The organism is Nostoc sp. CALU 546 (genome assembly GCF_048836525.1).
Window position 1 is genome coordinate 1 of record NZ_JAWJTF010000071.1, and the last position, 51,752, is coordinate 51,752.

38 protein-coding genes and 2 pseudogenes are annotated in these 51,752 nt (G+C 41.0%); 19 read left to right on the plus strand and 21 right to left on the minus strand.

Annotation, left to right across the window (positions count from 1 at the left end; translation table 11 throughout):
- Positions 1-798 precede the first annotated feature (798 nt).
- Positions 799-1,902, plus strand: coding sequence for a response regulator (locus tag RRG12_RS27955; protein WP_420761428.1), 1,104 nt, complete (start codon positions 799-801; stop codon positions 1,900-1,902).
- Positions 1,903-1,959: 57 nt separating this feature from the next.
- On the opposite strand, the gene RRG12_RS27960 is transcribed toward RRG12_RS27955, so the two are convergent.
- A complete protein-coding gene (locus RRG12_RS27960; protein WP_420761429.1) occupies positions 1,960-5,538 on the minus strand; it encodes an AAA-like domain-containing protein in 3,579 nt (1,192 codons plus the stop codon).
- 85 nt (positions 5,539-5,623) lie between these two features.
- Here RRG12_RS27960 and RRG12_RS27965 point away from each other — a divergent pair, with 85 nt between their 5' ends.
- The 3 genes from RRG12_RS27965 (at position 5,624) to RRG12_RS27975 (ending at position 7,278) form a co-directional block, all read left to right on the plus strand.
- A complete protein-coding gene (locus RRG12_RS27965) occupies positions 5,624-6,412 on the plus strand; it encodes a hypothetical protein (protein ID WP_370684396.1) in 789 nt (262 codons plus the stop codon).
- Positions 6,413-6,605: 193 nt separating this feature from the next.
- Positions 6,606-6,920: a hypothetical protein gene (locus RRG12_RS27970; RefSeq protein WP_176726919.1), complete on the plus strand. Its 315-nt coding sequence runs from the start codon at positions 6,606-6,608 to the stop codon at positions 6,918-6,920.
- Positions 6,910-7,278 carry a pentapeptide repeat-containing protein gene (locus RRG12_RS27975; RefSeq protein ID WP_069068727.1) on the plus strand — a complete coding sequence of 123 codons (369 nt, stop codon included), beginning with the start codon at positions 6,910-6,912 and terminating at the stop codon, positions 7,276-7,278. Before RRG12_RS27970 ends, RRG12_RS27975 begins: the two co-directional genes overlap by 11 nt.
- A 205-nt stretch (positions 7,279-7,483) precedes the next feature.
- Here the strand turns inward: RRG12_RS27975 and RRG12_RS27980 are convergent, their stop codons facing one another.
- Entirely contained in the window at positions 7,484-8,470 is a 987-nt protein-coding gene (locus RRG12_RS27980) for a LysR substrate-binding domain-containing protein (protein ID WP_069068726.1), read from the minus strand.
- A gap of 200 nt (positions 8,471-8,670) precedes the next feature.
- Between RRG12_RS27980 and RRG12_RS27985 the strand changes: the two genes are divergently transcribed.
- From RRG12_RS27985 to RRG12_RS27995, 3 genes are all read left to right on the plus strand, one after another.
- Positions 8,671-9,381 carry a cadmium resistance transporter gene (locus RRG12_RS27985; RefSeq protein ID WP_420761430.1) on the plus strand — a complete coding sequence of 237 codons (711 nt, stop codon included), beginning with the start codon at positions 8,671-8,673 and terminating at the stop codon, positions 9,379-9,381.
- 78 nt (positions 9,382-9,459) lie between these two features.
- The gene (locus RRG12_RS27990; RefSeq protein ID WP_420761431.1) at positions 9,460-10,116 is read left to right on the plus strand and encodes a hypothetical protein; all 657 of its coding nucleotides are present in this window, start codon (positions 9,460-9,462) and stop codon (positions 10,114-10,116) included.
- 404 nt (positions 10,117-10,520) lie between these two features.
- Entirely contained in the window at positions 10,521-10,949 is a 429-nt protein-coding gene (locus tag RRG12_RS27995; RefSeq protein WP_420761432.1) for a YidH family protein, read from the plus strand.
- Positions 10,950-11,044: 95 nt separating this feature from the next.
- On the opposite strand, the gene RRG12_RS28000 is transcribed toward RRG12_RS27995, so the two are convergent.
- Positions 11,045-11,767 carry a class I SAM-dependent methyltransferase gene (locus RRG12_RS28000; RefSeq protein WP_069068724.1) on the minus strand — a complete coding sequence of 241 codons (723 nt, stop codon included), beginning with the start codon at positions 11,765-11,767 and terminating at the stop codon, positions 11,045-11,047.
- A 683-nt stretch (positions 11,768-12,450) separates the two neighbouring features.
- Here RRG12_RS28000 and RRG12_RS28005 point away from each other — a divergent pair.
- Entirely contained in the window at positions 12,451-12,906 is a 456-nt protein-coding gene (locus RRG12_RS28005) for a response regulator (protein WP_069068723.1), read from the plus strand.
- A gap of 38 nt (positions 12,907-12,944) precedes the next feature.
- Here RRG12_RS28005 and RRG12_RS28010 read toward each other — a convergent pair whose 3' ends face one another.
- Together RRG12_RS28010 and RRG12_RS28015 are read right to left on the minus strand one after the other, a co-directional pair.
- Positions 12,945-14,069: a hybrid sensor histidine kinase/response regulator gene (locus RRG12_RS28010; protein WP_069068722.1), complete on the minus strand. Its 1,125-nt coding sequence runs from the start codon at positions 14,067-14,069 to the stop codon at positions 12,945-12,947.
- 37 nt (positions 14,070-14,106) lie between these two features.
- Positions 14,107-15,444, minus strand: a complete 1,338-nt coding sequence (locus RRG12_RS28015) for an ATP-binding protein (protein ID WP_420761433.1) — start codon at positions 15,442-15,444, stop codon at positions 14,107-14,109.
- Between the two features lie 1,572 nt (positions 15,445-17,016).
- Here RRG12_RS28015 and RRG12_RS28020 point away from each other — a divergent pair.
- Positions 17,017-17,739 (plus strand): response regulator transcription factor, encoded by a 723-nt coding sequence (locus tag RRG12_RS28020; RefSeq protein WP_069068737.1) that lies wholly within the window; start codon positions 17,017-17,019, stop codon positions 17,737-17,739.
- Positions 17,740-17,844: 105 nt separating this feature from the next.
- On the opposite strand, the gene RRG12_RS28025 is transcribed toward RRG12_RS28020, so the two are convergent.
- The gene (locus RRG12_RS28025; RefSeq protein WP_420761434.1) at positions 17,845-19,203 is read right to left on the minus strand and encodes a lipid-A-disaccharide synthase-related protein; all 1,359 of its coding nucleotides are present in this window, start codon (positions 19,201-19,203) and stop codon (positions 17,845-17,847) included.
- Positions 19,204-19,342: 139 nt separating this feature from the next.
- Here RRG12_RS28025 and RRG12_RS28030 point away from each other — a divergent pair, with 139 nt between their 5' ends.
- The 3 genes from RRG12_RS28030 to RRG12_RS28040 all read left to right on the plus strand — a co-directional run bounded on the left by RRG12_RS28030 (position 19,343) and on the right by RRG12_RS28040 (position 26,720).
- The gene (locus RRG12_RS28030) at positions 19,343-21,418 is read left to right on the plus strand and encodes a BamA/TamA family outer membrane protein (protein ID WP_420761435.1); all 2,076 of its coding nucleotides are present in this window, start codon (positions 19,343-19,345) and stop codon (positions 21,416-21,418) included.
- Between the two features lie 744 nt (positions 21,419-22,162).
- Positions 22,163-24,397 carry a hypothetical protein gene (locus RRG12_RS28035; protein ID WP_420761436.1) on the plus strand — a complete coding sequence of 745 codons (2,235 nt, stop codon included), beginning with the start codon at positions 22,163-22,165 and terminating at the stop codon, positions 24,395-24,397.
- A gap of 13 nt (positions 24,398-24,410) precedes the next feature.
- Positions 24,411-26,720 (plus strand): hypothetical protein, encoded by a 2,310-nt coding sequence (locus RRG12_RS28040; RefSeq protein ID WP_420761437.1) that lies wholly within the window; start codon positions 24,411-24,413, stop codon positions 26,718-26,720.
- A 179-nt stretch (positions 26,721-26,899) separates the two neighbouring features.
- Here RRG12_RS28040 and RRG12_RS28045 read toward each other — a convergent pair whose 3' ends face one another.
- The 5 genes from RRG12_RS28045 to RRG12_RS28065 form a co-directional block, all read right to left on the minus strand.
- Positions 26,900-28,102, minus strand: a complete 1,203-nt coding sequence (locus RRG12_RS28045; protein ID WP_420761438.1) for an FtsW/RodA/SpoVE family cell cycle protein — start codon at positions 28,100-28,102, stop codon at positions 26,900-26,902.
- Positions 28,103-28,359: 257 nt separating this feature from the next.
- Positions 28,360-29,880: a sensor histidine kinase gene (locus RRG12_RS28050; RefSeq protein ID WP_420761439.1), complete on the minus strand. Its 1,521-nt coding sequence runs from the start codon at positions 29,878-29,880 to the stop codon at positions 28,360-28,362.
- A 10-nt stretch (positions 29,881-29,890) separates the two neighbouring features.
- Positions 29,891-30,442, minus strand: coding sequence for a heme NO-binding domain-containing protein (locus RRG12_RS28055; RefSeq protein WP_069068898.1), 552 nt, complete (start codon positions 30,440-30,442; stop codon positions 29,891-29,893).
- Positions 30,443-30,767: 325 nt separating this feature from the next.
- Entirely contained in the window at positions 30,768-31,502 is a 735-nt protein-coding gene (locus RRG12_RS28060) for a TenA family transcriptional regulator (protein WP_069068899.1), read from the minus strand.
- A complete protein-coding gene (locus RRG12_RS28065; protein ID WP_069068900.1) occupies positions 31,499-32,269 on the minus strand; it encodes a class I SAM-dependent methyltransferase in 771 nt (256 codons plus the stop codon). The genes RRG12_RS28060 and RRG12_RS28065 overlap by 4 nt, the downstream gene beginning before the upstream one ends.
- A 501-nt stretch (positions 32,270-32,770) precedes the next feature.
- Between RRG12_RS28065 and RRG12_RS28070 the strand changes: the two genes are divergently transcribed.
- On the plus strand, positions 32,771-33,775 hold the full coding sequence (locus tag RRG12_RS28070) for a hypothetical protein (protein WP_420761440.1): 1,005 nt from the start codon (positions 32,771-32,773) through the stop codon (positions 33,773-33,775).
- A gap of 81 nt (positions 33,776-33,856) precedes the next feature.
- Here the strand turns inward: RRG12_RS28070 and RRG12_RS28075 are convergent, their stop codons facing one another.
- The 4 genes and pseudogenes from RRG12_RS28075 to RRG12_RS28090 form a co-directional block, all read right to left on the minus strand.
- A complete protein-coding gene (locus RRG12_RS28075) occupies positions 33,857-34,063 on the minus strand; it encodes a phycobilisome linker polypeptide (RefSeq protein ID WP_012411143.1) in 207 nt (68 codons plus the stop codon).
- A 222-nt stretch (positions 34,064-34,285) separates the two neighbouring features.
- Entirely contained in the window at positions 34,286-34,774 is a 489-nt protein-coding gene (gene apcB / locus RRG12_RS28080; RefSeq protein WP_069068902.1) for an allophycocyanin subunit beta, read from the minus strand.
- A 65-nt stretch (positions 34,775-34,839) separates the two neighbouring features.
- Complete coding sequence (gene apcA, locus RRG12_RS28085) at positions 34,840-35,328, minus strand: allophycocyanin subunit alpha (protein ID WP_069068903.1); 489 nt, start codon at positions 35,326-35,328, stop codon at positions 34,840-34,842.
- A gap of 438 nt (positions 35,329-35,766) precedes the next feature.
- Positions 35,767-39,027 (minus strand): annotated as a pseudogene (locus RRG12_RS28090) (phycobilisome rod-core linker polypeptide); the annotation flags it as partial.
- Between the two features lie 543 nt (positions 39,028-39,570).
- On the opposite strand from RRG12_RS28090, the gene RRG12_RS28095 reads away from it, so the two are divergent.
- The gene (locus RRG12_RS28095; protein ID WP_420761441.1) at positions 39,571-40,101 is read left to right on the plus strand and encodes a hypothetical protein; all 531 of its coding nucleotides are present in this window, start codon (positions 39,571-39,573) and stop codon (positions 40,099-40,101) included.
- A 323-nt stretch (positions 40,102-40,424) separates the two neighbouring features.
- Here the strand turns inward: RRG12_RS28095 and RRG12_RS28100 are convergent.
- Positions 40,425-40,532 (minus strand): annotated as a pseudogene (locus RRG12_RS28100) (IS4 family transposase); the annotation flags it as partial.
- 111 nt (positions 40,533-40,643) lie between these two features.
- On the opposite strand from RRG12_RS28100, the gene RRG12_RS28105 reads away from it, so the two are divergent.
- Together RRG12_RS28105 and RRG12_RS28110 are read left to right on the plus strand one after the other, a co-directional pair.
- Positions 40,644-40,943, plus strand: a complete 300-nt coding sequence (locus tag RRG12_RS28105) for a hypothetical protein (protein ID WP_420761442.1) — start codon at positions 40,644-40,646, stop codon at positions 40,941-40,943.
- The gene (locus RRG12_RS28110) at positions 40,940-41,197 is read left to right on the plus strand and encodes a hypothetical protein (protein WP_420761443.1); all 258 of its coding nucleotides are present in this window, start codon (positions 40,940-40,942) and stop codon (positions 41,195-41,197) included. The genes RRG12_RS28105 and RRG12_RS28110 overlap by 4 nt, the downstream gene beginning before the upstream one ends.
- 10 nt (positions 41,198-41,207) lie before the next feature.
- Here the strand turns inward: RRG12_RS28110 and RRG12_RS28115 are convergent, their stop codons facing one another.
- Positions 41,208-41,804, minus strand: coding sequence for a glyoxalase-like domain protein (locus RRG12_RS28115; protein ID WP_069068909.1), 597 nt, complete (start codon positions 41,802-41,804; stop codon positions 41,208-41,210).
- Between the two features lie 196 nt (positions 41,805-42,000).
- Between RRG12_RS28115 and RRG12_RS28120 the strand changes: the two genes are divergently transcribed.
- Positions 42,001-42,630, plus strand: coding sequence for a sigma-70 family RNA polymerase sigma factor (locus tag RRG12_RS28120; RefSeq protein ID WP_176726926.1), 630 nt, complete (start codon positions 42,001-42,003; stop codon positions 42,628-42,630).
- Positions 42,631-42,727: 97 nt separating this feature from the next.
- Entirely contained in the window at positions 42,728-43,810 is a 1,083-nt protein-coding gene (locus RRG12_RS28125) for a tetratricopeptide repeat protein (RefSeq protein ID WP_069068911.1), read from the plus strand.
- Positions 43,811-43,842: 32 nt separating this feature from the next.
- Here the strand turns inward: RRG12_RS28125 and RRG12_RS28130 are convergent, their stop codons facing one another.
- The 3 genes from RRG12_RS28130 to RRG12_RS28140 all read right to left on the minus strand — a co-directional run bounded on the left by RRG12_RS28130 (position 43,843) and on the right by RRG12_RS28140 (position 47,182).
- The gene (locus RRG12_RS28130; protein WP_069068912.1) at positions 43,843-44,562 is read right to left on the minus strand and encodes a hypothetical protein; all 720 of its coding nucleotides are present in this window, start codon (positions 44,560-44,562) and stop codon (positions 43,843-43,845) included.
- A 440-nt stretch (positions 44,563-45,002) separates the two neighbouring features.
- Positions 45,003-45,491 (minus strand): DUF2267 domain-containing protein, encoded by a 489-nt coding sequence (locus RRG12_RS28135; RefSeq protein WP_181932452.1) that lies wholly within the window; start codon positions 45,489-45,491, stop codon positions 45,003-45,005.
- A gap of 206 nt (positions 45,492-45,697) precedes the next feature.
- Positions 45,698-47,182 (minus strand): sensor histidine kinase, encoded by a 1,485-nt coding sequence (locus RRG12_RS28140; RefSeq protein WP_420761444.1) that lies wholly within the window; start codon positions 47,180-47,182, stop codon positions 45,698-45,700.
- Positions 47,183-47,618: 436 nt separating this feature from the next.
- Between RRG12_RS28140 and RRG12_RS28145 the strand changes: the two genes are divergently transcribed.
- Entirely contained in the window at positions 47,619-50,528 is a 2,910-nt protein-coding gene (locus tag RRG12_RS28145) for a hypothetical protein (RefSeq protein ID WP_420761445.1), read from the plus strand.
- Positions 50,529-50,628: 100 nt separating this feature from the next.
- On the opposite strand, the gene RRG12_RS28150 is transcribed toward RRG12_RS28145, so the two are convergent.
- Positions 50,629-51,060 (minus strand): hypothetical protein, encoded by a 432-nt coding sequence (locus RRG12_RS28150; RefSeq protein WP_420761446.1) that lies wholly within the window; start codon positions 51,058-51,060, stop codon positions 50,629-50,631.
- Positions 51,061-51,752: the final 692 nt, after the last annotated feature.

Genomic DNA, 51,752 nt, shown 5'->3' on the forward strand with positions numbered 1-51,752 from the left:
GCTTAAGTTGACACCAGTGGTCATTGGGAGAACCCTCAAGACCCTTCGGCTGAACCTTGTTCCTGGCTAACGCAGTTGTTTATGGGAGAAATCCCCAAAACCACACTGCTTCACCGAACCGTATTAGCTCTACAATCACAAACCTAAGTATGACATTGAAGTTTTTAAATGCTTAGTTTTTAATCATACTGTTTCTCTTGATGAAGTTCCCCTCAAGAATAAACTTCTTGGAGAAGTACCCGACAACTTTTGTCACGGCTACAAAAACATAGTTCGTCAGCGCGGATTTAATGTCTAAAAGCCTTGCTTGAGAGCTATTTACATCTACATTACAGTAGATTTTGGTCGCTCCAGACTTTAGTATTAGGGACAAAAAAACCTTTGTAAGAGAATTGAAGTATCTACGATCTTAGGCTGCAAAATACGGATAACAATGATACTTTTGTGACTGATGGGCGAGAGCCAATGGTCTAGGCGTGACACTTGAGTTACTGTTAGATTGGCTAGATTAGCGAAAGATACAGAAAACCAATCTAATTTTTGAAATACTATATCCTGGCAACTAGTCGGGCCATTTTGCTATTGGAAAATAGCATGAATTGGTTTAGTTGTAACTTGTGCTTTATAGCTTAACAGAGATTGGTGAATTAAGAGTTGGGGGGTGTGAAATCTCTGTACTAACTCAAATGTGACCGCTATATTTATCTGAAAGTGCTCCCAACAAATTCGCGGTGAATTCCGAAAAGGTAATTCACTAATTTCGCCTGCAAATGTTAATTTTATTCCAGAGCCATCCCAATGAAGACACTTCCGATTAGTAGATACAGGTTTTTTCAAAAGCTCCAGCCCTTATCTTTGTTGAAAAAAATCACTGGTAAGTCGGTTACTGGTTGTTTGCAAGTGTTTAGCACGTCAGGCTCTTGGTCAATATATATGGACGAGGGTAAGCTAATTTATGCCTGCTACTCAGAGAAAATGTTTGAGCCACTTTACAGAAATTTGCAAAGCTTGAGTCAGCAAATTTCTACTCTCCCTGGCGGAATCAAAGAACAGTTGCGAGCGATATTTGAAACTGGTATTGAAAATCAGGCAATACCAAATCCAGATTATCTGGCTATTTGCTGGTTAGTCAATCAGAAATATATTAGTCCTTCTCAAGCAGCGATACTGATAGAGCAATTGGCGCTAGAAGTTTTGGAGTCATTTCTGAACTTACAAGAGGGGAGTTATGAATTTATTCCCGAAAGCTTTCTGGATGACATGCCAAAGTTTTGTCATCTAAATCTCCGCTTACTAGTTGAACGATGTCAAATGCCTAGAAGCGTTGGCGAAGCCTCTCGTAGAGAAGCGGCTTATTGTCAGACATCGCCAGCCTCTCAATCACATCCCTCAGAATTGTTCAAAATAAATGAGCTAAAACCTAAAAGCAAAAGTACACCAAATTCTTTTAGAAGAAACGGTTATAAACCACCAACTTACTCTATTCATACTAATGATCATAGGGGTCAGCAAATTATCCAACCGCCTGTTGATAAAAAAATCTACACAATCTTTTGTATTGATGACAATCCTACAGTATTGAATACTATTCAAAGTTATTTAGATGAGCAAACTTTTTGTGTTGTCGGAGTCACTGATTCTTTGAAAGCTTTAATGCAGATTGTTCACACAAAACCCGACATAATTTTGTTGGATACTTCGATGCCTAATTTAGACGGATATGAACTCTGCTCTTTGTTGCGTAAACACTCAAGTTTTAAAAATACACCTGTGATTATGGTGTCAGAAAAAGTAGGTTTTATAGAGATGGCTAAAGCTAAGATGGTCAGAGCATCAGGCTATTTAACTAAGCCTTTTACGCAAGGAGATTTACTAAAGGTAATCTTTCAACATATTGTTTAATTTCTTAATATACAAAATTAACAAGTTGCTCAAATTCAATTTGTGGTGTAAGTTTCGTCACTGATTGCAAATAGAGCGATCGCTATTTTCCACTGTTACATTAGTCTTTAAATAATCCCGCACCCAATCACAGCTATATTTCAGCAGGTTGAGATGGAGAATTTTTTCTATATCCCACATAATCACAAGTTGGTCATCTCCCCCAGAGGCGAGGGTTTTGCCATCGGGGCTAAAGGCAACACTGCTCACATTTGAAGTATGTCCATTTAGGGTGACGAGCAAAGTGCCATCGGTCTTCCAGACTTTGATCGTATTGTCAAAACCTGCGGCTGCCAGCATTTGACCATCTGGACTGAATGCTACCCTCGTTAAACCAATACTTTTACCATCTAAGATTCTCACTAGAGTACCATCACGTTTCCAAAGTCGGAGACGACCATCTCCGCCAGTGGAGGCAATAAATTGACTATTCGGGCTAATGGCAACTCCAAAAACTTCACTATGATGCCCTTCTAAGATTCGATCTGGTTTCTCCAACAGGCGATCGCTATTTTCTGAAGTCCAAAGTTTGATGCTACCATCAGCACTGGCAGAGGCGATAAATTGCCCATCTGGACTATAAACAATGTCCCAAATTCGCCCTGTATGTGCCTGGATAATTTGCTGGAGTTGGAACTGTCCATTAGCATCGCGTTGCCAGAGTCTCAGCTTGTAATCAAAACCCACAGTCACCAGCCGATTGCCATCAGGACTGTAGCTAACACCCAAAAGACCGATACCTGGGCCTTCCAGAATGGTTCGCTGATTGCGGTCTAGTTGCCACAGTCTCACAACACCTTTAGAACCAACGATCGCTAAAGTTTGACCATCGGGGCTAAAATCGAGACTCAGCATTCGAGAATCTTCTTCAACAATAGTTCTGGCTAGAGAACCATCGCGTTTCCAAAGTTTGATTTCTTTGCCAGCAACGGAAGCTAAACGTTCCCCATCAGGGCTAAATGCCACCTTCCAGACCATTTCTTGATGGCCATTGAGTAGCTTTACTAAGGGTGAGTTGACTCTCCAGAGTTTGATGGTGTTGTCGTGGCCAGCAGAGGCGAGGGTTTCTCCATCAGGACTGAAGGCGATGGTTTGAATATTTGAGGTATGCCCCTGCAAAGTTCTTAATAAAGTACCATCTCGATTCCACAATCTAACGGTTTTATCAGAACCACCGGAGCCAATAGTCTGCCCATCAGAGCTAAAGGCTACACCAAATACTTCAGCGGTGTGCCCTTTAAAAGTTCTCAGTAGAATCCCTTCTCGATTCCACAGTCGCACCATGTTATCTGCACCGCCAGAGACGAAAGTTTGTCCATCTGGGCTAAAAGCAATACTCCAAATAGTTGCCTTTCCGGCTGTGAATGTTTTGATTAGCGTTCCATCCAATCGCCAAAGCTTATTAGTGCCGCCTACCATGCTAGAAGCGATGATTTGACCATCGGGGCTGAAGGCAATTCCCCATATACCACGCTCATGTTTAAGAGTTCTGATTAAAGTGCCATCTAGTTGCCAAAGCTTAACGCTAAAATCGCCACTGGCAGAAGCGATCGTTTTTCCATCTGGGCTAAAGGCAACTCGCCACACCGCAGATTTATGCCCTTTGAAGATGGTTAATAATTTACCATCGATCGTCCAAAGACGGATAGTGCCATCAATGCCAGCAGCGACTATCTGGCGGCTATCCGGGCTGAAGCGGACGCTATTTATGGTTGCAGTATGTGGTATTGTTCTCACCAGTGTTCCATCCCGCTTCCACAGCTTGACTGTGCGATCAATGCTAGATGAGACAATCCATTGGCCATCGGGGCTGAAATCAACACCTAAGACAATCCCTTGATGCCCTGAAAGGTGATTGAATTCATCAGCACCGTAGACAGCTTGTTCTAATACTTTGCGGGTTTGGAGATCCAGCGTATGTGCATCTGCCAAATTTTGCAGATCGAGCCGTTGAAATTTCCGTCTGGCTTGGATTGCTTGTACCAGTGCATCTAAGCGTTGATTAGAATTAAAACTACCATTGGAAGCAGCTGCGATCGCTCTTACCTCACTCAGCGATGCCTGTCGATTGGCATAGAGTGTTATGATTCCCAAGATAATCGCTGCTACTAGAGCCACACTTACCCCTAACAGTAGTCGTTGCTGAAGACGGGCGTTCTTTTGTTCACTTGCCAATCGCGCTTCAGTTTCTTTGAGCCGTTCTACTTCTAGTTTTTGCTGGACTTCCCGACGTTCCAATTCTTGGCTAGCTGCTAAAAATCGATAGTCCAAATCGCTGAGACTTTTTCGCTGAGTCCAGTCCAAGACCTCTTGTAAGGCATTCCCCCGCAACAGGCGCGACTCATCTTGAAAGTCCGATGCTACCCAAGCATTAAATGGCTGTGAATAAGGGCGCAGATTGTCTAACTGCTTTAACACCCATTCAGCATTGAAAATACTGCGGTAGATCGGATTTTTAATTCTGAGATAGCCGTTATACCTTTCAACTACTCCCGATAGTAAAAGCTCTGTCTGTTCTCGACTATCATCTGTAGGCATGGGAGATATTGGAGATAGAGGATGCCAAGAGTCGCTAGTGTCTTCATTCTTTACCTCCTCTATTTCCTCCGCTTGCAATACCTGCTGATAAAGACCTAACAAGCGTCCTGCTTGTTGTTGGTTGAAAAGTAGGCGATCGCGAATAGTACGAAGGTGTTCGGGTTCATCTTGTGATTCCCAGTGTTGGATAATTTGCGATCGCACCAATTCTTCTACCCAATACGCCTCAGTTTTCGGGGATAGGATAATTTTTCGATCTGATGTCTTTAAGGCAGCTTGAAGAATTAATTGACAAAGTTTTTGAGTTAGAAACGGTTGTCCCCCTGTCCAGTAGATTACCTCTTGCAGCACTATTTCTGGTTGGCTGATTGCTCCCTTTAACCCATCTAGCAATGGGTTAGCTTCATGCAATCGAAAGCCGTATAACTCTATAGCTGTTCCAATATTAAAAGGTGTCCGGCGTTTGTCAGCAATTAAATCAGATGGACTGGCTACTCCAAACAATGCAAAGCCCAGGCGTCGAAAATTCGGATCGTGTGCCTGCTGATTGTAGCAATGACGAATCCAGGCAAAAAAGTCATTGACCGGAAAATTTAAACTCAGTAAACTATCAATCTCATCAATGAAGATGAAAATGCCTTTGGCTTTGCCATCTCCTTCACAATCGCTCTTGACATTTGGCAGCAAAATTTCTTCAACAAACTGGTGTAGCTTTTGTACAGGAGAAAGACCTGCTTGCATATCCCACCATTGCTTAAAGTTAACGTGTTCCACCAGATTTAACCCGTAGAACATGCTGACAATGATTCCTTTATACCATTGTGCTGATGTCGTATCCTCACTACCCAATTGAGTTACGTCTAAGTAAACACATTTATAGCCTTCTGACTTGAGACGACGACTTATTCGCTGTAGTAGAGATGATTTACCCATTTGGCGAGAGTTAAAAACATAGCAAAAATCACCACCTTTGAGACTGGTATAAAGTTTTTCGTCTGCCTGACGTACAACATAAGTGGGATCATCACTGTGGAGGCTACCGCCAACTTGGTATCTCATGCAAAATTGTGATTGGGAAAGGAGGAGTCAGAATTCAGGAGTCAGGAGTCAGAATTCAGGAGTCAGGATTCAGAATACTATATCTATGGCACACCGTCTCCTTCGCAAAGGGTCTTGTAGAGAAAAATGGAGACTAATGGGTATATTGGTGATGCGATGCCTAGATTGGGCTACGCCTACGCAGATAGAGAAACGACGGCGCAATGATTTGCCTTTGCTCAAAGTCAGTGAGTTGGTTGAATCAGTCAAATTCTGTTTTTGTCTAACCATAGCTAACCTTGACCCGGAAAACATGGCAGATTACTTGAATAAGTACCAAAAGTCTGACAGGAAAACCATACTAATGAGAATTTGGACTACTACTGCTGTGCTAGCTTCTTTTTGGCTAATATCTGGAGTCATAAGTTCTGAGCCAATCAACGCTGCTGCTGTTTTGGTACAAAATGCTATATCGTCTCCGACACCAACGAATGCTAAACAGATTACTGTCAGTAACACCGAGTTTGGGCTGAAGAGAGTTGACTCTAAAGGAAACGTTACCATTTTCCAGACAAAAAGAGTGCCACTTCAGGAAGGAAATGCCTATGGATGGCGGATTAAACTCAAAGACTACCAAGGTGAAGTGAAATGGCGCGAAGTCTTGCGTTTACCAAAACCTCCAGAAACTTGGGGTACAGATAGTGGTGAAGATTTCTCAATGTCAGCAGACGGAAAGACATCTGTGACGCGGCGCACACAATCGGCTCCAGAGGGTGTGATTGAGAATTTTTGGACGATTACTCCTGGCGATCCAGTTGGTAAGCATAGAATAGAAGTCTATATTGATGACCGTTTGATCAGCACTTTCGAGTTTGAAATGATCCCAGTTAAGTAGATGTGAAAGGTATTGAGACTTGGGGACTGGGTATTGGGTATTGGGTATTGGGTATTGGGTATTGGGTATTGGGTATTGGGTATTGGGTATTTGGTATTAAGTAAGAAAACTTTTCCCCATTCCCCATTCCCCATTCCCCTAAAACTGAGGAGTATCTTAGAGATAGAAGTTTGATTCTTGTTGGGTGGCGATCGTGAATACAGAGGAATTCCTGCGATTGATCGAAAAGCAGCGCCCATGTCCTCAGACATTGCCAAAAGGGCTGCAAGCAATGTGGTATGACAAGAAAGGTGATTGGAGTAAAGCTCATGAAATAGTTGCAAATGCCAGCGATGCCGATAGTGCCTGGGTTCATGCTTACCTGCACCGCAAAGAGGGCGATTTCAACAATGCCCATTTCTGGTATCTACGCAGTGGTCAGCCAGAATTTCCAGGAGAACTAAGCCAAGAATGGGAACAAATAACTTCTGTATTGCTAAAGAAGGTGAACGCGACGCATGAATGCTGAAGAATTAAAAAGGCGTTTTGCCGCAGGGGAAAGATATTTTCCAGCTGTCAACTTGAGTAGTAACAAGCTGATTGGAGCCTATTTGCCTGGAATTAATTTATGGGGAGCAGATTTGAGTGGAGCTAACCTAGCTAAAGCTAAACTCTGGGGAGCAGATTTGAGTGGAACTAATTTAGCCAAAGCAAACTTGACCAGAGCTAATTTGAGCGGTGTCAAACTGAATGAAGCAAATCTCCGGGGAGCAAAACTCAACTATGCCAAGTTGTATGGAGCGAATCTAACTGGCGCTTACTACGATGAAAGTACGCGGTTTTCTAGAGGTTTTGACCCCATTAGTAGAAATATGCGGAAGGTGTGAAGGGGACTGGGGAATGGGGAAAAGTTTCATCTTGTTCCCAGCCTCCAGGCTGGGAACGAATTCTGCGAGGCTCTGCCTCTGGTTAAGCCGCTGGAGGCGGAGCCTCCCAGAATGGGTTCCCAGCCTCTAGGCTGGGAACCAGTCAGGAAAAGGGCTTTATCTTAACTTAGTGCCATTCGGATTAGTCCCCAATTCACAATCCTCTTTAAATAATTGATATATGTTTATCTGAGCTATCTAACATAGACGATACCAACATTTGTTCAAAGACTTTGGAAAGAGCAGTTTGAAAACGCTGACGATGCTTGAGTTTGAAAAAAGGTCTAACTATTTCTGCGTAGGTGTAGCCCAACTTAGGCATCGCACCGTTGCTTTCTCTATTATCAATAACTCGAATTGCCCGCAGAGTCCCTAGCTGGATTTCTTTTTTTACCATCAACTCAGAAATTCCAGTTGCACCTACGCCATTTTCAATCGCTGCTTTTGCCATCTCTCCACTAGTGAACACTAAAATTACATTCAGTTCACTAAGATTGATTCCCCAATTTTGCAACGCTTCCTCAAATCTTTGCTGGGTTCCAGATTCCCGCACCCGCATCACCCAGGGAGTCTGAGTTAGTTGGCTTAAATCAACTTCTCCCCACTCAAACCAAGGGTGGTTTTGACCGACCACAATTTGCAAGCGATCGCTCCCCACTATTTCATAGTCTAAAGTATTCTGAAGCGCTGGCTTTACATCTCCTTCCACCAAACCTAAATCAAACTGTCCCATCGCTGTACCGACACAAATCGTTTCTGCATTGGCAAGGGTACAGTCAATTTGGATACCAGGATATTGGCTCTTAAACTCACTAATCTTACTTGGTAGCCAGTAGTTACCAATTGTCAGACTTGAACCTAATTTCAATTCACCCCGTTGCAGATTGTTCAATTCTCGCAATCCCCTTTCAGTTAAGGAAACTTGATCAAGAATTTTCTGCGCTTCCACTTGCAGTAATTTACCCGCTTCAGCAATCTCGATATGGCGACCAATCCGATGAAACAGTTTCACTCCGTATTCTTGCTCTAAGTTGTGGATCGCTGCACTAACGGCAGGTTGTGTAATATAAAGCTCCTCTGCTGCACGAGTAAAGTGTAAATTGTGCGCCACAGCTAGAAAGATTTTTAGCTGTTCAAGCGTCATTCCTGCCATTTATGGTATCCCTACAACTTGGTGTCAAATTTTTAATCACTTCCATTTATCATTTTGACAAATAAAAGCATTTGATTCTATCGGTTAGTTTGACTAAAGTATAAATCAAGGCTTTCTACTTAGTCATTGGTCATTTGTCCTTTGTAAATGACCAATGCCTCACGCTCAATTACCAAGCATCAAAATAAGGATTTCCACAAATGAGTGGTTTAGTAACTGCAATTACCACAGGGATCACGGCGTTCACTGCCACCAACATCGATGATATTGTCATTTTGACGTTGCTTTTTTCACAAATAAGTAAAACGTTTCGCAGTCGTCACATCCTTGCTGGTCAGTATCTCGGTTTTGCTGCATTGATCATTGCTAGCCTTCCCGGTTTCTTTGGTGGACTCATCATACCCCAGGACTGGATTAGACTACTTGGTTTAATGCCAATAATCATTGGTGTAAGCAGTTTACTGAAACGTGAAGAAGATTCACCAGAGGAAGCCGAAGCAGAAACCGAGCCGTCTTGTCCCTCTGTACTTGCCAGTTTTATCTCTCCACAAACTTGCAATGTCGCTGCGATCGCCTTTGCCAATGGTAGTGATAACATCAGCGTGTATGTGCCTCTGTTTGCCAACTCGGAATTAGATAGTCTATTAGTGATACTAAGTGTATTTTTTACGCTAGTTGGCGTATGGTGTTATACCGCTTATAAATTAACCTACTTGCCTGCGATCGCAAACTTTTTAACTGAAAACGGCAACACTTTTGTGCCTTGTATCTTGATTGGTTTGGGCGTGTTTATAGTCACAGAAAATGTTACTTGGACTCTTTTATCTGTAGTTTCTAGTTATATATTCTCATTGATTTTAGGTTCCAATACTCAGCAGCCTAGTCAAGAACAAGAAAAATTAACTGTCTAAAAAAGGGGCATCATGAACTTACTCACCAAAATGAATTTCCAACTGCAAAATATCTTATCTATCAACAGGAATCAAAACATGAAAATCTGGAAATCTCTGCTTATTCTCTTAATGATTGTCGCCAATTTCGCCTTTGCTCAACCTTCTTTTGCTGATAGACCAAAATTTAGCAAAAACCCTGATTACATCGAAGTCACTAAAGCACTTAATAAACTGACTCAGACAAAAGATGCCCAAACTCAAGTTGAAGGTCTGACACCAGAAGAAATTCAAAAGAGAACTGAGGAATTAACTCTGCAAAAATATGCTTTAGAGACGGGAATTAACTGGGGTCAATGCGAAAATCAAACAGGTAATACCATAGCAGTATATGGCAAAAGACCAAATGATGAAGACGATGAAGATGCTGTATACGACAACGGTCTGTATTTTCTAGCTGATGGTCAGTCCACTAAGAATAACTGGGATTGTGATGGCATTTATCTACCAAATGATGTCAAGGTAGCAAATTTTACTTCTAGTCCTAATGGGCAAGGTCAAGAATTGACAGGAGCGGCTGCTCTCAAGATACTTGATGGAACTCAGTTAGTGATTAAGACGAATCCAGATACAGCTGCGATTGAATTGAATGTTCCGACTGTGAAAGTTCTCAACAGCAAAGAAGCTAACTGGTTTATCCCAGATATATCGCAAGATATCATAAATACACGAGTTCCTAATGCACCTAGCAATTAGTCTTGAAATAGAACTGCATATTCTATTTTTGAATGATTGTTCTAAATTTAAATAGGGTAACAGCCAAAATCAGAGACAAAAGCAGGAAAAGTACTGGTGAAAAATCTCTTTGATCTCGGCTGTTTTTTTATGACCCCTATATTAATTGCAGTTGCTCTATACCATCAATTACGAATTACGTTAGCGGAGCGGGGCGTTAGCCCATTACGAATTACGAATTATTCGGTCAGGCTTGTTTTATTTAGATATCTGCATTAAAATAAATTTTGACAAAAATGTACAATCATAATAAATATATTTCATTAGGGCAATTATTGGGCCGGGTACAAGTCATCTGGAAAGAGATTTCCTACTACCTTCGCATTTTTTTGATCAGAGCCGCTTTGGGGATAAGGGTGTTATTGATGCAGTTAAAATTGAAACCTACAGAAGAAGATAAAGAGAAAAAAAAGGCAGGACGATTGAATCCGTCCCGAATCCGAGATCACTTAGCAAATGAGCGTACCTACCTCGCTTGGATGCGGACAGGAATTGCTCTTTTAGGTTTTGGTGTCGTCATTGTGCGTCTGCGTGCCTTCCAAGTACCTTTGATACCCCGTCCTGGCAACGGCTGGAAATTAGGTTTAGTCTTCTCCCTGGTGGGTTTAATGACAGTGTGGCTCTCAACGTCGCACTATTTTGCTGTTCGTCGTCATATCGAAGAAGATACTTATGAACCAACAGACCGCTGGGTGTTGTTGTTCAGTCTGGCTGTGATGATTCTCGGCGCTGGGGTAATTTATTTTGTTTTTACAACTTCTTTAGATCCAATGAGTCCACTTATCCCTGAGTAATACAGCAGAATTCAGAACTTAGAATGGGCTACGCCTATTACGCTTTCTGTTGGACAAGAAGCCTACTGTGTAAGCGAAGCGTCACTGTAGGTAGTTCAGAATCGGATTTTATACAACTCGAATAATTCCCCTGATTTTTGCGCGACTACTTTAGCACCAGCCGCTTTAATCGTTTTTTCCCACTTAGCCAAAGGCTCTAAAAACACCTCGGCCCCTAAATAGGTTTCCAGAACTGCCCAATCTTCTGCTAAAGGTTGTTCTGGATTGAGGATGTCGAAGACAAAATGTCCACCTGGTTTTAACACCCGCTTGACTTCTGCCAATACAGCATTCCAGTATTCGAGGGGAAAATAGCAGCTGAATCCGGTGGCGATCGCTAAGTCAAATTGCTCTGATGGATAGTTTAGCTGATGAGCTGCCCCCAACTCAACACCTTTGAACAGCTTAGAATTCAACTGCGGCCCACGGGAATTAAGGGTATCGCGTGCTATATTACTGATTTCTTGCCCATAAAACAACGCTTGCCAATCCCGCCAAGGATAAATTAAAAAGCTGATCCCACAGCCAATATCTATACAGTGCTGGTTTTTTTGAGGTTTAGCAATTTCCCAGAAAGGGGAAGCAATTCTCCCTGAAAAACTCCCAGCCATCCACTCGCGGAATATCGGCATCGCCTGGACTTCTGTTGGGAGTTCAAATGTTTCACCTTGATACTCTCGGTTAAAGCGATAGGCTATTTGGGCTAATCTTTCGTCCCACTGGGTTGATTTGGGTGAACTAAAGAGATTTTGGAACTGAGAATCGGACTTTTTAGACATTTAGGTTTTTGCTACTCTTTCTAAGGATTGTAGTCAAATTCGCTTTGCGATCGCTAAATAAATATCAATAATCTAGCAATAAATTTCTCCATAGGCATAGCCCATCGTAGACATTGCATTATGATAAAGTAGTAGGCAGTATTGGATAACTAATGATTGTCAACAAGAAAGCAGTATCTAATAATTAGCTAATTCCTCTCAGAAACCTATCAAAATTAATCTGTTGATTTGCTTACTTGTAAAAACCTATGCAAGCAATTGCAATTGCTTCTGTAGAACAAATCAAGATGATGTTGAAATTATATCCAGTACGCAAATTAGAGTAGGGAATTTAACAGTTAATAACTGAGATTACTTATTTATTCAGGATCTTTAAAATCTAAAAGCACACATAAGTCAAGCGATACTGTTATAAATAATTTTCTGATATTTCTATATAAACTTGTGATGAACTCATTCAGAAAATATTCTGTAATTTTGCGTATAATCGAAAAGTATCTGCTAAACCTCTCAGCTTGAGGTTGTCTTACCTCAGCAACCTTTGTTTCGGTAAGAATATATTAACTAGGCAAAAGCAAAACACACACCAATCCCGACTGAACACTATTCTTTTGTTCGCAGGAAGCATCGTCTTTATCTCCCAATAATGACGATAAATCCTAATAAAATCTTCTGGAGAAGAGATGTATTTGGCAAATTCATTCATGAGTGATGAAAAGAAGCAAAACTCTCACCAGCCTTTGATTTTGGCAGTGGAAGACCATGATGATAGTCTCCTCCTAATTAGTTATGCCCTTGAGTCAATGGGTTGTAGATTTATTTGTCAAACAGATTGTTCTGCAACAGTTCTGGTAGCTAAAGAGTATCAACCAGACTTAATTTTGTTGGATATTTTGTTACCAGGACTTAGCGGTATCGATGTTATACGTCATCTGAAGCAAGAACCCCTAACTTGCACAATTCCAGTGGTAGCAGTCACAGCTTTAGCTAGCAGGGAGGATAAAGAACGTATCCTGAAAGCGGGGTTTAATGATTACATCAGCAAACCCTATATGATCGAGGACTTAGAGGCTACAATTAGCCGCGGACTTGGGAAAAGATTGGGTGTTCACTCCGCTTTTGAGCTTTGTCAGGATTAGCAGTCCAGCAAAGAGATATAACGGTGAAGGACAAGAACTTAAGTGTTCTTGGGTAGTTGCAAAGTAAATAAACTACCTTTACCCAATTCAGAAGTAACCTGGATAGTTCCTGCGTGCCCCTCTACAATCCGGTGGGATAGATGTAGTCCTAAGCCACTACCTGAGCGTTTATTTCTGCCTTGGCGAAATCGCTCGAAAATTGTTGCTTGATCTTCAGGCGCAATTCCATATCCTGTATCTTGTATCTCAATTGTCACTGAATCTGAATTTCCTGGATGAGGTGATGTTTCAAAAATACGGATTGTTATGCCTCCTGTATCTGTAAATTTGATAGCATTTGCGATCAAGTTGTTTAGCACTCGCCGTAGTTCCAAGCGATCGCCCATAATAATACCAGCTTTTTTACCGAGTGGATCTAATTTACTGGTGTCTATTTTCAGAGTCAAACCTTTTTCATTAGTTAAAGGAAGTAGCTCGCTCACTACTTCTTGAGATATCTCACGTAAATCGCAGACCTCCCAATTCAACGTTTTTTTACCTGCCTCAAAGCGATAGACTTCTAACAGGGTGTTCACCATTTCCATTAAATTTTGGTTGCTGCGAATCATAACTGCGATCGCCTGTTTCATTTCCGGCGAAATTTTGCAGAATGTTTCCATTTCAAACAAACTCAACATCCGATCGGCGGCTACTAAAGGAGTTCGCAAATCATGAGTCAGACGGGAAACAAAGTCTTCCCGTTGGCGGGCCATTTTTTGTTGTTCGTCTAGACTTTGCTTGAGACGCAATAGCGATCGCACTCGTGCCAGTAGTTCATCAGTATCAAATGGTTTCCGAATAAAATCGTCAGCACCAGCATCCAAACCTTCAACAACGCTGGATTCATGAAAAGCAGTAATTAACAGAATTGGAATGTAAGAGATTGCAGGGTTCTTCCGAATTCGACGAGTGACTTCATAACCATCCATCCCCGGCATCATTACATCTAACAGAATCAGATCGGGTGGAGATTGGTCAATTTGCCGCAAAGCCTTTATTCCATCTGAAGCCAAATCAATTTCATATCCCTCACTTTCTAAAATTGTTTGAACCAAAATAAGATTATCTCGAGTGTCGTCAACTGCGAGGATACGATAAATTTTATTATTTTCAACTACAGACATGATTTATCTATTTTTATCAGTTTTTTTGGTAAGTAATTTATAGTTTAAATTTAGGATATCCTATTGGTGCTTTCCTAGATTGAGAAGATGATTGATGCGGATTTTTAGCAGAGCAAAAAACCCCATCGCCATCTAATTCTTGTGAAGCTAGAGCATCGGCTCCTACAGTCGGCAATGTGATTTGACGTGGCAATTCAATTTTAAACATTGAGCCGATACCCAACTTGCTCTCAAGAAAGATTTTGCCACCCATCATTCGCACCAGGGAATCTACAATTGCTAAACCCAGACCTGTGCCTGGATATTTGCGAGTGATAGTTTGATCGACTTGCCGAAATGCTTCAAAAATACGTTTAAAATCCCTAGGTGCTATGCCAATACCTGTATCTCGAACAATAATTGATACTCGATTTGCAGGCAGTTCTTGAACCTCAATCCAAATCTCACCAGAATCCGTGAATTTAATGGCGTTGGAGAGCAGGTTAATTAAAATCTGTTTGACACGGACTGGATCATTAAATACCAAAGGATTTTGCGAATCTATTTGAACCAACAATGAGAGATTTTTGGCATCAGATAGGGAACGCATTTCACCCACAGCGAGATTTATTACCTTTGATATATCAAATATTTCCGCCTTTAAATCTAATTGTCCTACCTCCAGTTTAGAAAAGTCGAGAACTTCATTGAGTAACATCAGCAAATGTTTGCCATTATTCAAAATGCGTTCAATCATATCTGCTTGCTGGTGCGTTAGTTGACCAAACTTAGGACGCAACAGTATTTGCGAAAAACCAATAATTGCATTCATTGGCGTTCTGAGTTCGTGGGACATAGTTGCTAAAAAATGTGATTTTAGCAGTGATGCCTCCGATAGCTTGAAGTTTTGCATTTGAATCTGTTGCTTTTGTCTCTCCAACTCTTGATTCTTACGAGTAAGTTGTTCATGACTTTCTCTGAGTTGCTGGTTTGCCAAAGCTGCCTCCATTTCAGCCCGATAAATCCGAATCGCACTCCGCAAAACCTGTGCCAAGGCTTCTGGAGATATCCTAGACTTAGAGAGATAGTCTGTAGCACCAGCTTCGATTAATTGAACAGCAATTTGTTCATCTCCTTGACCAGTTAAGACTACTAAAGGAACTTGAATTTCCGAAGAACGTAGCTGTTGGATCAAGGTTAGTCCATCCTGGTCTGGTAAACGATAGTCGAGAAAAACACAATCATAGGCAGTAGTGCTTAAAGCGGAGAACGCGTCATTACCATCGCCTACTTCAGACAGTTCCATCTGAACACCTGCTTTAGTCAGGGCACAACGAACTCTCATCCGGTCTACTTCGTCATCGTCTACAACCAAAATTTTCAGCGTCTCTTCCATCGGTTTTTATTTTCGCCGCCAAACATAGGTTGATGTATAACATTTCTCTTTTCAGATTATCCAACTAAAGAATATAAGATTTCGGACATCTAAAATCTGTAACTTGATTGACTAAGACATTTTGCATAATATCCAGTATCTGTTAAGCCTTGCCATTATCTCAACAAAGGTATTGAAAGGTAAAAGGCTTCAGATAGATGCACTTTGGGCATTTACTTGGGTCAAATTCAGTCTGTTGTATCCTCAATCTGATTAATTTACCAGAGTCTGGGAATTAAACTCCTAGCAAATGACCAATAGTTCTCAAAAAATTAGCAATTAACAAACTGAAAACTATTGATCTGAAAACAGCAGACAGAGCTGATATAAAGTAAAATAAAATACTTTACTAAGCTTAAAACAATTGTAAATGAGTGAACAAGCGACCGTCGTCAGCCATTGGTGAGAGTTGCATACGATTATGGTGTACCATAAGCTTGAACAGTTTTACCCATTAGATTGATTAGATTAGGTCAATAAGAAAGTACTGCCTATCTCTATTTGTGAATCTTAAGTAATCCTACCTCCTAATAACTTTGACAATTTTCTTAACATCGCTAGACCTGTGTTAGTATTTTTTTGGCGATCGCAGACTTTCGGTGTTTGGAAAAATACCAAGACTGACCGTAAATTTTAGTAAAAATAACACCTGCTTCCAAACATCTACGAGGTTGACGCACGCCTGATTACTCTTCCTAGTTGTGCTGGAATTCCTTTTGAGATTGTCCACCATCAAGCCTGACTTTTGACGTTATGTGGAAAAATCAACAAAAGACCTAATCCCTGAGCAAGCTTCCCTACAAAAATTGGGCGAGAATTTTAAAGCCTCTCTCCTTTTAGGCTACGGTGTATACACAAGTCTTTCTCACCCCCTCTAACTCCCCCTTGCCAAGGGGGAGAACCGGATATTTCCACTCTTAGCAAGGGACAAAACCGGATATTTCCCCCTTGGCAAGGGGAGACTAAGAGGGGTAAATTCAGGATTTGGGCTTCATTACCAAGATGTGTGTACATCGACCGTAGCTCCTTTTAGGGGAGAGGTTTGGAGACAGGTGTTCCATATCCCGTGAAAAATCAGACTAACAAGCTCGCGACAAAGTTTGATTCAGTATTTCCTCCTGTCTCCTGCCCTCTGCCTCTCCTGATTAAAAATCGCTCCAAACCATCCTTCTACTTTCTCGTAAAGCAAATTCGACCTTTGTAATTTGTCCATTTTCGTAAGCTTTTTTCAAAGCTTCATACAAAATAATAGTAATTAACAAATGGAACATGGCAACTCAAAGCTGAATTGTAAGCAAGAGAGAGCAATTTGGCGTTCGTCTCAATATTTCATACTTTTTGTGCAACTATCCATATATCTCCAGCTAGATTTGTCCTCTATCGAAATATAAAAAAATCAGTTATTTATTATTTCTATCGGTGGATGCAGACTGGTTGAAATATCATCTATCTTTAGTTTGGGAAAATTAAGAGATAGGGCTGACAAAAGGTAATACTTTGAAAGATGCAAACAGCGTAAGAGTGAATGTAGCGATGAATGAAATTAGTATTATTTTAATTGAAGATCATGACTTAACGCGAATGGGGCTACGAGCGGCATTACAGTCTCACAGTGCATTGAAAGTAATTGGCGAAGCAGCAAATGCTACCCAAGGATTAAAACTTTTAGAAACGGCAAAGCCAGATGTAGCTGTGGTAGATATCGGCTTGCCTGATATGGATGGCATCGAACTCACCCGAAAATTCAAACGTCACCAAGCTGAAACTGGGCAAACAACAACGAAGATTCTGATCCTAACAATGGATCATACAGAAGATGCTGTACTTGCAGCTTTTGCGGCGGGTGCTGATTCTTATTACATGAAAGAAACAAGCATCAGTAAATTAACGGAGGCAATCCAAGCAACTTACGCTGGAAACTCTTGGATTGATCCGGCAATAGCCAATGTGGTATTGCGGAAGATGCGCCAAGGTATTCCTGGAGAAAGCCAAAGCTCTGATAAGCCAAAGACTGTAAAAATTGAGGCGCTGGCGTCAGAATATGAGCAAGTTTTAGAAACATACCCCCTGACTCAACGGGAATTGGAAATCCTAGAGTTGATTGTAGCTGGGTGTAGCAATGGACAAATTGCTGAGAAACTCTACATTACAGTTGGTACTGTAAAAACCCATGTTCGCAATATTCTAAATAAACTGTGTGCTGATGACCGTACCCAAGCTGCTGTGAGGGCCTTACGTTCTGGTTTGGTGGCCTGAGGAGTGCTGAGTGCTGAGTGCTGAGTTATAGAGTTAGGAGTTAGGAGTTAGGAATTTTATTTCCCCTCTGCCTCCCATGCCCAATTCCCAATTCCCAATTCCCATTCAAAATCTTTCCTGTAAACATTCTGCAATGCGTAGTGCGGCTCCCGGTTTACCCATGCGCCGCAGACCATTTTCGGCAATAATTTGCAAAATATCAGGATTTTTGAAGAGAGACTGTACGATTTGGGCAACTTCTGCTGGCTGCTCTACTAAAATCAAAGATGAGCCTAAAAGACGACTTTGAGCTTCAGCAAAGGCGCGGTTATACTGAGGCCCGTTACCGGGAATTGCGATCGCAGGTTTGCCTAAACCGATAAACTGTTCTGTGGCTGTACCTGCCATTGCGATCGCTATATCTCCCAAATGCAAGCAATCATTATAGGCTTGTTGGGTCAGCAGTAGATATGCATTCCTTTGTTTAAATGTCAAGATATTTGGATCAGCAATTTGGATAGGAGATGCTGATTCAGGTCGCCAGCCTTGGGATTGGACACTTTGGGATAAAATATTAGAGTCTAAGCCCGGAGCGATCGCACCTAAAAATACCATTGTGCCAGAAGTGTAAAATACCGAATCTCGCTCCTGGAAACTTGCCATCAACGCAGATACGGCAATCATAATTACTTCCCAGTTGTTGTATGCCTCTGGCGGACGGGAACCAGGAAGCAGAGTCACCATTAAAGGTCGAACTGTCTCTTGCTGTTGGCTATTCTGACTATAAAATTGTTGGCGTGAAAAAGTCGGTTCTAGACTATCCATCATCGGATTGCCCAAATTAAAAGCTGGAATTGACCATTGTTTTAATGTTTCCGTCGTCAGCCCATCTCTGGGGAACACCGCCTTACAACGGCGACGACTCATTAACCAACGTTCCCAAGGATGGTAAATTGAACCAGAAAAGTTTTCCCAACGCGCCTCTTTGGATTTCCGTGGTAATAATCCAGATTCATCGCGCACGTGATATTCAGATTTCGCTGTACCCACAAAAGCATAATTAGCGCCACTGAAAGTTGCAAACAACAGTGGGACAATATCTCCCACAGCTAAAATTGCTCTTTTATTGCCTAATTTTTTTTGAGAACTCACCCAACGGCGGACAGCTTTAATCTGGCTGAGGGTAAGTTGCAATAAACCACCGCGTACATCCCGCGCTAATTGGCGTCCATCCATATAAATAAAGCCGCCAGAAGGCATAGTGCGGACTGAACCAATGAGGGGAATATCTAACTGTTGGTAAGCCCGTCCTTCACCCACCAGAGGTAAAGCAAATATCTCTGGTGGGTTTGGTTGTCGTTGGAGTTCTTGCAAAATCCGAACTGCAATGACATCTTCCCCATGACCATTACTTAATACAAGTAACCGCAAAGGAGAAGTTGCAGATTGAGAGTTAGAAGCTAAGGATGACCGAGTATTACTCATAAGAAACAAAATATCAAAATTAACTGTCTGTTTGGGTAAGAGGTATAAATAGGGAAATCGGCGAAGAAGCTGGAAGTTAGTATTATCCCTATTCGCCAGCCTCTCTACAACTAACTCCCAGTTAATTAGGTTAAATATTATGCGAGTTTCTGCTACTGCTATTTTTACTTTAGCTACTTTAGCTGCTGCCAATGTGACTCAGCAAGCAACGGCTGCACCCACTAAAACCGTTACTCCAAACGAAAAAGCTGGTAACTTGGTAGTGCCGATAATTGAAGATACTCCCGCACGGGTAGAGACAATTGCTTCTCCAGAAACTATAGTTGCACAACAATTTTCTCAAAATCCCGTTACCGTACAAGCAGGTACAAACAAAAATTCCACAGTAGTCTTAAACTCAGCCAACAAGGGTAATTCTCCTGTAACACTTTCTCCAACTCCCTCTCTTTCCCCTCCATCCCCAAAAACCCCTACTACTGAGAGCAATTTAGTAGTTACAGCTACAGATGTACAGGTAGTGGGAGCCAATCAAGAATTGCAAGATATTATTCGTAAAGTAATTAAAACCCAGGCTGGTGGAGAAACCAGTCAAAGCCAGCTACAAAAAGATGTAACAGCAATTTTAGATACAGGTTTATTTAGCAATGTCAGTGTGAATAGCTTTAGCACACAAGCTGGATTGAATGTAGTTTATCAAGTGCAACCGGTGATTGTGCGATCGCTGCAATTATCTGGTGCGAAAGTCCTCACCTACCAAGTAGCCCAACAACAACTGCAATCTCAGATTGGAACCACTATCAGTCCGGCTGGACTCCAGCAAGGAGTAGCACAAATTAACAAGTGGTACGCCGACAATGGTTATAACTTAGCGCGGGTGCTATCAATTAAACCCAATTCTCAAGGCATTCTCACTGTGAATGTTGCTGAAGGCTTAGTGAGTGATATCAAGTTTCGCTTTGTCAACGATGAGGGTAAAACCATTGATAGCCAGGGGAATCCCGTCGCAGGACGTACCAAACCAGATTTCCTGCAACAGCAACTCAAGTTGAAATCTGGTCAAATCTTCCAAGAAAATGTCGTTAAACAAGACATACAGCAGCTATATCGTACTGGTTTATTTGAGAGTGTGAACGTTGCCTTAGAAGGAGATGCGACCAAACTTGATTTAGTTTACCAACTCAAAGAAACTGGGGCGCGTGGTGTTAACTTGGGTGGTAGTTACAATGCCGATCAGGGATTAGTAGGCACAATTAGCTATCAAGATCAGAATGTCGGCGGGATTAATGACACTTTAGGTGTGAATCTGGCTGTCAGTAGCCGAGACTTGCAGTTTAATAGCAAATTTATCAGTCCCTATCGAACAACTAACCCCGATCGCTTGGGTTACACTGTGAATGGTTTTCGGAATCAGGAACTTTCGGAAACCTTTGATGACAAGATTACCCTCGCTAACGGCGACAAAGTACGAGAAGGTCAAATTGGTGGTGGTGTCAGCTTACAGCGACCACTTGACGACTGGAACACCTCATTAGGATTAAACTATACCCGAACTAGTATTCGCGATCGCCAAGGTAATATTACCCCAAATGACGCTCAAGGCAATCCCCTCTCTGCCAGTGGAACTGGTGTTGATGACCTAACTACCGTATCCTTCACCGCCACCAAAGACCAACGGAATAATCCTCTCAATCCAACTCAAGGTTCCATTTTGAGTTTGAGTACAGAACAATCTGTACCCATCGGTGAAGGGAATATTTCCCTAAATCGCCTCAAAGCCAACTACAGCCAGTATTTACCAGTCCAGTTATTTAACAGCAAACAGCCACAAGTATTTGCAGTGAACGTCCAAGCTGGTACTGTCATTGGTAATTTACCACCTTACGAAAGCTTTAACTTGGGTGGTTCCAACTCAGTGCGCGGCTACGATTCTGGAGAAGTTGGAAGTGGTCGCAGTTATGTGTTAGCCTCCGCAGAATATCGCTTCCCCGTCTTACCAATCGTCGGCGGTGTATTATTTGCCGACTTCGCTTCAGACTTAGGTTCTGGTGATACTGTATTGGGAGATCCTGCGGGTGTACGAGATAAACAAGGTTATGGTTTTGGTTATGGGGCTGGAGTGCGATTAGATTCACCACTAGGCTTAATTCGGGCTGACTATGGCATTAATGACCAGGGTGAAAGCAAAGTCCATCTAGGTATTGGTCAGCGATTTTAATTTGAGTTCAGGCGTTGCGGAAAGTTAAATATATAGGAATCCGCTTTGATTTCTGAACTAATTTGCGTAGGCAGGCAATAGGCAATAGGCAATAGGCAATATAGGCAACAGTCAAGAAGGCTTCTTAGAGGTTGTTTGAAAAGTAGTATGTTGTGATTTTAATCGAATTATTACCCCCCTTAGTCTTCCCTTATAAAGGGGGGAAACAATAAAATCCAGTTCCCTCACGCCACATGCTTCAAGTCGGCGAAGCCGCCCAACGCAGTGGCTCCCCTTTATAAGGGGAGGGCTAGGGTGGGGTAAAAAAATTTTATACATCAATCATGACTTTTCAAACATCCTCTTAGTTGTACTGAGTTTTTTCAGAAATCAAATACGAGTCCCATACATTAATCCAAAACCTTTGTAGAGACGTAGCACTGCTATGTCTCTACATTACTTTTCACTCATCTCTCTCATTAGCGATCGCTTCTGAAAATAACTTTTATAAATTGACAAATTTATTACACAATATCTAATAATATATACATTTCAATAATCCAAGGAAAAAAGCTATTGTCAAGTTTTAACAGACATTAATTTTTTCATAGTGATAATCCAATACAGTTCAGATAAGACCAAAACACTTGTAGAGACGGCGATTTATCGCGTCTTCAAAGACCAATTACCTACACCAATAACCCTTAACTGAACCTTATTGAGTGATAATCATCCAAAATATAAAAAAATATTATAAATACTAGTATGGAAAAAAGTGTTATTAATGCCAGCTTTTCTACTCAGAATCTAACCTTTCGTCCAGGTGATACTCCAGTCTCCTTTGAGGTAACTGTCAATAATGATAGCGATCGCTTTGTCAATTTTCAGATAGAAATTACCGCCGCCGGGGAAACCCGGAACACAGGATATCGTTGGTATCGACTCGAACCAGAGGTAGCAGCAGCCAAGCCACCGGGCAGTAGTACCATCTTCCAAGTCTTTGTATTCAATACACCCATTCCGGGATTTGTCGGTACTGTCAACCTGATGGTGAATATTTTCTCACCACAATTAGCACAACAATCCAGACTTGTGCTACGTCTGAAAATTGAGCGAGACAACAGACCAACGCATTTAAGTGTAGAATTACCTGTGCGAGAGTTCCAAGTTTATCCCCGCAACTCTGTAGATATACCAGTACGAGTGCGGAATTTGGGGCAACAACCGACTGATGTAGTCCTACGTTTTACAGGCGTTGAACCATCGTGGCTAGCTGGCAGTGCAGAACGCCGATTATCCTTAGATCCAGGTGGTTTAGCAGAAGCGACATTTCAATGCCAACCTCCTTCTGTAGTCCAAGCACCTAGTCAAAATTACCCTTTTACTATTGAAGCTGTTAGCAATAATGGTTATCCAACTAATGCTGAAGGTAAGATTGAAGTTTTACCTGTAGGTTTTATAGACTTTACTACCACACAAAAACACCTTAAAATTCCTAGTAAATCGGCATGGTTGCCTGACTGGAAATCTGATACAGCTGCCTTTGAACTACTATTTAAAAATGCTAGCAATCTAAATCAGCAAATTAATATCCAGGTTCAAGGTAGAGACTGGCGAAAATGTAGTTTCAAAAAGCTTCCCGAAATTGCCAATCTTCATTTAGGAGAGACAAGTAAGATCATCCTTGATGTTAAAACAAAACGTCCTTGGGTCGGAATCGGTAAAACTTTGTTGCTGGAGGCTAAATCGGAATTATCCGACCAACGCTTAGGGAGTACAGACCCCGCCACGCAGACATTAGAAGTAGAGACTCTGCCAATTATACCTTTATGGCTACAACTGGCTGCGATCGCACTTTTAGCCGCACTCCTCGCATTAATACTGCAACCAAGAGATGTAATGCATACACGTTCTGTAAACTCAGTCCGTTTTAGTGGCATTGGTTTATCTGTGGTCAGTGGCTCAGATGATTGCACCTTAAGACTTTGGAGAATTGGCACTGATAGCTTAAACCCAGACGATACAGTAAGATACCCTGGGCAGCCTGTTGCCTGTGATAAACCGCAACAGCCCAAGGGTTTAATGGCAATTACCGATGATGCAGTACAAGTCTTACGTTTCATGCCATTACAAAACGATCGTGCTGCTGTTGGTTTAGATAATGGTGTAATTGAACTCAGAGATGTCCCATCAGGTGCAAAGATTAGCCAACTTCAAGACCTTAAAGATTCTAAAGCAAAAGGCGATCGCGTTTTTGACCTAGCTTTCACCTCAAACTCACTTAACTTATTCAGCGGTTATGGCAGTGGTAAAGTTAGATTGTGGTCAAGACCAGCGCCTAACAGCGATTTTCTGCCAGAACCGCAAGTTATCGATGTCCAAAGTACCTTGAAACTATCAGGTTTCCAAGTCCGGGCATTAAATCTCAGTCCAGATGCAAAAACTCTAGTAATTGCCGGAAACTTCAAGCGTTTCATTTTATGGCAATGGAATCCAACTCAGTCTGATAAACAATTCCCAGGTTTATCAGTGCAAAATCTAGAAAAACTAGACCCATTAGTTGGACGTGAAGACTATATTTGGGCATTGGCTTTTGTTCCTAACTCGGCAGAAAAAATCCTCGCAACCTCCGATTCTGCGGGATTTATTACGATTTGGAATTTAAATCAGTGCCAAACTGTCAAAAATCCGAATCCCCTTGAAAAAGTAAATGACCTCAATTGCTCACCACTAGACCGTTGGCCAGCATCAAAAACATCTGTGCGTAGTCTGGCATTTAGTGATGATGGTAGTCTCTTAGTAAGTGGTGGCGATGATGGACGAGTCATGGTTTGGTACTTAACCCCCGAACATAAGCTCGACAAAACAAAGGCCGCAGAAGGTACAAAAATCTACGAAAGCTCTAAAAAAATCAATAGTATCGACTTGAAAACTAATCAAGGAACCATGATTGTGAGTGGTAGTGAAGATTTTCAAGTCAAACTACATCGCATCAAATAAGGGAGTCGATAAGATGCAAGCTAAATTCAATCCACTGCAAGTTATTATCAACCCACCTGGAATTCAATTTGGGATGCCAGGAGATACCATTGAACTCTATGTTGTTGTGATCAATCAGGGAGATCAGAGTGCAGTTATTGACTTATATTTTGTTTTTGACGAAGTATTTCAAAATTTAACCGGTTGGTCTAGTTCTCCTAGAGAAAGTTTAGCATTAGCTCCAGGGCAGAATAGCGACGAAGTAAAATTTGAGTTTCAAATTACCGCAAATGCTTTCCCCGGAACCTATGACTATACACTAGTCGTAGATTCTCCTCTACATTATCCCCAAGATACTCCCATAACCTTCCCAAATCAAATTAAAGTTCTGCTAGCAGAACAGACTGCAATTCGGGTAAATGACCCGACATTTTCCATTAGACCGAACACCAACCCCAACAAACCGCTAATTTTTAATCCTGGTGAGCCTCTGCAAGTGGAGGTAATAGTAGACAATCGCTCTCATCTTGTAGATAGGTTCCGCTTGAGTTGCCCAGATTTAGACGAGGACTGGTTCACAATCAATTATCCGGCAACTGGATACGAGGGAACAGGATTGGTATCTGATGTCACTGCACTAGAACTCAACCCTGGTACTCAAGGTCAAATATTGTTGAAATTTCACCCACCTGGGGATACTCTTGCGGGAAGCTATTCTCCAACAATCCGCTTGTATTCAGAAAACTCTCCAGACTTAGTGCTGTTGGATTTGGTATACATCCAAATTCCGACAAATTATCGCCTAGATATAGAACTTCATACCATTTTGGGACAAGTTAGCCGTAGTCTTGGCAAGTACGAATTATCACTAGCTAACCGGGGTAATATTGTCCGTGAACTGATATTAAGCTTAAAAAGTCGGGATGAAGAAGAACTATATACTTATAAATTTGATCCTACTGAAGTAAGATTATTACCCAATAGAAGCGCAGTAGCCAATTTGACGGTTAAACCCAGACCTTGGTGGCGACGACCGTGGTTTGGTGCAGGGCTAGTAGTCAACTTTCAACTCGACATTAAAGACCCACAAAATTTACCCTTACCTAACACATTGCCTCAAGGAACTTTGGTATGGAAACCCCGTCCTTGGTGGCAATTTGTTCTGTTAATTTTAGCAGTCTTGGGGTTATTAGGAGGAATAGGATTTATCATTTGGCGAATTTTAAACCCCGATCCTTTAAGATTAGAAAACTTTAGTGCTAACAATCCTCGAATTACTGAGGAAGAGGATGAAGTCGCTTTAAAGTGGGACATTCACAATTATCAACAGTTGCAAAAGTTGGTTCTGACGGCCAAAGGTTCGCAACCTATTCAGCCTATTACTTATGACTTTAGCAATGGCATTCCTGAAACACTGGGCAAAGGAAGCGCTAATCAAATACCTCCTTGTCAGGTGCAAGATAAACAAGAACTAATTTGTAGCAATGTTAAAACTGGAGTGAAAACAAAAGGAAACTACACTTTTGAGTTACAAGCCTTTTATCGTAGTGGTATACAGTTATTTTCTCCCAATAACCAAGTAGCCAGTCAAACAACCCAAGTAGAAATAGCTGAAAAACAAATTGCTGAGGTACTTAGTTTCCAAGCAGATAAGCCACAGTATACAAAAGGTCAAAATATTCTTTTAAGCTGGGCAATTGCTCGGCCATTATTGTTGGCACAAGTTCAAATTGCTGGCAGTGCAGATGACGGTACATTATATAGTGAACCAATTACTTATAAATTTAATCAAGGTAATCTTGCAGACCCTAAACTTCAAAAGCTATGTACACAACAAAATCAACAACTGCGATGTACAAATATTCCTCTCTCAGCAAATAAAGCCGGAAACTTTGCCTTTGAAATCAAAGCTTTTCCCAACAATGGGAGTGATAAAATTAGTTCTAAAAAGACTGAATCAAAAATTGGAATCTTACCAAAACCATTTAAGATTGTCTCTTTCAGAATCAACGGTAGTGAGCAACCAAATGTTGTTCTCAACGAAGGCGAATCTGCTACTCTGAGTTGGAGAGTAGAGGGAGAAAATATTCAGGTTAAGCTTCTGCCATACGGCAATGACGTGAAACCACTTGACTCAATAAAGCTTCCAGTCAATCAAGCCTTCCCGCCTCAAATCGGACTGCTAGTGAATGACATATCTGGTAAGCAGCAACCCCAGCAAAGAGGATTTGCAATTACAGTTCTCAAAAAAGTAGAGCCTACTCCTATACCTAGCATTAACCCACTTGCGCCTGGTCTTCCATCCAACAGTAGTCCATTTAAGACTCCCTTACCTCTGAGGTAAGGCTTATCGAAAGCTATTTTGAAAATACAGAGAGGTGCGGCACTCCAATACAGTTCAGATAAGACCAAAAGACTTGTAGAGACGGCGATTTATCGCGTCTCAAAAACTTGTTGTCACAGATTATGGTGGGAGCCTTCTCTCCCATTTAGGTAAAATGTTGCGGTTCTGCCTCTTGATGCTCAATTTCTATTTTTATGAAAAGCTCTGCGTCTGCGTCCATTTTCAAACAGGGGTTTTCGCAACGGTACTACCTCAGCTTCACTACTCTCACGTGCTACCCGAATCAGCAACCCAGCAGCTATTAAGCTAGCAATCATGGAATTTCCACCATAACTAAACATGGGTAAGGGTAAGCCAGTAGTTGGTAGAGAACCTGTCGCAACACCAATGTGGAGCAAAGATTGTCCCACCATCAAAACCGTCACACCGATCGCTACCAATCGATGTACTGTATTTTTAGCCTTCAGTGCTACAACTAATCCGAGAGTGGCGAATGTAGCTAAAAGTGCCAACAACACCATACTGCCAACAAAGCCAAACTCTTCGGCGAACACCGCAAAAATAAAATCGGTGTCCTGAATTGGTAAATAAAACAGCTTTTGTTGGGAAAGCCCAAATCCAGAACCCCAAGTTCTACCAGAACCCACGGCTAGTAAACTTTGCACCAACTGGTAGCCATCTCCTGTAGCGTCCGCCCAAGGATTAAGGAATGACATTACCCGCTTACGCTGATACTCTTTAATACTAATACTGAGTAATGCCAACATCACTCCACCAATTGCTGTCCCTCCCAGATACTTGTAAGGTAAACCAGCCGCTAGAGCAATTAGCCAGATAGTCATACCGCAAAGTGCTGTTGTACTCAAGTTAGGCTGGGCAAGAATTCCTAAAAGTACCAGACCAAAAATACCCAACCAAGCCAAGCGAACCCGCCAACTGATTCGTTCCCACTGACCAAAAAGCCGCGCACTTTGCAGCACCAAAAAGGGTTTAATTAATTCTGAAGGTTGAATCGGAATTGGCCCGATCGCAATCCAACGTGCTGCATCAAAAGCCTTTTTTCCCAATCCTGGGATCAGTGTGACGAAAATTAACGCTAAAAACAACAACAAAAACCAATGGGCTAGCCCCAAAATTTTCTGCAATGGTAAATTTACAATAATATTGAATCCAATTAAGGAAACAAATACCCAAAGCACTTGACGCTTAAAGTAGTACAACCCATCATCATGACGACCGTCAGCAACAGGATAGGATGCTGAAAATAGCATGACCAAACCAACAAACAGCCAAACCAACGTTAACCAGCGCAACAACCGCGCTTCTAATCCCCAGTTGGAGACTGAACTATCAAAAATTGGAATCAGGCGGCGTAGATTCACGATCAGTACAGGTAAAAAGTTAGAAATTAGGAGTTAGAAATAAAACTCATAAATCATAACTTATAACTCATAAGTAGGCCTTACAACCATAAATCTTAGAGATGTCAACTTCAATACACCGTTAGTTGATATTTCTGACAACTGGCTTGGCTATGCCCACGGCTAGTATTAATACATGTTTGTAGTAGTTTTTTATACGCAAAATTATTAGGTTGAAGAATAATTCAGAGAGAAATCTGATCTAAGTCCTACTGAAATCAGAAATTAGGAGAGTCAGAATAAGAAAGTGTTGAGTCCCAATCCCCCACTGCAAGCATTTCTGAATTCTGACAATTCATAAAGCTCAACGATTTAATGCAATTAATTGCATGTTTATCCACAGACAAGGGAATTTCAATACAGAACTCAGTTCCTTGTCCAGGTTCTGATAAACATCTTAATGTTCCCCCATGTTTTTCAACTACAATCTGATAGCTAATTGATAAACCTAATCCTGTACCCTTACCTACAGGCTTAGTTGTGAAAAAGGGATTAAACAGTTGTTCTTTGACTGCTTCTGTCATTCCTGAACCATTATCAGCAATTCGGATCACACAGTTCGTTTCGATGACTTCTGTAGTAATTGTAATTGTATTGGGATTAGCATGAATCTCTGCGATCGCACGTTTACTGTTATAGCTATCGAGCGCATCGATTGCGTTACTGATAATATTCATGAATACTTGATTGAGTTGCCCAGCGTAACAATCTACTAAAGGCAAATTTCCATAATTTTTAACTACTTTAATCCCAGGATGATCAACACTATTCTTGAAGCGACTCTGTAAAATCAGCAAGGTACTATCCAGTCCTTGGTGAATATCAACTCTTTTCTTCTCTGCTTCATCAAGGCGAGAGAAATTCCGCAGGGACAAAACGATTTCAGAGATCCGTTCGGCTCCTACTTCCATAGAATTTAGGATTTTGGGCAAATCATCTAGTAAAAAATCTAACTCAATTTCCTTAATGTATTCTTGAATTTCTGATGCAGGATTAGCACAAAATTGCTGGTAAAGATTTACAAGCTTCAGCAAACACTGTGTATAATCTTTTGCATACTTTAAATTTCCGTAAATAAAGTTAACGGGGTTGTTAATTTCGTGAGCGACTCCTGCAACTAACTGTCCCAGACTGGACATTTTCTCAGCTTGGACTAATTGGGCTTGAGTTTGCTGTAGCTCCCGAAGAGATTTTTCCAATTTTTTAGACTGAGCCTCAGCAATTTCTGCTAAATTCTCCTTGATTTGTAGCGCACTTCGTAGTTGTGCTCTTTGCTGTTTCAGTTCAACCGTTAACTTTTTGGCATCAACCAAAGCAGTATTCTGAGCTTGCAGTAGAAACAGGAAATCAACTATTGGGTCGTGAATCGCAAAGTCTTTGAGTTTGATACCCAGAGGGGCCAGGCTAGTTGTATCTGTAATCCAAGGAGAACCTAAAAAAAATATCACCTCCTCCTCTGGTTGATACATCATCTGACCCTTGAGCTGCATTCCATTATGGAGAAACTCTAATATGAACAGGGCACGAGACTGCTTACTAATAGCATCAAAATCAACCAAAATTTTTGGACGATTAATCTGGAAATGCTGCTCAATCAATTTACCAACCAATGGTTCCGGACAAATGCGCCCGAAGACATCACCAGCCTGTACAATTTCCCGATTGCGGCTAAAGGCAAAATGGAAAGGAAAAGCTTTCGCCAGTAACTCTGGTGAAAGCGTAAGGTGAGGAGGAGCCATGCTACTGCACTCAATTTGGTTTATAAATCACTAAAAATTCATCATGTTCAGCACCTTCATCCCGACTCTGGGTTTGGGTAATATGAACTTCTGTATCAAACCTACTTCCTAATCCCTTGACTAGTCCAATAATCATTGGCGTTAGCCCTTCTCTATCAGAGCGATAATGTAAGCTTAGAGAATTTTCTTCCATATCAGTACATTCAAATGATGGGGGCTGGAGTTGGGGAAAACTAACTCCTACACGAGCATGAAGATTGTCAAGGTTTTCTAAAAACTCAGGTAGTGTATCTCCACTCATATCCATCATTTCGCCATAGCCTTCTTGGGCTGTGTACTGAACCCAGAACTCTCCAAAAGCTTGCATAATTTGTTTGGGAGATAAACTCAGAACGACACTAGCAGCTTTTACCAGTTTGTGGGTCATGTCATCGGGATAGCCTTCCATACTGAGGAAAACATCTACATCCACTTCTGCTTTGTGCTTAATTTCTTTCCAAGTCTCTTCGCCAAAGCGACTGCACACCATGTCTTGAATCGCCTTGTTCACTAATCCGTACATGGAAGCCTCCTCTTGCTGCACCTAATTTTGTTTTGTGAATTTGCCCAAGACTTGACAACTAATTTCTTAAAAGGGTTATTTAAATGACAAAACTTTCTGTAGTCAAAACTTGAAATATTTTTATGAGAGCTTTAAAACCGAAAAAATAGGGAAAACTGTTTGCATTTTAATACTACAAATACTCATGATTACAACCGTATTTTCACTTATTCCCTTTTCCAGTGAGTTTTGAGGATTTGTAGTAAGCACTTTAGTGCTTAAAAAATAATAACTAAAGTCCTCACTACAAACTTGGTCATCCATCAATTTAAGGTTGACAGACTAATTACAGCGATTCGTCCAAAGGCAACCATGAATCAGGATACAAGCTATATTTAGAGATTTGACGCTGAATTCCGTTAAAAAATTGGACACGGGCATCCATCGCTTCGGCAATAGCCAGCTTTACCTTGATATCCTCTTCATTCATGGTGATTCGAGGTTCAATCACTGCTGCTAGCTTTGCTGCATGACTATCATCTACATCAATATGGACTTCAAAAAAGATCAAGGATTCTTTGGGTAAAGGAGCAGCGCCAACTATTCCTTTGTATAGTTGCGTGTACAGTGAGCTAACAATTCCTTCGGAAGCATAACAGACAGCACCCAATGCAGCTAAATAGCCGTACTTATGTGGCATCTGCAAGTAGGTTTCAATAAGGGCGCGGGTTTCAGGTGCAGTGGGTAGTGCTGTCAGACTTTCATCGTGGATACCAAGGGCGCGGGTAAATTGACGAAATAATTCTGGGTGGGACTGAGTTATATCTCCCTGTCCCATTTCGTCAAATAGGTTTTCCAAAATGACTAACTGACTACTTTCATCTTCGCAGCAAGACAAAATGCTAGCCAAGATACGATTAAATTCTTTGGAAAATTTGTACATCTGAACCGCTAGTACCTGTATGTCTGGTAAAAATAAATTTCCAGTCCGACAGCGAGTTAAGAACTCATGATTCCATAGAGGATGATTAGCCGCTATTTCACGGAAGGAATTTCTCACTAAAGAAGATGTCTGTGTCATCGTGATATTTGTAAGGCTAGATGAAGGGGTTGATCAAGTAAGGGGCTAAAAAATGATTCATCTATTGCGATATGTTCTGGAGTCACACGCAATTCTTGTAAAATTGGCATCGTCTTGAAGCCAGCAATTTTAAGAGCATTAAAGTAATCCTCAAGAGTTTTGTGAATCAATTGCACATTTAGCCAAGAACCATCTCGTTTCCAAATACGACCAGGAAACTGCTGATCTCGCTTGCTAAAGTAGCCTGCACCCTCAACTTGAAAATAAAATGGATATGCTGCCTCCCGCATATATGGAAAAGATGGATGAGGCACGCTGAATACAAATCGACCACCCGGACGAAGAACGCGTGCAACTTCTGTCATGCATTCTTGGGTCTGAGCAATTGTCAAATAGTTAAATAGAAAGACTGCAACAACTAAGTCAATTTCGCCATCATCAAACTGCTTGAGATTAGTAGCACATCCTACTTCATAGCTAATACCCAATGTATCTTCTACTTCTTGCAAGTTTGCTGCTGCAATCATGCCTTGGGAAAGGTCTATTCCATGCACCTGTGCAGCATTGCGTCGGCGTAGTTCTCGACTGCAATAACCTTCTCCACAACCTATATCAAGTACTCGTAACCCAACAACAGGGTCACAAAGCTCTAGTACAAAAGGGCGGGCTGTAAAGTCTGATAAAGAAGTAGGTTCTCCTCTAATCCACTCTGATGCTGTGCGATTATATAAGTTTTTAGTTGAGCTTTTGTGATTCAGATTTGACATTTTTAATTATTTATTTATACTCAAGTTAGACTTGTCTTGTTCAATTTAGTTTGGCACAACTGAAATAATTGATGTATATGTTTTAACAAATAATATGTTTTTCTGAGAATGTTGATTTTACTGCTTTTAGTTTTTTATGATCTTTTTGTTTAAAACCTATTGTTTTTCAAGGAAAAATCATCCTGAAGATTATTAACTTATTATTTTCTTTAAATATAAGCAGTTAACTTAGATTTAACTTCATGAACTTGAATTATTACTTAGCTAATAGCAGCTTCATATATAAAAACTTGTTTTTTGAAGCTCTAACTTCATCTTGGCTTTACTAATAAATTTAAAATTAATGATTTTAATTTAGATAATTAATAAAAATAAAACAGTATATTTTACGAAGTATAAAGAGAAGAAGATTGTTAATTTGTAATAGTCAGATTCGTTTTCAAAACGAAATGCCTTTGGATACATGAGTTATTTAATCAATTTAGAATAACCTTGGAAAAAATGATGTTAGAAGAACTGTTAGCAGAATTACCAGTGCGCGATCGCTTACAATATGAGCGTGCGATCGCATTTTCTGAGCTTGGCGATCGCCTCTTTGATGAGCTTGCTGATAAAATTGCTACAAGACGACAGTACCGACTACTGTTTGAACACACATTAAAGCCTGAGTTATTCCAACAAATCCGAATTGCTGCTGCTGGTTATATTTCAGCGTGTCTGAATAGTCCCATCATTCTTTCGGAAGCTGAAATGCTTGAACGACTATTAGAAGCAAGAAGTACTTTGCCGAACTACACCGGCACTGGTCTTTTGATGCCCAAGCGAGAACATACTCTGGCATTTAACCTCTTTCAAAAAAGCGTCGCAGACGCTTTCTACCAACTAGGAGCGAATGACCTGATTGATGCAGTAGATTTACCAGTCAATCTCCGCATGGTCTACGGCAAGACTGACGCCAAGAAGTTGGGTTTGCCCTTCGCTAGCTCGAAGTGCCATAGCGATGTCTGGGCAGGTGTTGCAGCTGATGCAACTGTAGTGGTTCTCCCACTATTTGGCGACATCGATAATATCACCATCGAAGCAGGTGAAATGCCCCGCGAAATGGAACTACCGTCTATGCAGGTTATGTCAGACTTCGATGAAGGTCGGGATATTCCGATGGTTGTCTCCTACACAGAAGCACAACTAAAACACGGCACAATGTACTTTAATGATGCCCGTGGATTGCACCAAACAGTAAGAAGGAAAACTGAAGGTCTGAGAATTTCAGTAGATTTCCGATTCCGCAGGAAATTCAATGAAGCTTACCGGGCAATGGTAACACCTAGTATTGGTGGGATTGAAGAAGATATGAGTGTACCTTATGAAGACTGGCTGAAAGTTGGGAAAGAAACGCTAATTGTGTTTGATGAAACTGTTGAACAAGCTAATAATAGACAAAATCCTGACGCTCCAGTTCCACTTTACACTCGTGGGTATCGCCTTTTAAATATGTTTGACTTTTGATTTGCAAAAATCCGAGCTATAAAAAAGAGGTCTTTATCGACCTCTTACCAATTCCCTAAAATAATTTTTTATCTACAGTAATTATGACAAGCCAGTATTAGCACCTTGCTTACCAGTTGCCAATTCCACCTTGATGATTTTGCCACCTGCTTTTTGAATACGTTGTTGTTCACGGAACCAGTTCTCATAAGGAACTAGCTTAGTGAAGTATGTATTTTGCAGTTCGCGTTGGGTACGAATTCGGGTTTGGCTGGGAACTAGAGCAGTAATTTTAAACAAACGGGACATATTTTGAAAATCTCCTGTATACCTTGTGAAAACTTTTTTATCTCAAAATCTTGAGTGCAAATCTTTTAATCATTCAAAGGCTGGAAATCAAACATCAATACTAGACCACCAACACTCATCACTGATAATTTACCAAGATAAGCAATATAACGTTCTAGCACTCACGGCTGATTTCCAGACCTTAATAAAGCCGCACCTAAATTCTTAAGCGCAAACTAGTTCTTAGCTTAAGCCAGAGGAGATATAGTCTAAGTAAACGCCCATTTCCTTACCAGCATCAGAACCAACCAAGCTAGCGGTTACTTCCTTGATTGCTTGGATAGCTTGTACAGTAGCACCGACGGGAACTCCTAAAGAGTTGTAGGTTTCCTTCAAGCCATTGAGCACACGCTCATCTAGGATGGAAGGATCTCCAGCCAACATAGCGTAGGTAGCATAGCGGAGGTAATAGTCCAAATCACGGATGCAAGCAGCATAGCGGCGGGTGGTGTACATATTGCCGCCGGGACGGGTGATGTCAGAGTATAGCAAAGATTTTGCTACAGCTTCTTTGACGATCGCAGCAGCGTTAGCGCTGATGGTGCTAGCAGCACGTACCCGCAGTTCGCCAGTGGCGAAGTAGCCTTTTAGCTTCTCTAAAGCAGAAGAGTCTAGATATTTACCTTGAACGTCTGCGGAGTTAATGACAGCGGTAATTGCGTCTTGAGCCATGTTGTTAATTCCTTATTTCCAACCGTATTGCAATACTTCTGTTTAAGTAGGTAAACAGCTTTACCCTATCCTAGAAGGGCGCCAACTAGGTAGTCGAAGTAGCCACTAGCTTCACTAGCGTCATCACCAGAGAGCAATGTCGAAGCTCCATTCTTCAGCCCACGGATACCTTCAGCAACACCATCGATAGGAGTTCCCAAGGACTTGTATAGTTCACGAGCACCGATAACACCAATTTCTTCGATGGGGGTGACATCACCAGCAACAATACCGTAGGTAATGAGGCGGAGGTAATAATCTAGGTCACGCAGACAAGTCGCAGTCAATTCTTGACCGTAAGCGTTACCACCAGGAGACACAACATCAGGACGCTTTTGGAACAGTTGATCGCCAGCTTGCTTAACAAGACGTTCGCGATTTTCTGTCAAAACTTGAGCAATCCGCACGCGGCGCTCACCACTTGCAACAAATGACTTGATCCGATCTAACTCACCAGGGCTGAGGTAGCGGGCTTCTGCATCAGCATTCACGATAGCTTTCGTGACGATACTCATTAATGGATTCCTCCAATACGAATGAAACCAGGATTTGATTAAACTGGTGCGACTTTGAGTTGGTTTACTGAGTTTATTTCTCGTTCTTTTAGACACAACAGTTTTACAACTGCTACCGCTAATAAATCACGAGTTTGCTTGGGTCAACATAAGTACACAAGCTTTTAAACTCAGTTACCTTCCGCAAAACATTTTCCGGCATTCTGTTGAGCATTTATGACTGCTCTTAATACTTTGTAATATTGCTTTTCAGAATTTACTGTTTTAGGCGCAATCTGAGAGCATTATTACGGAAGGTTACGAAGGTTACAGGGGACAGGTTACGAAGGTTACAGGGGACAGGTTACAGGGGACAGGAAATAATCTGTACCCCATTCCCTATTCCCCATTCCCCATTCCCTATTCCCTATTCCCTATTCCCTATTCCCTATTCCCTATTGGGAAGCGGTTGTAAGGCACAACATCTTCACCGAAGTAGCGGCTATATTCTGGACTTTCGACTATTGCTTCTACAACAGATGACAAACCGCTATCGGCTAGCAGGTTGTTGTACTGGCTAATTTCTTCCTGAGTTGCGGGTGTACGCCCCAACAGATGACGGAAGAGGAACTCAATCACCTTGGCATTAGGGTAAGGCGATAAGAAGCGCTGGCGATAGATTTGGGAACTGGCTAGTTCACGTACAAACTCGCGGACGGAAATTTCCCCATTCTGGAGTTTGCTATCTAGGTCAGTACGGCGGAAATTATCAGGCACTTCACCGCTAAATACATCCAACACCTGACAGTAAATGGCGTTGATTGCCTGTTGTTTTTCAACTTGGTTAGTGCTTTCCGTTAGACGGTAAATGCGTGCATGTTTACGCACTCCCTGTTCCACGGATTGCCCACTACCATCATTGTAAGAACGACCTAATTCAGCAAATGATGGCTTACCATTTGTTTTGGCTGCTATCTCTGCGATCGCCTGTGTCAATAGCGGTGTATCGTTACTAACTCCGACGCGGGCTTGCACTGGCTTAAAGCTAGGTACAACCACGTCATCGTTTTGCTTGGTAAGTTGGTTGTAAAGCTTCTCCGTATTCGGGAAGTTTGCCGCCGGGAGGGTCGGGAAGCGACGGTAAGGCACCGTATCTTCACCAAATACCTGGTTATATTCCACACTATCTACCAAAGCACCAATAAAGGCACGAATACCTTGAGTAGCCAAAATCTGGTTATACTTGCGGATTTCTGCTTGGTCTAGTGGCGCACGTCCCAAGAAGTGTTTGGTTCCCAACTCAATCACTTTGGTGTTGGGGTAGGGTGTGTAGAACTCTTTCAGGTAGAGGTTAGAGTAACCCAAACCTTCAATAAATTCCTTCACGCTGATTTCGCCATTCCCCAGCTTGCTTTCCCATTTGGTAAATTCGTTTTTGGCGATGTAGGGTGCAATATCCCGCTCAAAAATCTGACGATAGGCAGCACTAATCAAAGTTTTGACTGCAACTTTGTCACTGGTATTGGCCACCAGCTTGAAGATTTTGGTCTGTTCCCGTTGCTTGCTGACACCTTGGTTAATGCGGAACTGAATATCTGGTTCTGACCGTTGTTCTGTGACTGTACCTAATGTCACAAAGCTTGGTGTTACTTCTTTCTGGACTTTGGCGGCAATATCCTCACGAATGCTACCAACGCGTAATTGTCGCCCTGATACACCACCAGGAGTCAGATACCGTTCGTAAGGAATTGTATCTTCACCAAATGCTTCGCTGTATTCTACGCTGTTAATGATGGCGTCAACCACCGCGTAAAAGCCCTGTTTAGCAGCGATGTCAAAGTACTTGTTGATTTCTTGACGACCGTAGGTCGGACGACCCAACAAGCGGCGGTGAATATACTCGATCGCTTTACAAACATAGAGCGATGACCAGTACAGATTGCGGAATACATCCGACTTAGCCAAACCACGGATAAACTCCCGCACAGAGATGTCGCCGTTTTCCAGCTTGATTTCCAATACCTTCGGGCGCTGACCTTCGTAGAGATCACGACCGAAAACTTGCAGGTAAGCAGCTTTAATCACTGCTTGCGTGGAGCTTTCGGAGAATCTGACGCTAGAATTTTTGGCAGCCTTTTTACCTCTAGTACCAGGTAGTTGGTCTAACTTGAACACCTTGGGACCAAGAGTACCAGGAGCTTCACCCCGCGCTCTGGGATTACTATTTTGGTTATTAATCCCTGCCCCTTGGTGAATCAGGATGCGTTTGGTATCCTTGCTAAAAGGAGCCGGACTGGTACTGGGGTTGCGAGTTTCTTTGGGGAAAATCGCCCCAAACTGAATTTCCAAGGGGTCGTTACCAGAACCGTAGGGATGTTGATCTGGTAGCGGTTGCTCGTAAGCTGCAAATGTGGTGATGAACTGAGGTATCTTGCGGAAAGGCGCACTGTAGTTAAACAGGTCTTGCTGCGGCCCCCAGTTGCGACATTCTTGTGCTTCTTGACCCAGACCCCGGAGGTAGGGTACTGTTTCTTCCCCAAAATAGTCGCTGTATTCAGCGGAATCTACTAAGGCATCTACTATGGCTGCCAGACCACCGTTAGAAATAATCGAGAAGTATTTTTGTACTTCTTCACGGCTACTTGGCCCCCGTCCTAGAATGTGACGGAAAGCTAGTTCGATGACTCGGCTGTTAATAAAAGGCTGGTAAAACTGTTTTTGGTAAAGGGGAGATTTAGCTAAACGACGGACAAACTCTTTCACGGAGATGTCGCCATTTTTCACCTTGGATTCTAGGTCAGATATGGACAAGCTATAAGCACGGGTAATGTCGCGCTCAAAGATTTGCCGATATGCGGCCTTGATTACCTCATTTTTTTCGCTACTTGATAACCCAGTTTTCATTACAAACTTGGGACGCCGTTCTGCTGCATTAAAGTAAATTTGCGGCAGTTGCAACCCCTGTTGGTCGCTAGAGGGGCGTTGGCGAAGTTTATTTGAAGGTGTGGCTGCTTTGAATTCTGTTAACAAAACATCCATGTACTGAGACACAATTGCTGTAGCCTCAGCATCGTTGCGGAAAAACGAAAGTGATCCGGCTTTGATTTCCTGCAAAGCTACTAGCGTTGCTTCACCAGAGCAGGCATTTTCAATTATTTCCCGTAAACCCCGTGTATTCACCGCTATGATGTTGGGGTCGCCAGCAACGATCGCATAAGTAGCGTAGCGCAAGAACCAGGATAAATCCCGCAAGCTCTTGGCCATGTTGCTTGGCCCATAACGAGCAATATTAATTGGTCTGAAACCTGCGGGTGTTGGGCCGCTAGGGGATGAGTTAAAAATTGAGCGTAAATTTTCTAGGAACCCACCACGACTTTCAACGTAGGTTACAGTTCCCAGTTGCATCCCTTGTTGAACATTAGCACCACCACCAGCAGTTACTAATTCTGCTTCTCTGGGCTTTTCTAAAAAAGCCATTGGCGAACCACCGACAAAAATTCGGTTGGCAGCGCGAGATACGATAATCTCAGCATTTTCCGTCAACGTCTGGGAAATTTCTAGACGCTTTGCACCAGATGCAAAATAGCTTGCTAGTTCATTCAATTCACCATTTCCCAAGAAACGGTCTTGCTGCTCCGCTTGGGTAATTGTAGCTACTGCTAGGGTTTGATATAGTTGCGGACGCGCAACTGAGCTTCCACCACTCGCCTTAACACTCATCGGATTTGTAAAACTCCCATCATAAGCGTTTATGTGTTACGTCTGGATTGTTTTGAGGCTTGACACATCGGTGTGTCTATGCTTTATGAGCTGAGAGTGTTGCCTACAAAACTGCCAGTAAATTAACCCAATTAGCTTTTAGATTAGAACGTTTTGCGTTCTCAAGGCGGGTTTATTAAGAAGTGTGTAGAACCTGTATCTTAAATGCCTCTAGTCTTAAAAGTGCATACCCCAATTTGCCTGAGATCAAGTCTAAGTTTTGTAACTAAGTAGTAGGCTGGGAACTGTTGACCGATTTCTTTTTTATTTAAACGCAGATGCGCTTCTCTACGAGACGCTACGCGAACGCGTTCCGGCAGGGTAGGAACGCTACAAATTAATGAAATATTGTACTTAGTTACTGGACAGTAGTTATTATTCGATGTTAGGTTGTTTTTGCTACTGGGAAACTCATATTTACAACTGACACCACACTGGAAGTAATTCTTAATTTATGGCGGTTACATCTGCAAATACTCAGTCTTGAACTACAGGGATAATACTATGCATAAAAGTTCTAAATTTAACTATTTATTCCATGTTACCTTAACTGCGATCGCAATTATTTTAGCTGTCACTCCGGCAAATGCGCTTCCAGGGCAAAATATCAGCACCGTTGTTAAGTGGGCAAAAACCAGACCTCAACTACCAACTTTGAGATATAACAGCGAAGCCCACGGCTACGATGGTACAAAGGGAAATTTATATTTTTATGCTGATGTAACTTCTCAAAATGGAACAGTAACTAAAGAAGGCATAACTGTTAGTGGTGATAAACGCCTCAAATTCACCACAAAAAATGCTAATGCGGTGAAACTGTTACAGAATATTTATAATTCTAATATTGCCAATGACTTCCAGAAGTCTCGGTATGTCAGCAAAGTTGGGCGTGACCAGTATTATCGCGGACAAAAATTTGCTTACATTGCTGCTGAGGTACAAGGTGGGTCTGCATTGCAGATAATTTCCTTGAATAAGTTGCAAGAGTTTATAGATAATGCCAAGTATTGCCAAACAAATCAGTGCGACATTTAACTAATTCGTAATTCGTGATTTTTGAGTTTACTTTTTCTTCTCTACAAGACGCTACGTGTAGCTTGCTTCTTCAAAGGGGGTACGTCTATACCTGGCGTTTTTTTAGTCGGGGTCTAAATTTACTGTTTTAATAATTTTTAATTACTAATTATGAATTATTTTAATTAATCTTGTAGCCCTAACTCACAGCGTAAATTAAACTCTGATTGGTTGTAAATCATTGGAGCGATCGCAAAAGACAAGATGATAAAAATCAGAAATGTTGAATGCTAATACAAAACTTTACATAGATAGTTACACTAACTCTAAAAAGCCTAAATTAGTCAACATAACATCATCTCCTCAAACCAATGAACATAACTGATTTTCTGACACATACAAGATTGAAGATAGCGGAATTTATCTAATAGTGTATGTCCCCATTGTGTGGGAGTATATTGGCAACGCCAAAAAGGTGACAAAGCACAAAATTTGGAGTTAGCAATTGATTGCAAAAAGCGCTGCAAATTGCTACACGTCTTACTATGTCTCAAGAGTGGACTATGGTTCAAATAAACTTGGCTGCCATTTACAGCGATCGCATCAAAGGAAATCGCCAAAATAATTTAGAAGCAGCACTTCATCATTTCACAGCCGCTTTCAAAATCTACACGAAAAGAGATTTTCCTCAAAACTGGGCTACTCTGCAAAATAACCTTGGACTTCTTTACGGCAAATTAGGGCTTCATGACAAACAGATTCAATCCTTGAAAGCTTCTTTGGAAGTATGTACCCGCAAAGCCTTTCCCCCAGATTGGGCAAGTACTAAATATAATCTCGGTCTTGGCTATCAAAAACTTTGACAGAAAAAGCCTTTGAATACTCCGAATCGCGTTCTAAACTTCTTGTAGACTTAATGGCAAGCTACAACCTCTCTCAAGGCGAAGAAATCCCCCCAAAAGTCCAAGAATTATTGCAGCAGTATGAAGAACTGCAACCGCAAATTGACCAAGAACGCCAAAGCCATAAATCTGAAATCCTAAATCTAAAAATAAATATTGGGTTTAGCGATACCTACGGCGGTAAGCTACGCCAAACCCAACCTCAAATAATCTAAAACCTCAGAACTAATTTGCTACTTCAGCCACCTCAATCACTCGCCCTTCATAGTCTTTGACCAAAAAATTCAGGGGCTTATGGTTGCGAATCTTCAATTTCAAACCGCGCATTTCAACTCGCATTAAAATCATTTCTAGGCAGTCATGGTCAAAACAAACGTGGCGTTGCTGATTTTTGCTACCTAAACTTGCGCCAGTAATGACGTGTAACTGGGTGTTTTTCTTCAATTGATACCACAGCCCATCATTGGCGTTATTCATCATTTTGCTAGACAAGCTCGGCCCAGTAGACATATATAGTGGATCAATGCCAGTTGCACCGATAGTTTGTTCGTAGTTGTAGTAGTAGTGCAATGGCACTTCTGCTGCTGGCAAATCTAGCAGCCCTTCATACAATTGTCGAGCAATCTCCAAATCTGACACCATTACAGTGTGTACTTTTGGGGCACTGGTGAGAAACATCCACATGGCACCAGCGTAAGCTGCTAGCAGCATCACCATAATGCCTTGGGTGGAGAATAGGCTATCTAAAGGCAGGGAAGGCAGAAAGGAGCCTAATGTAAGGGGACTGACTAGGAACGATACCACACTAACTGCTATAACCATGAACAAATAAGGATTCTATAAGGGAGTTGATTTTATGATTATCGATTAAGACTAAAATTAAGTCCTTGTTTCTAGTTTATCAATACTCAAGTAGTCTGAGTCTCATCTACAAACTGAGCAACACCAAGATATTATGCGATTAACCAGGGGAGTGCAATTCCCAAAACTATTTTAACAACTATCAATCGCAAGGCTTATGCAAATTCCTCATTTTACGGAAGCTAATCACCCACTGGTGAAATCGCTGTTCCATCACAGTGACCATGAATTACTGACTCTGTTTCAGCGCTATCCAGATGCCGGAAAGTATTTTACGGTGATTTTTTGCCGCTATAGCCCTATAGTTTATACCTTAATTCGGCATTCGGCGCGATCGCCTGTGCAGGCAGATTATTTGTTTGCCCTCACCTGGCGGCATATCTACTATGAACTCGGTGGACTAAATTTAAGCGACTCTGAATCGGGCGGGGAAGCTTTAACTATGCAAAATTGGTTAATTAATATGACAGCTTTCTGTATTAACGAGATTAAACTCCCACCTACAGAAGCAATTCATTATTCTCTCCAAGCGACTTCGCCACCACTATGGTGCTATGTACAACAGGCGTTAGACCAACTACCACCAGTTTTGCGATTAATTGTGTTAATGTCTCAAACTTTCCACTGGAGCGAAACTAGAATTGCTGCTTATTTACAAGCAGAAGGAGAAGCGATCGCTCCTAATGAAGTAGCCAATTTTCTCCAGGAAGGCTATCGTATGCTAGAGGACAAATTACCCGCAGATATCCGCGCCATATACTTTGGGGAAGATTTAGACGAATCATAACTCAAGTGTAAATACGTATATTGTTTGTCTTCAATTTAAAACTTAAAACTTCTTCTTAGACCTTCTACTTAAACCCGCAACTTTACGGGTAATTTTTATGAAACAACGGCTTGTATTTCCGAGGCAAAAGGTAGGCTTAATTTGTGTAGGTGCGATTTCTCGTCCCCAGGTACTTTTACACAGCTTTTTACTGTTTACTTTTTTATTGAGTCCGATGGCGGCGGGTGCGGTTGATATTACGCAACAACTCCACCGCCCTTTAAATAGTTCCGTTGGACGACAATCAAGAGATGAAGCAGATAGTTTGCTGCGTATCGGTGAGCAACAATATGCTTCGGGATATGCGGATAAAACAATTGCGTCTTCCTTGCGGGCACTAGAACTATATCATTCAATTGGCGATCTGAAAGCACAAGGTCTGACTTACAATTTGCTTGCTAAGGCTTATGTCCAGCTAGGTAGTTTAAAAGAAGCAGAAGATGCTTTAAGACGAGGATTAGCGATCGCTCGTGATACTAAAGACTTTCAAAGTCAAATTTTTGTGCTAAATAATATCAGCACATTTCTGCTGCAACAAGGAGAATTTGCTGCTGCTGGTAAAACTGTGGAAGACGCACTCGCAATTGCTCACAATGTCAAAAATATTGAAGGTGAAGGACTATCTTTGAGCAATTTGGGTTTGGTAACTGCTAGGTTGGGAGATTACAACAAAGCGATTAAACTGTACGAAAATGCTTTAATTTTCCGCCGTCAGACTGGCGATGCGATCGGTGAAGCAAATACCTTGAATAATTTAGGAGATGCTTACCTAGCATCTGGAAATTATCAGGATACCATTGCCACTTATGGGGCAGCAATGCGGATAGCTAAAACTAACCGCGATCGCACCAATGAATTACGAGCAATTGATGGTTTAGTTACGGCTCACACTGCTGTCGGACGCTATGAACGCGCCTTTGACTTACTAGAGCAACGTTTAGCACTCGCTAAAGAATTGCGAAATTTGCGAGAAGAATTAAAATCTTTTGAATCTTACGCTCAGTTATACAAGCAACAAGGTAATTTCGTAACTGCCCGCAATTTTTACGAAAGGGCGATTATACTGGCGCGGACATTGGAAGATAGCAAACAAGAAGTGCAATTGCTAGATCAGCTAACTAAAATGCTTCAACGCAAGTAGGAGTTAGTAACTTCTAACTCCTCACTCCTTGATTAATTCAAGTACACTGAACCGTTGGCTTCAATTCTCATAGCACTTCTTCCCTGTGCTGCATTTGTCGCTTCGTTAAATGTCACTTCTAGGCTTCCTGGCTCTGAGGAAGCTTGGGGAGTAACTATCAACTGTCCCCCATCTTCCCGTTCAAATGTCACTGTTACTGGTGCGCTTAAACCTTGCAATATTACATCTGACTTCCCTTGTAGCGATCGCGGTGCTGTATCGCCAATCACTTGGAAAGTTACATTAGCCGCAGTATCATTTACCAACCTGATATTAACTGTACCATTTGCTAGTGCGATCGTCGCGCTAGGGGCTTGCCGTGGTTGTTGTGCTGCTGGTTGATCATTTGGAACCGCGCCTGTTGAGGGTTGTTGAGTTTGAACTCCGGGGGCTTGACCTGGTAACATAACACCTGATTCTGGAGTTTCACCACCGACACCCAATCTTGTTTGATCTTGTGATGGGGTAGCAGGGACGGGAAGAAGCCCTTGAGCAGCAAGTCTTTGTGTTAGAGCGTTGGGAGGACAACCTTGTGGCACGACAACGCGAGTGTTGTGTGGTTCTTCGTAGAAAATTCTAGGACAAGGGTTAACTTTGGGAGTAGATTCTTGTGCTATTGCTTGAGGAATTGCTGGCAGACTAATCAGTAATCCTCCACAAATAGCGCCAAATAACTCAGCCGACTTGCGAAACTTTTGAAATTGCATATTCATTATTGACTCCTAGAAAAAGTTAGATTTTCTTTATTTAAAAATTTAAAACAGTACATTCAATATGGTTTAAACTTTCGATGTACGCACACAATACTACCAATTAACTTTCTTTTTTGTATCTAACCAGAGACTAGAAAATAATCTAAAATTAGACATAACTATTTCATTCCCAAGGCTTGAAAAGCTAAATCATTAGTGAGAAATCTCAAAAATATAGCGGCTCTCAATTGTATGGAATACAGACCTAAACCCCAGCCACTTCCCTTCTAGCATTGGAGTAATATTCAAAGCCTCTCTTCTAAAAGGAGAGAGGTTTGGAGAGAGGTCAAAATGTATTACATACTAACGATAACCGCTATAACAAAAAAAAGATGAGTTATAAATTTATAATAATTCATAACTCATGACCCAAGAATCTTAGGTAGAATAGTTTAATAGATTTAAGCTTCTTCCCAAAGCTGACGGACTTTATCAGGTAGCCAGCTAGCGATTTCCTGAATTCGTTCTGGTGATAATTCGTCTTTAGTAGCAGAAAACACAGCTTTAACTACCTGTTCGCGTTCTACATTTGGTGGCATTCCACCTTCATTTGCTACCCGGAATAAGAAGCGATCGCTATTAATTTTAAAGATACCGGGGCCTTGCCAAGGTGGACGCACCCGACTTAAAAATCCGACAATTGGATTTGTATCGTGCCATAGGTCTGCAATATCCATTTGCAGAGATTTGTCATCGGTTATTTCGGCCGGTTTTTGCAGTTCACCTTCAACTCGATCAGCTGCTTCTGTAGTCATCAGGTCGCGCATCACCCGAAACACTACTTCGGTGATGTCCCTAGCATCGTAAATGTCTGGCAAACCACTTTGAGCTTTGACTTTTTCCAAAAATGGTATATCTTTTTCTTTTATATCGCTGGAAGAAGTTGCCATTTAAACCCCCAAAATATTATTCATAGATGCATATTTGCCAAAATAAAGTAGCAGTATGTATAACTACCCCAGCAGAGAATGAGGAGTAGAAATATCAAACTGTAGCAATTAAATAAATGGCTAAATATTGCAACTGTTGTTATGTACAGTAATAAATTTATTTACTTTTCTACATCTATCACAGGAAACAGAAATTTCTGATCAAATTAAGACTCAAGAGTTATTGGTAAAGTGATAGTAAACGTAGTGCCAATGCCTTGGGTACTTTCAACTTGAATATGACCCTGATGATGTTCGACAATAGCTTGAGCGATCGCTAATCCCAATCCTGAACCAGTAGCGCTGGCTGTAGCTGTATTCCCAGTCCTATGAGTCCGTGCCGGATCTACCCGATAAAAGCGGTCAAACAAACGTGGTAGTGCTTCTGCTGGAATTCCAACTCCGGTATCCTTGACTTTAACTTGCAACTGAGCAGTAGTATAACGTAATCCAGAAACGCGATTTATTCCCTCCATCCGCGCCAATTCCACTTTTACCTGTCCACCAGCTGGAGTGTAATGCAAGGCATTAGCAATTAAATTTGTGAACAGCCGCACCAGTTGATCCCAATTGCCCACAAGGGTAAACCAATTTTCCAGTAATTCCGGGCTAATTTCCGAGGCGGGAGGATCAACTAATTCTAGAGAAAGGTCAATTTCTTTTTCAGGGACTAACAATTGTTGTTCTTCAACAACCTCCATCAGCAAAGCGTCCAGCGGACAAGGTGAAAAAGTATCTTTGCTAATACCACTATCTTGACGTGCTAAGAAGAGTAAGTCATTGACTAACTTACCCAAACGCTGCGTTAACCGTTCCACAACCTTTAACTGTTGCCGATACTGCAAAGAAGTTGTCCCTTCTACCTCTGCTAAATCTAAGTCAGCAAGGGCAACTTGCACATTAGTTTGAATCAAAGTAATGGGACTTCTAAGTTCATGTGAAGCATCAGCAGTAAATTGTTTGAGGCGTTGGTAAGATTCACCTACAGGTTCCATCGCTTTACCCGAAAGAAACCAGCCACTTGCACCTACGGAAACCACCATTAACCCAATACCTAGCGCCAAATCAAAAATTAACTGGCGACTGGGTTTAGTGACTTCAAACCAGGGATGACTAACACGCAGATATCCTAATACTTGCCGTCCCACTTCTACCCGTTGGGTGATTTGCCGCAATAACAATGGGGAGTTGGGAGTGGAGAGTAGGGAGTTAAGAGTAGGGAGTTTATTATCTTCACCTTTTTCTTTCTCTCCCTTGACTACGCGCACAGTTTCACCAGTCCGGTTGGCATGAATGGGAATATCTAGGGGTTCGGATAGCGTTGACCAAAGTAATTCACCAGTCGGACTAAACCATTCTAGGTCGATGTGGTCATCTTCTACAGCGTCGGTATTGTCACGAAAACTAGCTTCTACATTAATGCGAACTTTCTCTGCATCAGTATTAATTGGCTCAAATATGAGCGTAGACGCACAACGGCTAGTTGTGATACAACGCTCCACTATTTCCACTACATGGTTAAGGGTGTCATCAATCCGCTCAATCAGCGTACTGCGGACGTATAAATAAACGCCACTGGCAAACAGTAGTAGTAATACAGCAGTAACAGCAGTGTACCAAATTGCAAGACGGCGGCGAGTAGCCTGAAACATATTTTTCATCCACTTTTTTGACTGAATATCTTCACATTACGTGTTTATACGGTTAAAAATTAGCTCACTTTTTTAGCTGTGGTGATTTTGCTGAGGTTTAATTTTTGCTCAAGAATTACACTCTTGTTGCAGTAAATCTGCTTAATCCTATTTTATTCTTTACATCCAGGATAAAAAATCGTTCTTCTTTGGTTATCTATATCGAAGTAAATGAAACGATTGTTGAATACATTCCACCAAAACAACAAAAACATCCAAGCTTGGAAAATTAAGTCATGACTTAATTTTATCTTGAGTAATTTATTTTGATAACTGAAACAACTATTAGCCAACTTTTATCATTTGAATTAAATTTGATTTTTGAATCTACCAAAGAGCATATCCTATTGTGGAAACCTGTAAAATTTCAACTCGAAGAATTCTAAGAATCTCACTCATGAGATTTAAAAAAAATCTAAAAGTAATTGTAACGTGCTTTTTGTCTTCAACAATTTTGTTCAAAGTAATCCTGGTTCAATTTTCTGCGTTTGCCTTAGAATATAACGAGCAGAATAGTGTTGCTTTGAAAGTAGAAAATAATGCAAATGTTATTGATAAAAGTTTATCGGACTCGAATACAACAGATAATTTACTAAGCCAAACGCTGTTAAAAAAAACTTTAAAAGATGCTAACTCTCGATTACAAAAAGCCAAAAAGTTACGCAGCTTTACCATAGCTGACGTTATCCCAATTGAAGAATATAAAATAGAGCCTCCCAAGCCACCTGAGCAAGAAGAAGAAACTCAGCCGGATACAATTAAACCGTCAACTTCAAATGAAAAAAAACCCTATACAACAACACAACAAATACTAATAGAAAAACTACGTCAAGCTAAAAAGCAACAACAAGCAAATCAGAAAAAAATAATTATTGATGCTCTAACAATTAGCGCTAATAGGTATCCGTGGATTATTAACCCTACAGATAACCTTACTATTAAACCTCAGTTATTTAAACCAAATGAAGACGAAAATTATATAGATACAGATTTAAATATTAGATTTTCTGGAGACAATCAGTTTATTGATAAATTTACCTATGCTAAATTTCCCAAAGAAGACCAGTTTTACTGGGTTCTCGATAACAATAGATTAGTCATTGAGACTAAAGGTACACAAGTAGGTATTCTTGCACAAGGTAGAGCTACTGAAACTTACAGTACCCAAAATATGACGTCAACTCAAGGATTTTGGGGATTACAATATCTTGCTAGTCTACCTGTTAATTTTGATGAATTAATCGGTGAAGCTGAAATTAATGATTTTTCTATAGTTTCTATAGCAGGAGAACTAGTTAATCCTGAAGGAATACCTGCTGGGAGAGTGATCATTAATAGTGGAATCAATCCTGAAGATCCTAATGTCACAGTTCTAGAAAATATTACACCAATTATTGGTAGTGGTTCTACCTTGAGTAATGACGGTGGCGGAGCTTTATTTGACTTATTAGATGCTAGTAATACACCTCGAATTATCCAAGCTTTTCCCACTACGAATTTAAAGCCTTTACTAGATGGGGGGAATGTTAAACTCCAACTAGGCGAAATTATTCCTGATTCTGTTCTAGAAGCAACTGGTATTTTATGGGGTAATATTTTGACCGGCGAGGGTTTTGGCTTTACTGCTCCCGTCTCTTCATTACCAGGTATTAAGATTACCCAAAGAGACAAATTTGATAATTTTGATTTATTGAATATAGCAGTTAATCCTTTCTTGACACCACTTGAGAGAGATTTGTCTTATTTAAATTCTTTATCTTGGGTATCTTTCGGCAAAAGAGATCCCATATTTGAAGTGTTATCTGAGACACAAAAAACTTCTAATTGGCACAGACTATATGTTAGCTACCCTCATAACCGCAGTATTATTCAATATGATCCAGAAAAAATTAGTGCTACTTATTCTAATATCTTTTCTAGCCCAGGAATATCTATTACAGCTAATTTCAGCGAATTCAGTATTGATGGGATACAAACAGCTAATTCTACTTTAGGATTGGCATTGGGTGGAATCTTTGAATTCATTAAAATAGATAATATTAACGAAAGTTTAGCAGAAGCGCGACAAAGCTTTAAAAATGGTGAAGGTTTTGTTCCCTTAAATACAAAGTCTACACCAGATCAAAGAAGACAAATTAACAACAGAATTAATCGGACTTTAGCCTATTCTAATGGAGCGACTAGTCTAGAACAGGTATCTGGAAATTTGACACTTCAGAGTAAAATTACTCCCAATGACTCTAGTATCTTGCAAATAAGAACAGGAAATCACAAGCGAGCAGTCCAATTTTTACAAAGAGATATTGAACTTTTAGATCCCGGTGATACATTCTTTTCAACCCTCAGACTTTCTAATGAAAGATTTGGCCCTCTAACTTTTATAGGAAATCAAATTCCTCTGACTAATACTGATATTAATCCTATTAACGAATCTACTGCTGCTGAAGTTATTTTAACTAACTCCGAAGGGAGACAATTTGTACAAAAGTTTAGTTCTGAAGATAACACTATAGTACCAATTCCAGTCAGGACATTTGATTTAGCATTCGATTATTTTGAACTCACCAGAGTTGATCTTATAGGGGTAAATTTTAACAGTTTTAATGGTTATCTATCTTTACCTTCAGTCGAATTATTAGCAGCAGGCTCTACTGGTAATTTAAATTATAGTGCTAGCTTGGGAACTTGGTTTAATATCAATGCCAACTCTGCGCCTGGAGTTTCTAATAATAATTTAGGTTTAGCAGAACCATCTGTTGGCATATATGCTAACGTTCTAGTTAACTATATTAAGACTCATGTCCAGTTAAACTCAGATAAAAAACCTGTAGCTATCAATACTCATGTACCATCATTAAAAATTGACTGGAATAGTGCATCGAATAGCAATAATCCTTTCTCTACTGTCTTAAGCTATTACTTTAATCATCAAGAAAGAAATCTAAGCTTTTCTTTAGCACCTGCTATAGCTTTTGTTGAAGAAAATAGTAATGGTGAGTTGCTAGGACTGTTTAGTGGTGACCTTAGTACTAGAACTGGTTTGAATATTAACACAAGTCTAGAGTTAGGGAAAAGTCTTTTCTATGAGTTACAGGGTTTACAAAAAGTCAGTACCAATTTATCTGTTGGTGCTTATATTAAAAATTATACTACAAGGAATTTGGGTTTAAATAGCCGATTATCTGGCTTAAACTATGGAGCTATTTTTAAATATAACTTTACCGATAATAATGTTTTTTTAGAATCTAAAATTGGTACGGGTGAAAATGGATTTGATTTACAAATTCAAGGTGGTTATCGATTTTGATAATATTAATTTATGTAATAACTGTAGGGCAAGCACTGCTACAAGCTTTAAAATAGAATTTTTTCGGCATCAGTAAGCAGTGCTCACTATACAAATCAGGCTAATCTAAAGCACCTGAGCTATTAACACCAGTGCCGGCTCGAATTATAGTTGTTATATCTTCAATTGAAACACTATTATTTAGCGAACTTGTTATTGGATCAATCAATGAGTTTGGGCTAGAGGGTGTATTAGTTTGAACTAACCCTGGGGTTATTGTCAGACTAGTGATAGTTTCATTATTTCCACCTGCTGTCCCTCCATAGGTAGGTGTAATTGTTATACCATTATCAAGGGATGAGCCGGAAGGTAAAATTAACTCGCCACTGACACCAAGAAAAGTACCAGAAGGTCTAATCAAACTAACAGCAGCACGAGCAGTGGCTTGTTGTGCATTTGCTGGTGCGGCTAAAAAACTTCCTGCACTCACTAAACCTAATAAGCAGATACTCCCTCGGAGAATGATAGATAATTTGTTAGATAAATTATTCATGATTTTATTTACTCCCTATGCTTTTCGCCTTAGGCTCGTTCCCAGATTTTGCTTGGGAATGCAGATTCAACCTCAACTAGTAAAAGTAAAGGCGTAATCTTTTCTTAATTCCTTTTGGCAGATAAAAATATATAACCCTTGCTGTGAGCATTTTGTTAAAAATGGACATTTTTAGGCTTCGTATTGTTACGTAAGTGTTCTATCCTTTTTTTGGTAAGTGTTTCAGGGTTTATATTGATATGACTAAAATTATGTAAAGGTATGATGAGGAGTTGCGGCAATCACTGACGCTTTGATTCTATGCTGAGGGGTTACAAAAAAATTTAATCTTTTTATACCAATACGCTTGGGTTAAGGGCGGCTGGCAAAAATTTTGGGTTTTCGAGACGCGATAAATCGCCGTCTCTACAAGTGTTTTGGTCTTATTTGGACTGTATTGCTTTGTATACGGCAAATTGCTACGCGTCGTATTCAATACAAATTAGGGGTACACAGCCCATTGGTGTCAACTTAAGCTAGAAATAGCTTTGCTGCGGGGTTCATAACCCGCCAGAGAATGAATTCTCTGGCTCATAGCTAAAGTCTACTGAAGTAGACTGAATATTTTTGGGGATATCTAGTCATCTTCAGATGACTTTCGCTATGATTCTTGGAACTGAAGTTCCTTGCGCGACATAGTTTTTGCGTTAAGT

What these genes read in the sequence shown, in the direction of transcription:
- RRG12_RS27955 (WP_420761428.1), top strand. Translation starts at nt 799, where the DNA reads ATGAAGACACTTCCGATTAGTAGATACAGGTTTTTTCAAAAGCTCCAG.
- RRG12_RS27960 (WP_420761429.1), bottom strand. Translation starts at nt 5,538, where the DNA reads ATGAGATACCAAGTTGGCGGTAGCCTCCACAGTGATGATCCCACTTAT.
- RRG12_RS27965 (WP_370684396.1), top strand. Translation starts at nt 5,624, where the DNA reads ATGGCACACCGTCTCCTTCGCAAAGGGTCTTGTAGAGAAAAATGGAGA.
- RRG12_RS27975 (WP_069068727.1), top strand. Translation starts at nt 6,910, where the DNA reads ATGAATGCTGAAGAATTAAAAAGGCGTTTTGCCGCAGGGGAAAGATAT.
- RRG12_RS27980 (WP_069068726.1), bottom strand. Translation starts at nt 8,470, where the DNA reads ATGGCAGGAATGACGCTTGAACAGCTAAAAATCTTTCTAGCTGTGGCG.
- RRG12_RS27985 (WP_420761430.1), top strand. Translation starts at nt 8,671, where the DNA reads ATGAGTGGTTTAGTAACTGCAATTACCACAGGGATCACGGCGTTCACT.
- RRG12_RS27990 (WP_420761431.1), top strand. Translation starts at nt 9,460, where the DNA reads ATGAAAATCTGGAAATCTCTGCTTATTCTCTTAATGATTGTCGCCAAT.
- RRG12_RS27995 (WP_420761432.1), top strand. Translation starts at nt 10,521, where the DNA reads ATGCAGTTAAAATTGAAACCTACAGAAGAAGATAAAGAGAAAAAAAAG.
- RRG12_RS28000 (WP_069068724.1), bottom strand. Translation starts at nt 11,767, where the DNA reads ATGTCTAAAAAGTCCGATTCTCAGTTCCAAAATCTCTTTAGTTCACCC.
- RRG12_RS28005 (WP_069068723.1), top strand. Translation starts at nt 12,451, where the DNA reads ATGTATTTGGCAAATTCATTCATGAGTGATGAAAAGAAGCAAAACTCT.
- RRG12_RS28010 (WP_069068722.1), bottom strand. Translation starts at nt 14,069, where the DNA reads ATGTCTGTAGTTGAAAATAATAAAATTTATCGTATCCTCGCAGTTGAC.
- RRG12_RS28015 (WP_420761433.1), bottom strand. Translation starts at nt 15,444, where the DNA reads ATGGAAGAGACGCTGAAAATTTTGGTTGTAGACGATGACGAAGTAGAC.
- RRG12_RS28020 (WP_069068737.1), top strand. Translation starts at nt 17,017, where the DNA reads ATGAATGAAATTAGTATTATTTTAATTGAAGATCATGACTTAACGCGA.
- RRG12_RS28025 (WP_420761434.1), bottom strand. Translation starts at nt 19,203, where the DNA reads ATGAGTAATACTCGGTCATCCTTAGCTTCTAACTCTCAATCTGCAACT.
- RRG12_RS28030 (WP_420761435.1), top strand. Translation starts at nt 19,343, where the DNA reads ATGCGAGTTTCTGCTACTGCTATTTTTACTTTAGCTACTTTAGCTGCT.
- RRG12_RS28035 (WP_420761436.1), top strand. Translation starts at nt 22,163, where the DNA reads ATGGAAAAAAGTGTTATTAATGCCAGCTTTTCTACTCAGAATCTAACC.
- RRG12_RS28040 (WP_420761437.1), top strand. Translation starts at nt 24,411, where the DNA reads ATGCAAGCTAAATTCAATCCACTGCAAGTTATTATCAACCCACCTGGA.
- RRG12_RS28050 (WP_420761439.1), bottom strand. Translation starts at nt 29,880, where the DNA reads ATGGCTCCTCCTCACCTTACGCTTTCACCAGAGTTACTGGCGAAAGCT.
- RRG12_RS28055 (WP_069068898.1), bottom strand. Translation starts at nt 30,442, where the DNA reads ATGTACGGATTAGTGAACAAGGCGATTCAAGACATGGTGTGCAGTCGC.
- RRG12_RS28060 (WP_069068899.1), bottom strand. Translation starts at nt 31,502, where the DNA reads ATGACACAGACATCTTCTTTAGTGAGAAATTCCTTCCGTGAAATAGCG.
- RRG12_RS28065 (WP_069068900.1), bottom strand. Translation starts at nt 32,269, where the DNA reads ATGTCAAATCTGAATCACAAAAGCTCAACTAAAAACTTATATAATCGC.
- RRG12_RS28070 (WP_420761440.1), top strand. Translation starts at nt 32,771, where the DNA reads ATGATGTTAGAAGAACTGTTAGCAGAATTACCAGTGCGCGATCGCTTA.
- RRG12_RS28075 (WP_012411143.1), bottom strand. Translation starts at nt 34,063, where the DNA reads ATGTCCCGTTTGTTTAAAATTACTGCTCTAGTTCCCAGCCAAACCCGA.
- apcB (WP_069068902.1), bottom strand. Translation starts at nt 34,774, where the DNA reads ATGGCTCAAGACGCAATTACCGCTGTCATTAACTCCGCAGACGTTCAA.
- apcA (WP_069068903.1), bottom strand. Translation starts at nt 35,328, where the DNA reads ATGAGTATCGTCACGAAAGCTATCGTGAATGCTGATGCAGAAGCCCGC.
- RRG12_RS28095 (WP_420761441.1), top strand. Translation starts at nt 39,571, where the DNA reads ATGCATAAAAGTTCTAAATTTAACTATTTATTCCATGTTACCTTAACT.
- RRG12_RS28105 (WP_420761442.1), top strand. Translation starts at nt 40,644, where the DNA reads ATGGTTCAAATAAACTTGGCTGCCATTTACAGCGATCGCATCAAAGGA.
- RRG12_RS28115 (WP_069068909.1), bottom strand. Translation starts at nt 41,804, where the DNA reads ATGGTTATAGCAGTTAGTGTGGTATCGTTCCTAGTCAGTCCCCTTACA.
- RRG12_RS28120 (WP_176726926.1), top strand. Translation starts at nt 42,001, where the DNA reads ATGCAAATTCCTCATTTTACGGAAGCTAATCACCCACTGGTGAAATCG.
- RRG12_RS28125 (WP_069068911.1), top strand. Translation starts at nt 42,728, where the DNA reads ATGAAACAACGGCTTGTATTTCCGAGGCAAAAGGTAGGCTTAATTTGT.
- RRG12_RS28130 (WP_069068912.1), bottom strand. Translation starts at nt 44,562, where the DNA reads ATGAATATGCAATTTCAAAAGTTTCGCAAGTCGGCTGAGTTATTTGGC.
- RRG12_RS28135 (WP_181932452.1), bottom strand. Translation starts at nt 45,491, where the DNA reads ATGGCAACTTCTTCCAGCGATATAAAAGAAAAAGATATACCATTTTTG.
- RRG12_RS28140 (WP_420761444.1), bottom strand. Translation starts at nt 47,182, where the DNA reads ATGTTTCAGGCTACTCGCCGCCGTCTTGCAATTTGGTACACTGCTGTT.
- RRG12_RS28145 (WP_420761445.1), top strand. Translation starts at nt 47,619, where the DNA reads ATGAGATTTAAAAAAAATCTAAAAGTAATTGTAACGTGCTTTTTGTCT.
- RRG12_RS28150 (WP_420761446.1), bottom strand. Translation starts at nt 51,060, where the DNA reads ATGAATAATTTATCTAACAAATTATCTATCATTCTCCGAGGGAGTATC.